General features: G+C 69.4%; 54 protein-coding genes and 2 tRNA genes (2 of these 56 only partly in view). 28 read left to right on the forward strand and 28 right to left on the reverse strand.

Annotated features, from left to right (window positions below; genetic code table 11):
* From ACLQ2O_RS36475 to ACLQ2O_RS36490, 4 genes are all read left to right on the forward strand, one after another.
* Positions 1-525 carry the 3' portion of a class I SAM-dependent methyltransferase gene (locus ACLQ2O_RS36475; protein WP_425841442.1) on the forward strand. Its footprint begins 465 nt before the window's first position, so only the last 525 of its 990 coding nucleotides appear in the window; its start codon lies beyond the left edge, outside the window; it ends in the stop codon at positions 523-525.
* A gap of 103 nt (positions 526-628) precedes the next feature.
* Positions 629-1,237, forward strand: a complete 609-nt coding sequence (gene orn, locus ACLQ2O_RS36480) for an oligoribonuclease (protein WP_425841445.1) — start codon at positions 629-631, stop codon at positions 1,235-1,237.
* A gap of 46 nt (positions 1,238-1,283) precedes the next feature.
* Positions 1,284-1,356 (forward strand) — tRNA-His (locus ACLQ2O_RS36485).
* A 252-nt stretch (positions 1,357-1,608) separates the two neighbouring features.
* A complete protein-coding gene (locus ACLQ2O_RS36490; protein ID WP_425841448.1) occupies positions 1,609-2,118 on the forward strand; it encodes a hypothetical protein in 510 nt (169 codons plus the stop codon).
* A 499-nt stretch (positions 2,119-2,617) separates the two neighbouring features.
* On the opposite strand, the gene ACLQ2O_RS36495 is transcribed toward ACLQ2O_RS36490, so the two are convergent.
* From ACLQ2O_RS36495 to ACLQ2O_RS36515, 5 genes are read right to left on the reverse strand one after another with little or no spacing between them, the layout of a single operon-like run.
* Positions 2,618-3,961 carry a Gfo/Idh/MocA family protein gene (locus tag ACLQ2O_RS36495; protein ID WP_425841451.1) on the reverse strand — a complete coding sequence of 448 codons (1,344 nt, stop codon included), beginning with the start codon at positions 3,959-3,961 and terminating at the stop codon, positions 2,618-2,620.
* A gap of 22 nt (positions 3,962-3,983) precedes the next feature.
* A complete protein-coding gene (locus ACLQ2O_RS36500; RefSeq protein ID WP_425841454.1) occupies positions 3,984-6,005 on the reverse strand; it encodes a hypothetical protein in 2,022 nt (673 codons plus the stop codon).
* Positions 6,002-7,303, reverse strand: a complete 1,302-nt coding sequence (locus ACLQ2O_RS36505) for an ABC transporter substrate-binding protein (RefSeq protein WP_425841456.1) — start codon at positions 7,301-7,303, stop codon at positions 6,002-6,004. Before ACLQ2O_RS36505 ends, ACLQ2O_RS36500 begins: the two co-directional genes overlap by 4 nt.
* A gap of 22 nt (positions 7,304-7,325) precedes the next feature.
* Positions 7,326-8,204, reverse strand: coding sequence for a carbohydrate ABC transporter permease (locus ACLQ2O_RS36510; RefSeq protein ID WP_425841459.1), 879 nt, complete (start codon positions 8,202-8,204; stop codon positions 7,326-7,328).
* Positions 8,194-9,096, reverse strand: a complete 903-nt coding sequence (locus ACLQ2O_RS36515) for a carbohydrate ABC transporter permease (RefSeq protein WP_425841462.1) — start codon at positions 9,094-9,096, stop codon at positions 8,194-8,196. The genes ACLQ2O_RS36510 and ACLQ2O_RS36515 overlap by 11 nt, the downstream gene beginning before the upstream one ends.
* Before the next feature lie 202 nt (positions 9,097-9,298).
* On the opposite strand from ACLQ2O_RS36515, the gene ACLQ2O_RS36520 reads away from it, so the two are divergent.
* The 3 genes from ACLQ2O_RS36520 to ACLQ2O_RS36530 all read left to right on the forward strand — a co-directional run bounded on the left by ACLQ2O_RS36520 (position 9,299) and on the right by ACLQ2O_RS36530 (position 10,978).
* A complete protein-coding gene (locus ACLQ2O_RS36520; RefSeq protein WP_425841464.1) occupies positions 9,299-10,303 on the forward strand; it encodes a LacI family DNA-binding transcriptional regulator in 1,005 nt (334 codons plus the stop codon).
* Positions 10,304-10,373: 70 nt separating this feature from the next.
* Entirely contained in the window at positions 10,374-10,673 is a 300-nt protein-coding gene (locus tag ACLQ2O_RS36525; RefSeq protein ID WP_425841831.1) for a hypothetical protein, read from the forward strand.
* Entirely contained in the window at positions 10,670-10,978 is a 309-nt protein-coding gene (locus tag ACLQ2O_RS36530; RefSeq protein WP_425841466.1) for a hypothetical protein, read from the forward strand. The genes ACLQ2O_RS36525 and ACLQ2O_RS36530 overlap by 4 nt, the downstream gene beginning before the upstream one ends.
* Positions 10,979-10,986: 8 nt before the next feature.
* On the opposite strand, the gene ACLQ2O_RS36535 is transcribed toward ACLQ2O_RS36530, so the two are convergent.
* Complete coding sequence (locus ACLQ2O_RS36535; RefSeq protein WP_425841468.1) at positions 10,987-12,753, reverse strand: aminotransferase class V-fold PLP-dependent enzyme; 1,767 nt, start codon at positions 12,751-12,753, stop codon at positions 10,987-10,989.
* A gap of 93 nt (positions 12,754-12,846) precedes the next feature.
* Here ACLQ2O_RS36535 and tenA point away from each other — a divergent pair, with 93 nt between their 5' ends.
* The 3 genes from tenA (at position 12,847) to ACLQ2O_RS36550 (ending at position 15,217) form a co-directional block, all read left to right on the forward strand.
* On the forward strand, positions 12,847-13,515 hold the full coding sequence (gene tenA, locus ACLQ2O_RS36540) for a thiaminase II (protein ID WP_425841471.1): 669 nt from the start codon (positions 12,847-12,849) through the stop codon (positions 13,513-13,515).
* The gene (locus ACLQ2O_RS36545) at positions 13,512-15,065 is read left to right on the forward strand and encodes a phytoene desaturase family protein (protein ID WP_425841474.1); all 1,554 of its coding nucleotides are present in this window, start codon (positions 13,512-13,514) and stop codon (positions 15,063-15,065) included. Before tenA ends, ACLQ2O_RS36545 begins: the two co-directional genes overlap by 4 nt.
* A 76-nt stretch (positions 15,066-15,141) precedes the next feature.
* Positions 15,142-15,217 (forward strand) — tRNA-Lys (locus ACLQ2O_RS36550).
* Between the two features lie 293 nt (positions 15,218-15,510).
* Here ACLQ2O_RS36550 and ACLQ2O_RS36555 read toward each other — a convergent pair.
* Positions 15,511-15,942, reverse strand: coding sequence for a MarR family winged helix-turn-helix transcriptional regulator (locus ACLQ2O_RS36555; RefSeq protein WP_425841476.1), 432 nt, complete (start codon positions 15,940-15,942; stop codon positions 15,511-15,513).
* Between the two features lie 201 nt (positions 15,943-16,143).
* On the opposite strand from ACLQ2O_RS36555, the gene ACLQ2O_RS36560 reads away from it, so the two are divergent.
* Both ACLQ2O_RS36560 and ACLQ2O_RS36565 read left to right on the forward strand, forming a co-directional pair.
* Positions 16,144-17,211 carry an alkene reductase gene (locus ACLQ2O_RS36560; protein ID WP_425841478.1) on the forward strand — a complete coding sequence of 356 codons (1,068 nt, stop codon included), beginning with the start codon at positions 16,144-16,146 and terminating at the stop codon, positions 17,209-17,211.
* Complete coding sequence (locus ACLQ2O_RS36565; protein WP_425841481.1) at positions 17,208-18,572, forward strand: MFS transporter; 1,365 nt, start codon at positions 17,208-17,210, stop codon at positions 18,570-18,572. Before ACLQ2O_RS36560 ends, ACLQ2O_RS36565 begins: the two co-directional genes overlap by 4 nt.
* Positions 18,573-18,729: 157 nt before the next feature.
* Here ACLQ2O_RS36565 and ACLQ2O_RS36570 read toward each other — a convergent pair whose 3' ends face one another.
* From ACLQ2O_RS36570 to ACLQ2O_RS36580, 3 genes are all read right to left on the reverse strand, one after another.
* A complete protein-coding gene (locus tag ACLQ2O_RS36570) occupies positions 18,730-18,930 on the reverse strand; it encodes a DUF5808 domain-containing protein (protein WP_425841483.1) in 201 nt (66 codons plus the stop codon).
* An 89-nt stretch (positions 18,931-19,019) separates the two neighbouring features.
* Positions 19,020-19,451 (reverse strand): GNAT family N-acetyltransferase, encoded by a 432-nt coding sequence (locus ACLQ2O_RS36575; protein ID WP_425841486.1) that lies wholly within the window; start codon positions 19,449-19,451, stop codon positions 19,020-19,022.
* Between the two features lie 26 nt (positions 19,452-19,477).
* The gene (locus tag ACLQ2O_RS36580) at positions 19,478-20,092 is read right to left on the reverse strand and encodes a CGNR zinc finger domain-containing protein (RefSeq protein WP_425841489.1); all 615 of its coding nucleotides are present in this window, start codon (positions 20,090-20,092) and stop codon (positions 19,478-19,480) included.
* Positions 20,093-20,194: 102 nt separating this feature from the next.
* On the opposite strand from ACLQ2O_RS36580, the gene ACLQ2O_RS36585 reads away from it, so the two are divergent.
* Positions 20,195-20,935, forward strand: a complete 741-nt coding sequence (locus ACLQ2O_RS36585) for a metallophosphoesterase (RefSeq protein WP_425841492.1) — start codon at positions 20,195-20,197, stop codon at positions 20,933-20,935.
* A gap of 39 nt (positions 20,936-20,974) precedes the next feature.
* Positions 20,975-21,559, forward strand: a complete 585-nt coding sequence (locus ACLQ2O_RS36590; RefSeq protein ID WP_425841494.1) for a LysE family translocator — start codon at positions 20,975-20,977, stop codon at positions 21,557-21,559.
* Between the two features lie 55 nt (positions 21,560-21,614).
* Here ACLQ2O_RS36590 and ACLQ2O_RS36595 read toward each other — a convergent pair whose 3' ends face one another.
* Positions 21,615-22,634: a hypothetical protein gene (locus ACLQ2O_RS36595; protein ID WP_425841496.1), complete on the reverse strand. Its 1,020-nt coding sequence runs from the start codon at positions 22,632-22,634 to the stop codon at positions 21,615-21,617.
* Complete coding sequence (locus tag ACLQ2O_RS36600; protein ID WP_425841499.1) at positions 22,624-23,118, reverse strand: SigE family RNA polymerase sigma factor; 495 nt, start codon at positions 23,116-23,118, stop codon at positions 22,624-22,626. Before ACLQ2O_RS36600 ends, ACLQ2O_RS36595 begins: the two co-directional genes overlap by 11 nt.
* 180 nt (positions 23,119-23,298) lie before the next feature.
* On the opposite strand from ACLQ2O_RS36600, the gene ACLQ2O_RS36605 reads away from it, so the two are divergent.
* Complete coding sequence (locus tag ACLQ2O_RS36605; RefSeq protein WP_425841501.1) at positions 23,299-26,556, forward strand: S8 family serine peptidase; 3,258 nt, start codon at positions 23,299-23,301, stop codon at positions 26,554-26,556.
* A 95-nt stretch (positions 26,557-26,651) separates the two neighbouring features.
* On the forward strand, positions 26,652-27,182 hold the full coding sequence (locus tag ACLQ2O_RS36610; protein WP_425841504.1) for a MarR family winged helix-turn-helix transcriptional regulator: 531 nt from the start codon (positions 26,652-26,654) through the stop codon (positions 27,180-27,182).
* On the opposite strand, the gene ACLQ2O_RS36615 is transcribed toward ACLQ2O_RS36610, so the two are convergent.
* The gene (locus tag ACLQ2O_RS36615; RefSeq protein WP_425841507.1) at positions 27,183-28,031 is read right to left on the reverse strand and encodes an SDR family NAD(P)-dependent oxidoreductase; all 849 of its coding nucleotides are present in this window, start codon (positions 28,029-28,031) and stop codon (positions 27,183-27,185) included.
* 138 nt (positions 28,032-28,169) lie between these two features.
* Between ACLQ2O_RS36615 and ACLQ2O_RS36620 the strand changes: the two genes are divergently transcribed.
* The gene (locus ACLQ2O_RS36620; protein ID WP_425841510.1) at positions 28,170-28,454 is read left to right on the forward strand and encodes a helix-hairpin-helix domain-containing protein; all 285 of its coding nucleotides are present in this window, start codon (positions 28,170-28,172) and stop codon (positions 28,452-28,454) included.
* Positions 28,455-28,505: 51 nt separating this feature from the next.
* Here ACLQ2O_RS36620 and ACLQ2O_RS36625 read toward each other — a convergent pair whose 3' ends face one another.
* The 4 genes from ACLQ2O_RS36625 to ACLQ2O_RS36640 form a co-directional block, all read right to left on the reverse strand.
* Positions 28,506-29,243, reverse strand: coding sequence for an anti-sigma factor (locus tag ACLQ2O_RS36625; protein WP_425841513.1), 738 nt, complete (start codon positions 29,241-29,243; stop codon positions 28,506-28,508).
* 8 nt (positions 29,244-29,251) lie between these two features.
* On the reverse strand, positions 29,252-29,854 hold the full coding sequence (gene sigK / locus ACLQ2O_RS36630; RefSeq protein WP_425841515.1) for an ECF RNA polymerase sigma factor SigK: 603 nt from the start codon (positions 29,852-29,854) through the stop codon (positions 29,252-29,254).
* Positions 29,855-29,942: 88 nt separating this feature from the next.
* The gene (locus ACLQ2O_RS36635; RefSeq protein WP_425841517.1) at positions 29,943-30,677 is read right to left on the reverse strand and encodes an anti-sigma factor; all 735 of its coding nucleotides are present in this window, start codon (positions 30,675-30,677) and stop codon (positions 29,943-29,945) included.
* Positions 30,678-30,802: 125 nt separating this feature from the next.
* Positions 30,803-31,477, reverse strand: a complete 675-nt coding sequence (locus tag ACLQ2O_RS36640) for a fasciclin domain-containing protein (protein ID WP_425841520.1) — start codon at positions 31,475-31,477, stop codon at positions 30,803-30,805.
* Positions 31,478-31,709: 232 nt separating this feature from the next.
* On the opposite strand from ACLQ2O_RS36640, the gene ACLQ2O_RS36645 reads away from it, so the two are divergent.
* On the forward strand, positions 31,710-33,464 hold the full coding sequence (locus tag ACLQ2O_RS36645) for a cytochrome c biogenesis protein CcdA (protein WP_425841523.1): 1,755 nt from the start codon (positions 31,710-31,712) through the stop codon (positions 33,462-33,464).
* Positions 33,465-33,478: 14 nt separating this feature from the next.
* Here ACLQ2O_RS36645 and ACLQ2O_RS36650 read toward each other — a convergent pair whose 3' ends face one another.
* The 6 genes from ACLQ2O_RS36650 to ACLQ2O_RS36675 all read right to left on the reverse strand — a co-directional run bounded on the left by ACLQ2O_RS36650 (position 33,479) and on the right by ACLQ2O_RS36675 (position 39,171).
* Positions 33,479-34,207 carry a GAF and ANTAR domain-containing protein gene (locus ACLQ2O_RS36650; RefSeq protein WP_425841526.1) on the reverse strand — a complete coding sequence of 243 codons (729 nt, stop codon included), beginning with the start codon at positions 34,205-34,207 and terminating at the stop codon, positions 33,479-33,481.
* A gap of 48 nt (positions 34,208-34,255) precedes the next feature.
* Positions 34,256-34,972, reverse strand: a complete 717-nt coding sequence (locus ACLQ2O_RS36655; RefSeq protein ID WP_425841529.1) for an ANTAR domain-containing protein — start codon at positions 34,970-34,972, stop codon at positions 34,256-34,258.
* A 126-nt stretch (positions 34,973-35,098) separates the two neighbouring features.
* The gene (locus tag ACLQ2O_RS36660) at positions 35,099-35,521 is read right to left on the reverse strand and encodes a hypothetical protein (RefSeq protein ID WP_425841532.1); all 423 of its coding nucleotides are present in this window, start codon (positions 35,519-35,521) and stop codon (positions 35,099-35,101) included.
* Between the two features lie 169 nt (positions 35,522-35,690).
* Positions 35,691-36,677, reverse strand: coding sequence for a ferritin-like domain-containing protein (locus ACLQ2O_RS36665; protein WP_425841535.1), 987 nt, complete (start codon positions 36,675-36,677; stop codon positions 35,691-35,693).
* A gap of 320 nt (positions 36,678-36,997) precedes the next feature.
* On the reverse strand, positions 36,998-38,233 hold the full coding sequence (locus ACLQ2O_RS36670; RefSeq protein ID WP_425841538.1) for an Nramp family divalent metal transporter: 1,236 nt from the start codon (positions 38,231-38,233) through the stop codon (positions 36,998-37,000).
* 53 nt (positions 38,234-38,286) lie between these two features.
* Complete coding sequence (locus ACLQ2O_RS36675) at positions 38,287-39,171, reverse strand: NAD(P)-dependent oxidoreductase (RefSeq protein ID WP_425841540.1); 885 nt, start codon at positions 39,169-39,171, stop codon at positions 38,287-38,289.
* Between the two features lie 103 nt (positions 39,172-39,274).
* Here ACLQ2O_RS36675 and ACLQ2O_RS36680 point away from each other — a divergent pair, with 103 nt between their 5' ends.
* Entirely contained in the window at positions 39,275-39,667 is a 393-nt protein-coding gene (locus ACLQ2O_RS36680) for a winged helix-turn-helix transcriptional regulator (protein WP_425841542.1), read from the forward strand.
* Between the two features lie 128 nt (positions 39,668-39,795).
* On the opposite strand, the gene ACLQ2O_RS36685 is transcribed toward ACLQ2O_RS36680, so the two are convergent.
* From ACLQ2O_RS36685 to ACLQ2O_RS36700, 4 genes are all read right to left on the reverse strand, one after another.
* Positions 39,796-40,470, reverse strand: coding sequence for a hypothetical protein (locus tag ACLQ2O_RS36685; RefSeq protein ID WP_425841545.1), 675 nt, complete (start codon positions 40,468-40,470; stop codon positions 39,796-39,798).
* On the reverse strand, positions 40,470-41,294 hold the full coding sequence (locus ACLQ2O_RS36690; RefSeq protein ID WP_425841547.1) for an ATP-binding cassette domain-containing protein: 825 nt from the start codon (positions 41,292-41,294) through the stop codon (positions 40,470-40,472). The genes ACLQ2O_RS36685 and ACLQ2O_RS36690 overlap by 1 nt, the downstream gene beginning before the upstream one ends.
* Positions 41,291-41,632 (reverse strand): PadR family transcriptional regulator, encoded by a 342-nt coding sequence (locus tag ACLQ2O_RS36695; RefSeq protein ID WP_425841550.1) that lies wholly within the window; start codon positions 41,630-41,632, stop codon positions 41,291-41,293. Before ACLQ2O_RS36695 ends, ACLQ2O_RS36690 begins: the two co-directional genes overlap by 4 nt.
* A 64-nt stretch (positions 41,633-41,696) precedes the next feature.
* Positions 41,697-42,320: a TetR/AcrR family transcriptional regulator gene (locus ACLQ2O_RS36700; protein ID WP_425841834.1), complete on the reverse strand. Its 624-nt coding sequence runs from the start codon at positions 42,318-42,320 to the stop codon at positions 41,697-41,699.
* A 102-nt stretch (positions 42,321-42,422) separates the two neighbouring features.
* Between ACLQ2O_RS36700 and ACLQ2O_RS36705 the strand changes: the two genes are divergently transcribed.
* From ACLQ2O_RS36705 to ACLQ2O_RS36715, 3 genes are all read left to right on the forward strand, one after another.
* Complete coding sequence (locus ACLQ2O_RS36705) at positions 42,423-43,751, forward strand: MFS transporter (protein WP_425841553.1); 1,329 nt, start codon at positions 42,423-42,425, stop codon at positions 43,749-43,751.
* Positions 43,744-44,997, forward strand: coding sequence for a hypothetical protein (locus ACLQ2O_RS36710; protein WP_425841556.1), 1,254 nt, complete (start codon positions 43,744-43,746; stop codon positions 44,995-44,997). The genes ACLQ2O_RS36705 and ACLQ2O_RS36710 overlap by 8 nt, the downstream gene beginning before the upstream one ends.
* 92 nt (positions 44,998-45,089) lie before the next feature.
* Positions 45,090-47,297, forward strand: a complete 2,208-nt coding sequence (locus ACLQ2O_RS36715; RefSeq protein WP_425841558.1) for a discoidin domain-containing protein — start codon at positions 45,090-45,092, stop codon at positions 47,295-47,297.
* Here ACLQ2O_RS36715 and ACLQ2O_RS36720 read toward each other — a convergent pair.
* Positions 47,275-48,186 (reverse strand): helix-turn-helix domain-containing protein, encoded by a 912-nt coding sequence (locus ACLQ2O_RS36720; protein WP_425841561.1) that lies wholly within the window; start codon positions 48,184-48,186, stop codon positions 47,275-47,277. The genes ACLQ2O_RS36715 and ACLQ2O_RS36720 overlap by 23 nt on opposite strands.
* 78 nt (positions 48,187-48,264) lie before the next feature.
* On the opposite strand from ACLQ2O_RS36720, the gene ACLQ2O_RS36725 reads away from it, so the two are divergent.
* The 6 genes from ACLQ2O_RS36725 to ACLQ2O_RS36750 form a co-directional block, all read left to right on the forward strand.
* Positions 48,265-49,587, forward strand: coding sequence for a glycoside hydrolase family 36 protein (locus ACLQ2O_RS36725; RefSeq protein WP_425841564.1), 1,323 nt, complete (start codon positions 48,265-48,267; stop codon positions 49,585-49,587).
* Positions 49,580-50,491, forward strand: a complete 912-nt coding sequence (locus ACLQ2O_RS36730) for a carbohydrate ABC transporter permease (protein ID WP_425841567.1) — start codon at positions 49,580-49,582, stop codon at positions 50,489-50,491. Before ACLQ2O_RS36725 ends, ACLQ2O_RS36730 begins: the two co-directional genes overlap by 8 nt.
* A gap of 10 nt (positions 50,492-50,501) precedes the next feature.
* Positions 50,502-51,326, forward strand: a complete 825-nt coding sequence (locus tag ACLQ2O_RS36735) for a carbohydrate ABC transporter permease (protein ID WP_425841570.1) — start codon at positions 50,502-50,504, stop codon at positions 51,324-51,326.
* Positions 51,327-51,405: 79 nt separating this feature from the next.
* On the forward strand, positions 51,406-52,695 hold the full coding sequence (locus ACLQ2O_RS36740; protein ID WP_425841573.1) for an ABC transporter substrate-binding protein: 1,290 nt from the start codon (positions 51,406-51,408) through the stop codon (positions 52,693-52,695).
* A complete protein-coding gene (locus ACLQ2O_RS36745) occupies positions 52,692-53,597 on the forward strand; it encodes a phytanoyl-CoA dioxygenase family protein (RefSeq protein ID WP_425841576.1) in 906 nt (301 codons plus the stop codon). Before ACLQ2O_RS36740 ends, ACLQ2O_RS36745 begins: the two co-directional genes overlap by 4 nt.
* An 87-nt stretch (positions 53,598-53,684) precedes the next feature.
* On the forward strand, positions 53,685-54,831 hold the 5' portion of the coding sequence (locus ACLQ2O_RS36750) for a DUF418 domain-containing protein (protein ID WP_425841579.1). It continues 71 nt past the right edge of the window; 1,147 of the gene's 1,218 nt are visible here — the first part of the coding sequence; the start codon lies at positions 53,685-53,687; its stop codon lies off the right edge, out of view.

A 54,831-nucleotide genomic window follows, 5' to 3' on the forward strand; every position in this document is an offset into this window, starting at 1 on the left:
GGCGAGCCCGGCCTCGAACTCCGCCTCGACGTGACTCAGGACCGCTGGTTCGCCGCCATGCGCGAAAGCATCCCCGGATCCGTCTCAATGCCGTACGGCTGGACCGACGCGCTCCAGCGAGCCGGCCTGACCGGCGTCACAACTCGGACCATCCTCACCGAGAAGCCTGTCCCGCTGTCCGACGCCGATCGCGACCAGGTCATCGACCAACTCCGCCACCGCGTCGCCCGCCTCGACCCGACCGCCGAGGCCGCGGGCCACGGGCACGGCCATGGACACGGCCACGGCCACGGGCACGGCCACGGCGGGGGCGGCGGGCCCGAGCACGGACGCGGCGAGGAGCGCGGGCCCGGTCAAGAGCACGGGCACGGTTCGCCCACCCCGGAGATGCCCGTGCTCGACGCCGACGACCTCGCCGTCTGGCACCAACTCCTCGACCCCGACAGCCCGCACTACCTCGGCCGCCGTACCGACCTGGCCGCCCTCTCGGCCCGCAGCATCCACCTCGGCCACGCACCCAGCTGACCCGCGTACGACGTACCAGAACACCCCCGGCGCACCCCGCCACGCCCGGCAATACGGCTGCCGGGCGCGACCTTGCGGGGGACGCGCCGTAAGGTGAGTGCCCATGAATGACCGGCTGGTGTGGATCGACTGCGAGATGACCGGCCTCGACCTGGCGAACGACGCCTTGATCGAGGTCGCCGTGCTCGTCACCGACTACGAACTCAACGTCCTCGGCGACGGCATCGACCTCGTGATCGCCCCACCCCCGCAGGCGCTGGAGCAGATGGGTGACTTCGTCCGCGACATGCACACCGCCTCCGGCCTGCTCGAGGAACTGCCCGCCGGCATCCCCCTCGCCGACGCCGAGCAGCAAGTGCTCGACTTCATCAGCGGCTACGTCAAGGAACCCCGCAAGGCCGCCCTCGCGGGCAACTCCGTCGGCACCGACCGGACCTTCCTCGTCCGCGACATGCCGAAGGTCGAAGCCCACCTCCACTACCGCAACGTCGACGTCAGCTCCATCAAGGAGCTCGTCCGCCGCTGGTACCCGCGCGTCTACTACGCGACGCCCGCCAAGACCGGAAACCACCGCGCACTGGCCGACATCACCGAGTCGATCTCCGAGCTCCGCTACTACCGGCAGACCGTGTTCGTAACCCAGCCAGGGCCCGACTCCGACACCGCCCGGGCCGCCGCCAGCCTCGTCGCCACCCCGATTTCCGACAACTGACCAACCTCGCTATGATTACCCAGCCGTCGCAGTCAGGGCGGCAATGGTGGGTATAGCTCAGCTGGTAGAGCACCTGGTTGTGGTCCAGGGGGCCGCGGGTTCAAGTCCCGTTACTCACCCTCAGGCGAGGGCGACCCATGTCCGCGGAAAGCGCGGACGGGTCGCCTTCGGCATTTTGTGCGGCTGCGCTTCGCTTGCCGGGCGGGGGCTTCGCCACCCGCACCCCCTGGGGCCTTCGCTTCGCTCGGCTCCGTGGCCGGCCGCCGCTGCCGGGCTGCGCCTTCGCTTCGCTCGGCTGCTGTGGTTGCTCGCCGCTGTTGTGCGCGTTTCTCTCCCGACGTTGAGCTTGTGCGCCTGAGAAGATCTTCTGGATGAAGTCGTCAGGCAGCGTGTGGTTCGTCTACGGGGTCGCCGTCGTGGTGACCTTCTTGATCGGCCTGCTTGCCTTCAGCGTGTTCGTCCTCTCCAAAGTCTTCGGCTCCTCCGAGCCCGACCCCGCACCGGCCCCACCCGCGGTCACCCAGGCGGTCCCCACGCCCAGCGCTTCTCCCGCGCCGAAGACCACCGTCGCCAAGGTCTTCGAGATCCGCCCCGTAGTAGCCGACGACCGCCAGTTCGTCCTCGTCGTCGCCACCCCCGCCGGCTGCACCCGCTCCCTCCGAGCCACCACGTACGCCGAGGGCCCCGGCGCAGTAGCCGTCCGAGTAACCCAGCAGGCCTACCGCACCGGTTGCACCTGGCAACGCAAGCCAGTCCTGGCCACCGCCACCCGCGCCCTAGGCACCCGCACCCTCATCATCAACGGCACCCTCTGGACCCCCACCCCCACCGGCGGCTACCAACAGGCCCTAGCCAACTCCGCCCGCACCGACGGCACCTGACCACCGGCCACCGCGCGAACCCTCCGCTGTGTGCCCGCCGCACACACGACGCCGAACCCCACGGCCCCGCGGCACCCAGCCCCGCCACCCGAGCGCCACCACCTCCCGAGCGTCTTCGGCCCGGCGCCGCCCGCATCAGCCGCCCCGGGCGAGTGCTGCACCGCATCAGCAACTCCATCCGCCCACGCAGATCGCCAGGCCGCCAAGCCGCACTCCCCCGCTTACTCGGCGTACCCGCGCGCACCCGACGGCGGCGGCAACGGCAACGGCAACGACGACGACAAAGCCCGTCCGGCGACCAGCGCTTCGAGCGGCGCACCGTCGACCTCCGCCACTGAACAACGGGCGTTGGGACTGGTTCGCGCAGGTACCTGAGCGTGTGGACCAGCTACAAGTACTGGTTGATCAGTGGTGGGTGTCGGCCCTCTCCTGGCTGGACGTTGGCTGGGCACCGCACCCTCACCCGGTACTGGGAGGGTGCGGTGCGCACACACCGACGTCAGCGGTCCAAAGGCAGACCGAACTCCGTGATACTGACCGGCCGGCCGGTCTCCAGCGAGCGGTTGGCGGCGATGCCTACGGCCACGCTGCGAAGGCCGTCCTGGTAGCCGGCTCGGTGGTGGAGGGGATCGGGGGTGGAGGTCGGACGGAAGATGTCGTCCAGCAGGTGGTTGTCGCCGCCACCGTGGCCGCCCTCGCCGGCAGGGACGGGGACCTCCTGCGCGGGCTCCCAGTGACGCTGCAGCAGGATGCGCTCGCCCGCGGGGCGAGGGTTGGTCGCGGTGGCTGTGGGGTCATCGGGGTTGACGCTTGGATCCACTGCTCGGTCCACAGGGTCGACGAAGCTGCGTTCCACGACCTCCAGTTCGAGTCGGCCCTCGGTGCCGTTGATGGAGACCCGGTAACCCTCCCAGGGCGCGTGGGCGTTGAGCGAGTACGTCAGGATCGTGCCCGAGCGGTACGTGACGAGCAGCCCCATGTTGTCCTCGATGGTGATGCCGGGGCTGAACACGTCCTGGTCGCGGAGGTAGCCGTCGTCGGCTTCGGCGTCCAGGTAGAGCGCGCGGAGCTTCTCGTCGGCTGCCATGTCCAAGGCGAACGGATCCGAGGACAGGGCCGGGGACCCGGCCGAGCGGGCAGGGCGATCCGTGAGCCCGCGTTCGGCGGCGTTCTTGTCGCCGTAGAAGCGCAGACCGCCGGCCGCGACGACCAGTTCGGGCACGTCCGCGAGCCACCAGTTGACCAGGTCGAAGTGGTGGCTCGACTTGTGTACGAGCAGCCCGCCGGAGATCTCCTTGCGGCGGTGCCAGCGGCGGAAGTAGTCGGCGCCGTGCACGGTGTCCAGCGCCCACTCGAAGTGGATCGAGGTGACCTTGCCGATCGCCCCGGACGCGATCAGCCGCCGGACCTCGCTGTTGCGTGGCGAGTACCGGTAGTTGAAGGTCACCACCAGGTCCCCCGACGATCCCTCGACCGCCTTGACGATCTGCTGGGCCGGCTCGAGCGACGTCGTCAGCGGCTTCTCCACCACCACGTCGCAGCCCGCATCCAAAGCAGCTGTCGCATACCGGTGGTGCGTCGCGTCCGGCGACGTGACGATCACGACGTCCGGCCGCTGCTCCTCGAGCAGCCGCGCGAAGTCGTCCGGCCCGTAGTGCGGCGGCGCGGTCCCGCCGGCCGCCGTCACCACCTGGTCGTAGTACGCCATCCGCGTCGGGTTGGTGTCGCACCAGGCCACGAGCGTGCCGACATCGGCGTACGTCGTGGTCAGCGCGTCGACGTACATGCCGGCCCGCGAGCCGGTGCCGACCAGGGCGTAGCGGCGATTCTTGGGGAGCGTCACGAGTCTCCTTGGGGTGGTGGGTTCATGGTGAGCGGTGCAGTCCTTCGTGGCGGACAGTCCAGTCGCGAGGGAACGCGGGGGCGACACCGTCGGCGCCCGCCGCCATCAACGCGACCGCGGCGAGCACGCCGCCGTTGCCCGGCAGGTAGACCGGCAGCGACGGTGTCTGCCGGTTGTGCCCGTTCGGCAGGAAGCCGTTCTTGGTGGCCTTGAGCAACAATGCGTCCACCGCGAGCTCCGGCTCCCCGAGCCGCGCGGCCGTCATCGCGATCGCCGGGTAGTCCCACCCCCACGTACTCTCCCAGTCCCAGTCACCCAGTACGCCGGCCAACGTCCGTCGCATCACGGCGTGGTCGACGTACGAGGTGTCCGGCACCACCCCGAGCGCGTAGAGCATCGACGGATGATCCCCACGCACGGTCCACGGCTCCCCCTCGATCGCCGCGTAACACCCGTCGCGGATCGGCGCAGGCACCAGTCCGTCGGCCACCTCGGCCCACCGCGGCTCCGGCGCGAGCCCGAGGTGCGATCGCCACTCCTGCGCGACCAGCAACGCCCACCGCCAGTACGCCAGCTCGAACGTCGGGTTCACCAGCTCGCCCCGGATCGCCGAGTACGACTCCTGCGCCGGGATCAGCGGCGGCCCCAGCTGGTACCCGCGCGAGGTCTTCACCGCGTACGACGCCATGAACTCCGCGCTCTCCAGCACGACCCGCCCGTACCGCTCGACCGCGTCCGCCGGCCCCGTACGCCGAATCAGCTCCGCCAGGTAGATCGGATGCGGCTGCTGCCACACCAGGAACGGACCGATGCTGCTCGGACTCTCCCGCCCGTCCGGCGCGACCTGCTTCGGCCACCGCACGCCGTCGTACTCCTGAAGTCGCGCGGTCTCCCGCGCCGCCGGCAGGATCCGCTCGTACCACCCCAGGCTCCGCTCGAGCAGCTCCGGCCTTCCCCACAAGGCGAAGTGCGCGCCGTGCCACCAGTGCATCTCGAGGTGGAACCGTCCGCGCCAGCTGTTGCACACGAGCCCGGTCTCCTGCGGTGGCACCGATCCCGCGCAGTTGATCGCCGTCAGGTACTGCGACAGCACCACCCGTCGCTCGATCTCGACGGCCCGCGCATCTCCCTCCAACGCGACGGCCGCCCCGGACTCCCAGAACCTCTCCCACGACGACCGGCAGGCCGTCTCCAGCTCCCCGAACCCGGCCGGTACGTCGCGCTGCTCCCCCGAGAACCCGATCCGCAGCTCCAGCACCTCAGCCGTTGCCCTGAGCAAGAACTCGTGCGTCCCGATCTGCTCCAGCCGCGCGTCCTCGGCACCGACCGTCATCCAGTACCGCGTGCCGTCCAGCCGCCGCTCGAGCTGCCAGCCACCGGCCACCTCGTGCACAGTCGTCGTGTGCTCCCCGGGCCGGTCCCAGTCCGCACCGTTGCTCCAGGCCCCCGACCCGTACGGGAAGGCGAACCGTACGCCGAGTCGCGCCATCGACTCGACCCGGACGGCGATCACGTCCTCGTCCGGCGCGCACAGCGTCCGCACCCGCACGTCGTGCCCGTCGACGATGAACGAGCTGTCGATCACCCCGCCCCACAGGTCCAGCCGCTGTCGAGCGTCTTCCGGCGACCCTGGCAGCACGAACCCGATCTGCCCCAGCTCGAGCCGGTGCGGGTTCGCCCGCAGCCACTCCTCGGCCGGCGTCTGCCGCGGCTCGGAGGTCGTCCCGAGATCCATCTCGCCACCAAGATCGACGTACGGCACCGGACCCCGAGGCGTCGGGTAGGCCCGCTGCGTCTCGCTCAACGCGTAGGACCCCGGAAAGCTGTGCCACCCCCACTGCGACAACGTCCCCAGCAGCGAGCCGGCCGGATCGTCGCCGGTCCGGGGCGCCACCGGGTACCGCTTCGGCCAGGTCTGCAGCCCCGTCACGTCCACGGTGAAGCAGAACTCCCCGTTCCCCACCGACAACGGCGACTCCGGCACAACGCCCACCAGGTGGACGTCGTGCCGTTCTACCAGCGCTTGCCGGTCGATCGAGGTCACTGAATCGCCGCCCCCAGTTCCTCGAGGAACCGCTTCGCGCCCTGCCCCGGCTGCTGCCGGTTGAACAGCACCTCCGCGTTCGTGCGTTCCAGGATCTTCACGCTCTCGGTCGACCCCGTCGGCCCGATGATCAGCGCCGGCCCGACCTTCGGCGCGATCGCCGCGATGAAGTCGGCCGACACCGCCTCGTCCTTCGGCAGCGACGGCTTCACCGCGGCGAGCACGTCGGAGTTGGCCGGGATACCGCGGTTCGCCAGCGTGATCTTGCCCGCGGCCGGGTCGTTCACCAGGAAGTTCACCAGCTTCGCGGCCGCCTCCTGATGCTTGGTCCGCGCGCTGATCGTGTAGATCTGCGAGGCCTGCAACCACATGCCCGGCTTGGTCGCCGCGCCTTCACCAGGAGCCCGCAGCAACTGCAGCTCCGAGCCCGACGCCTTGCGCAACGCGCCGAGCTGGTTCGTCCAGTCCAGCTGCATCCCGGCCAGCCCGCGACCCATCAGGCTCTGCTCCGGCGCCGGCTGCCCGACCAGCTCCGACGTCACCGCGGCCGGCGGCGTCGCGCCCGCGTCGCGCAGCCCGGTGGTCATCGTGAACCACTCGGTCAGCGTCCCCTCGCTCAGCCCGACCTTGCCGTCCTGGGTGTAGAGCGACTCACCCCGCTGCCGCGCGTACAGATCCAGTACGTCGGCGCTCGTCGGGTCCTCCGCGCCGTACGTACCCTTCGGCGACGCCTTCGCGACCTGCTCCGCGATCCGGCGGAAGTCGTCCCACGTCCAGGTGCTGTCGTCCGGCAGCGGCACGCCGGCCGCCTTGAACACCTTCGGGTTCACCACCACGCCGAACGCGTTCACGCCCGTCGGTACGCCGTACTGCTTGTCGTCGAAGTTCCCGTTGGACAGCGACGCCGCGTCGATCTTGTCGGTCTTCAGCGTGTCCTTGACCTCGGCCAGGTCGAGCAGCGCGCCGCGGTCGCCGTACTCCCGCGGGTACGCGCCGCCGAGCGTGATCACGTCCGGTGCGTCGTTGGCCGCGACGCTGGTCGCCAGCTTGTCGAAGTACCCGTTGAAGTCGCCGTACTCGGGCTTGACCGTGATGCCCGGGTTGGCCGTCTGGAACGCGTCGATCGCCTTCTGGGTCAGCGCGGCGCGGTCCGCGTTGCCCCACCAGGAGAACCGCAGCGTGACCGGGGCGTTCGGGTCGTCCGAGGCACTCCCGGAGTCCCCGCCGCAGCCTGGCAGCGCGAGCAGCAGACCGGCCAGTCCCAGCGCGGCGATCCGCCGGTACGACGAGTGCTTCATGATCGGGTCCTTTGTCCGGTGGTCATTTGAGCCCCGTGGTGGCGATGCCACGGGTGAGGTAGCGCTGGCCGGCCAGGAAGAAGCCGAAGATCGGCACCAGCGCGACCACCGACATCGCGAACAGCGGTCCCCACGACGTCCCGCTCTGGGCGTCCATGAAGGAGCGCAGCGCGACCGGCACGGTGTACTTGTCCGGGTCGGTGAGGAAGATCAGCTGGCTGAAGAAGTCGTTCCAGGTCCAGATGAACGTGAACACCGCCGACGTCGCCAGCGCCGGCAGGCACAGCGGCATCACGATCCGCGCGTAGATCCGGAAGTGCCCGCAGCCGTCGAGGCGGGCGGCCTCGTCCAGCTCGCGCGGCAGCCCGCGGATGAACTGCACCATCAGGAACACGAAGAACGCGTCGTGGGCCAGGAACTTCGGCACCACCAGCGGCAGGATCGTGTTGATCCAGTCCAGCTTCGAGAACAGCACGTACTGCGGGACGATCAGCACGTGGATCGGCAGCATGATCGTGCCGAGCATCAGCGCGAACCACAGCTTCTTCAGCGGGAACTCGACCCGGGCGAACGCGTACGCCGCCAGCGAACAGGTCAGCAGGTTGCCGACGATCGCCAGGACGGCGATCAGCGCCGAGTTCAGCAGGTAGTGCTGGAACGGGTGCGCGAGTGCCGTCCAGCCGTCGGTGTAGTTGTCGAACTGCACCTTGCTCGGCAGCAGCGACGGCTCGCGGAAGATCACCTCGGTCGGCTTGAACGAGCTCGACAGCAGCCAGAGCAGCGGGTAGAGCATCACGAAGCCGAACACGATGATCATCGCGTGCTTGAGCAGGCCTTTGCCGCGCGGTTCGGTCCCGGGCGGGCGGCCGGCACGGACCCGGGTCAGCGTCTCACTCGTCACCGTAGAACACCCATCGCTTGGCGAACAGGAAGTTGATCGCGGTCAGCACGGCGATGATCACCAGCAGGACCCAGGCCATCGCCGACGCGTAGCCCATGTGGAAGGAGCCGAAGCCCTCGTCGTACAGGTAGAGCGTGTAGAGCAGCGTCGAGTCGGCGGGCCCACCGGTGCCGCCGCTCACGACGAAGGCCTGCGTGAAGCTCTGGAACGCGCCGATCACCTGCAGCACCAGGTTGAAGAAGATGATCGGGGTGAGCAGCGGCAGCGTGATGTGCGCGAACGTCGTCCACCGGCCGGCGCCGTCGACGGCGGCCGCTTCGTAGTACGACGTCGGAATCTGCCGCAGACCGGCCAGGAAGATCACCATCGGGGCACCGAAGGTCCAGCCGTTCAGCAGGATCAGCGTGCCCAGCGCGAAGTCGGGGTGCGCCACCCAGCTCTGGCCCTCGATGCCGACCTTGGCCAGCAGGTCGTTGACCAGGCCTTCCTGGCCGAAGATCTGCCGCCACAGGATCGCGATCGAGACGCTGCCGGCCAGTAGGGACGGCAGGTAGAAGACCGAGCGGTAGAAGCCGAGGCCGCGGATGCCCTTGTTCAGCACGATCGCCAGGCCGAGCGCCATCAGCAGCTGCAGGGGGACCGAGATGAACACGTACTGGAAGGTGACCAGCAGCGACTTGTGCAGCCGCCGGTCGGTCAGCATCTCCTGGAAGTTCGCCAGGCCGATCCACTCCGGCGGCTTGAGCAGCGAGTAGTCGGTGAAGGACAGGTACAGCGACGCGAGGATCGGGCCGAGCGTGATCGCCACCAGGCCGATCAGCCACGGCGTCAGAAAGATGTAGCCGGTAACCGCGTCACGGCGGCGCTGGCTGTACCGCGTGTAGGCACTCAACGCCTCACCTCCAGTTCGAGTAACCGGTTTCTAGCAGGCCAGCTTGAAACGTGTCAATGCCTCATCAACGACAGCGAAAATGTTTCGTTACAAGGAGATCTTTGTCCACAGATTGCCGAGAGACCGGTTTCCCAAACCGCGTTCTGGCAGCTACCGTTGCCCTGCCGGAGGCACTGACCGCCGGCCCGAGGGGAGGAGCGCGGTGGATCAGAACGCCAGGGTGTCGGCCAACATCAAGCTGGTTGCCGAGGCCGCGGGCGTCTCCCGGGCGACGGTCTCCCGGGTGATGAACGGCCGCGCCACGGTCGCCCCCGAGCTTGCCGAGCGAGTGCTCACAGCGGCCCGCGCGCTGGACTACGCGCCGAGCCAGGTCGCCCGCAGCCTGGCCCTCGGCCGAACGGCGACGATCGCGCTGATCGTGCCCGACCTGTCGAACCCGATGTTCCAGGACGTGCTGCGCGGCCTGAGCCTGGCCGCCGGCGCCGACGGGCACCGGCTGCTGATCGCGGAGTCGAACGAGCAGGTCGAGGACGAGGAGGTGCTCGCGCTCGAGGCCCGCCGGCGCTGCGACGGCGTCGTACTGGCTTCTCCCCGGCTGCCGACCGCCGATCTCGAACGGCTGGTCCCGCAGCTCGCACCACTGGTGCTGATCAACCGCAAGCTCCCCGGCGTACCGTCCCTGTCCGTCGACTACGCCGCCGGCATCCAGGACCTGGTCGCCCACCTGCTCTCACTCGGCCACCGCCGCATCGTCTACCTGGCCGGCCCACCACCCAGTACGTCGAACCGCGAGCGCCTCGACGCCCTGACCCGCCTGTCCGAGGAGGGCCGCGCCTTCGAGCTCGCGCAGATCCCCTGCGGCGCGACCTTCGAGAACGGCCACGCCGTCGCCGGTGAGATCGCGAGCAGCGGCGCCACCGCCGCCGTCGCCTACAACGACATGGTCGCCTTCGGCGCCCTGAGCGGCCTGCACGAACTCGGCGTCTCCGTCCCCGGCCAGATCTCCATCACCGGCTTCGACGACATCCCGTTCGCCCGTTTCACCACACCACCTCTGACGTCGGCCGCCGTACCGAGAAACACTCTCGGCAAGCAGGCCTGGGACCAGCTCCACACCCAACTCACCGGCACCGGCACCGCCGAGGCCACCGCCTTCCGCCCCCGGCTCCTGGTCCGAGGAAGCACCGGCCGGCCCACCCACGCCTGACCGGCGGATGGCCGCAACCTGCCGTCCGCCAGCCGGTGCACCCACTGCCCTCCACACTTGCCAGGTGAGGATGAAGCTGGCGGCCGTCGTACTGGTTCCTTTGCTGGTCGCAGGCTGCACGCCTGACCAGCTGGGCGATCGCGGCGGCGACTCGGGCAACCGGCCGGACCACATCGGCGACGTGGACTACGTCGAGGTCTACCGGAACGCTGACCAGTTCCCGAACATCTCACGCATCTGCGTGCAGGGCCTCGCCTTCGCCAGTACGTCGAGCGGCGCACGCGGCGGCGAGGGCGCCGACGCCGACCCCGGCCTGCTGAGGGTGCCCGAGTGGGACACGTTCTGCGCCGCCCATCGGAGGGACAGATGAGAGCCCGCACGCTCGCGTTGGCCGCCGTACTGATGCTGCTGGTCACCGGCTGCTCCGAGCAGCTCGGTGATCGCGGTGGGGACGAGGGCGCACCGCCCGACCGGATCGCCGACGTCGACCACGTCGAGGTGTTCCGCAACGCGGACAAGTTCCCCAACGTCGCCCGGATCTGCGTCGAAGGCCTCGCCTTCGCCAGTACGTCGAGCTCGGACCCCGGTCTGATCCGGGTCCCGGAGTGGGACCAGGAATGCGCCAAGCACCGCACTACCCCAACTCCAACTCCGACGCCGACGCCGACCAGGTAGGCAGCGCCCTACCGAACAACCGGTGACAGGCAGCTGCTCGGGAGGTCGAACCAGCGGAGCTGGTCGAAGTCGGTGTTGACCGTGCCCTCGGCCTCGGTGTCGGCGTGCTGGCAGGCGTCCAGGAGCTCGCGGGCCTCGGCGAGGTAGCCGGCCAGGGCCGACTCCGGGGCAGTGGTGTCGTGGCGCGGGTAGCGCAGGGCGCCGTCGCGGTCGTAGCCGACCTGCGACAGCCGCATCGGCGGCTCGACCGAACCGCGGTGGTGGCGCCACAGGCCGTTCGACGGGTCGAAGCGGTAGTCGCCGAGCAGGCGCCAGCCCTCCTGCGCGACCAGGCGGACCGCCTCCACGACGTACGAGAAGACGGCCTCGGAGATGAAGTAGTTGAAGTTGACCCGCACCCAGCCGGGCTTGATCCCCTCGCAGCCGTGCTCGATCTCCTCGGCGAACTCGGCCGACCGTGCCAGGTCGATGTTGAGCAGCGTGTGCCCGTACGGGCCGGCGCACGAGCAGCCGCCGCGCGACTGGATCCCGAACAGGTCGTTGAGCAGCGCGACCACGTAGTTGTGGTGCAGGTACCGCCCCGACGGCGCCTTCACCACGAACGACACGATCGACAGCCGCTCGGCGTCGAGGTTGCCGAGGATCTCCAGGTGCGGCTCGGCACGCCACGCCTCGACCGCACGCCGCAGGTAGGCGTCCTCGTGCGCCCGGATCACGTCGATGCCGACCGCCTGCTTGAGCTGGAAGACCAGCCCGGCCCGGATCGACTCGATGATCGCCGGCGTCCCGCCCTCCTCGCGGTGCACCGGGTCGTCGAGGTAGCGGTGCTCGGTCGGGTTCACGTACGCGACCGTCCCACCACCCGGTACGTCGGGCACGCGGTTGCGCAGCAGCTCCCGGCGCGCGACCAGCACGCCGGGCGTGCCGGGTCCGCCGATGAATTTATGCGGGCTCAGAAAAATTGCGTCCTTGTACGCGAGCGGGTCGTCGGCCTGGCCGCCGTACATGTCGATCTCGATGTACGGCGCGGCCGCGGCGAAGTCCCAGAACGACAGGGCGCCGTACCGGTGCAGGAGCGCGGAGACCCGATGGGTGTTGCTGACGATGCCCGTCACGTTGCTGGCGGCCGAGAACGAGCCGATCTTCAGCGGGCGGCCGGCGTACTCGACGAGCTCGGCCTCCAGCCGCGGGATGTCGATGTGCCCGTCGGCGTCCTGCCCGATCACGACCACGTCGGCGATCGACTCGCGCCAGGGCAGCTCGTTGCTGTGGTGCTCGTACGGGCCGATGAACACGACCGGCCGCTGGTCGCGCGGGATCTCGTCGCTCAGGTGGTACTCGTCGTCGAGCTGCGCGGGGATCCGCAGACCCAGTACGCCGATCAGCTTGTCGATCGCGCCGGTCGCGCCCGAGCCGCAGAAGATCACCGCGGTCTCGTCGTCGCCGCCGACGCTGTCGTGGATGATCCGCCGGGCGTCCTCGCGCAGCCGCGTGGTCTGCAGCCCGGTGCCGCTGGACTCGGTGTGGGTGTTCGCGTACCGCGGCAGCACCTCGTCGCGGATGAAGTCCTCGAGGAACGTCAGCGCACGCCCGGAGGCGGTGTAGTCGGCGTAGGTGACCCGGCGCGGGCCGTACGGACCGGGCATCACCTGGTCGTCCCCGATCACCGACCCACGGATCCGGCGCAGCAGTGGGGTGTCGGGCGGCATGCTCGTGCCAGGACCGTACGGCGGCCGGGCAGCCGGCCCATCGACGTCCGATCGCTGCTCCACCATGGCGCCAGGGTAAGGCCGCCGAGTGACTTTCGTCTCGTTCCTGGTGGCGCGCTGGTGGCTAGGGTCGTGGCAGTCGAGCGCGAGGAGTCGAGGATGACGTTTTCCACCGAGCTGTGGGACGCCGGAGCCACCAAGGTGTACGCCGAGATTCTCCGGCACCCGTTCATCACCGGGCTGACCGACGGGACGCTGCCGCACGAGAAGTTCCGCTACTTCATCGTCCAGGACAGCCACTACCTGCGTGCCTACTCGCGCGCGCTCGCGCTGACCGCCGCCCGGGCGACCGACGAGGACGCCGTCAACATGTTCGCGCGGCACGCGGCCGAGGCGATCGACGTCGAGCGCGAACTGCACTCCTCCCTGCTCGGGTCGCTGGGGCTGACCTCGGCCGACGTCGACGCGACCGGGTCCGGGCCGACGACCACGGCGTACATGTCCTACCTCACTGCGGTCTGCGCGACCGGCACGTACGCGGAGGCCGTGGCCGCCGTACTGCCGTGCTACTGGATCTACCGCGACGTCGGCCGCGAGCTGCTGAAGCAGTCGTCGCCGGACCCGGTCTACGCGGAGTGGATCGCGTCGTACGGTTCCCCCGAGTTCGACGCGGTCGTAGAGTCGGTGCTGGCGGTGACGGACGCACTCGGCGCCGAGGTCGGCGCGGCCGAGCGGGATCGTTGCCATCGGCACTTTTCCACCACGACCCGGTACGAGTGGATGTTCTGGGACGCCGCGTACCACGAACTGGAGTGGCCGGTCCGATGAGAGACTTCTACGACGTCGTGATCGTCGGCGGCGGGCACAACGGCCTGGTCGCCGCCGGGTACCTGGCCGGCGCCGGCTTGAGCACGCTCGTCGTGGAGCAGCAGTCACACACCGGCGGCGCCGCGGTCAGCGAGCAGGTGTTCCCCGGTGTGGACGCGCGGCTGTCGCGCTACTCGTACCTGGTCAGCCTGCTGCCCGACAAGATCGTCGCCGACCTGGGGCTGTCCCTGCAGCTGCGGTCGCGCTCCGTCGCGTCGTACACGCCGGTACGCCGGGGCGGCCGTGACCTCGGCCTGATGGTCGACCGGCCCGAGGGCTCGGCGACGCGCGAATCCTTTGGCGTGTTGACCGGCAGCGATGCCGAGTACGACGCGTGGCAGCAGTTCTACGGGTCGGTCTCGGAGCTGGCTGCCGTGCTCGCGCCGACCTTGCTGGAGCCGCTGCAGTCGGCCGCGTCCCTGCGGCAGCGGGTCGATCCCGCGCTGTGGGACGAGCTCGTCGAGCGGCCGCTCGGGGAGACGATCGAGCGGCGGTTCGTCGACGACACCGTCCGCGGCGTGGTCGCGACCGACGGCGTGATCGGGACGTTCGCCCGGCTGCGCGACGAGTCGCTGCTGCAGAACCGGTGCTTCCTGTACCACCTGATCGGCAACGGCACGGGCGAGTGGCGGGTCCCCGTCGGCGGCATGGGCGCGGTGACCGACGCGCTGCTGGAGGCCGCCCGGCGTGCGGGTGCGACGGTGGTGACGGACGGAGCCGTCTCCGCGATCGAGGCCGACGGCACCCGCGCCGCGGTGACCTGGCTCGGGGGTGACGGCGAGCGAACCGTGGACTGCTCGTACGTGCTCGCGAACGTGGCGCCCGTCGTACTGGATCGGTTGCGTGGCCGGGCTGCTTCTTCGTCTCCGGAGGGTTCCCAACTCAAGATCAATCTCCTGCTGTCCCGGCTCCCCCAGCTGAAGTCCGGCGACGACCCGCGCCGGGCGTTCGCCGGGACCTTCCACATCGACGAGGACTACAGCCAGCTCGAGACCGCGTACGCCGAGGCCGCGGGTGGCGAGCTGCCCGTCGTACCGCCGTCGGAGGTGTACTGCCACTCCCTCACCGACCCGTCGATCCTGAGCCCCTCACTCGTGGCCTCCGGCCACCACACGCTCACCGTCTTCGGCGTCCACTTCCCCACCCGCTTGTTTGCCCAGGACAACGAAGCCGCGCGCGCCGAGTCGGTCCGCCGCGTCCTGGCCGGCCTCGACAACTACCTCGCCGAACCCCTCGACTCCTGCATCGCACTCGACGCCGACGGCAACCCCTGCATCGAAGCCAAGACCCCCGTCGACATCGAGTCCTCGGTCGGCATGCCCGGCGGCCACATCTTCCACGGCGACCTCCAGTGGCCCTGGTCCGACGACACCGCGGAGGCCGGCCGCTGGGGCGTCGAAACCGACGTCGCCAACCTCCTCATCTGCGGCTCCGGAGCCCGCCGAGGCGGCGCCGTCAGCGGCATCGGAGGCCACAACGCAGCCCAGGCGATCCTCTCCCTGCACCCCTGACCCAGCCACCCCAGAACCGATTTTTCTTCTCCCCCGATCCCCTGCTAGTGTTCTCTTCGTTCGAAGGAAACAACACGCGCCGCTAGCTCAATTGGCAGAGCAGCTGACTCTTAATCAGCGGGTTCGGGGTTCGAGTCCCTGGCGGCGCACCAGCATCGAGGCCCAGGCAGACATCGCATCTGATCCTGGGCCTTTGTGCGTTCTCACGCACGCTTTTACGCCGTGGCATTCACGAGACCGATCCAGCTCACTGCTGTCGATTGGTTCCGGCCACCTCCTCTCACTTCGGCCCTCTGCCTGACCTCCCCTGCGGCCATCACTGTGTGTCACATCTCAACTATTTGCCCTTCCACCATCTCCGACACCCTCAACACCCGCGCGCTCTGGCGCCGCGGCGCCCGGCTCGCCACCGCCGGACACCACGGCGAACCCATCGCGCCGCTCGCTACTTCGTGGCGGCGCGGGCGAGGTTCGTTTCCACGTGCCGAAGGACGGAGAGGGCGCCGGCCAGCTCGGTGGAGGTCAGGTCGCCGGCGGCGCTCTCTTCGAGGTGGGCCCAGATGCGTTCGACCTCGCGGCGCACGGACTGGCTGGCGGGAGTGGCTTCGACGATGGTGGCCCGCTTGTCCGTCGGACTGGCGGTGACACGAACGAACCCGGCGTGCTCGAGTCGCCGTACGGTGCGGGTCATCGTGGCGGAGTCGGAGTCCAGCGCCCGGACCAGCTCCGTCTGGCTTTGCGGGCCACGCTCCCACAGTTGCATCATCACGAGCTCCTGCCCCAGGCGCAGACCCAGAGGCCGCAGGAGATGCCCGGTGATCGCCCGCTGCAGGCGCGCGACCCGGACCAGCGCGTTCGTCAGCGGCTGGTCCGGCATGGAGTGAGATTTCGATGCGGGAGTCATGGCCTCAACGTTCCAGTTGACTGTTCGAACAGTTTCCACTGTATCTCGCGGCCACTGGCAACAGATCCGTTGAACACCTGGCTATCGGTGACCTGAGTCACACCTATCGGCGGAATCTCGTGAGTGCATTACCTGTTCGAACAGGTAATGCACTCACGAGAACAGGACCCGACGATGCACACAGCGTTCGACTCCTTCCAGCTGGGCGGGAAGCGCCTGGCCAACCGCGTGGTGATGGCCCCGATGACCCGCAGCCGCGCGTACGGGCCCGGGGCGACCCCGACCGCGCTCACCGCGCAGTACTACACCCAGCGCGCCGGCGCGGGCCTGATCATCACCGAGGGCACCCAGCCTTCGCCGGTCGGCCAGGGCTACCCCGACACCCCCGGACTGCACTCCGCTCAACAGGTCGCCGCCTGGCGGGTCGTGACCGACGCCGTCCATCAGGCCGGCGGCGTGATCTACGCGCAACTGCTGCACACCGGCCGAATCGGCCACCCCGCCCTCCTGCCCGACAGACTCCACCCGGTCGCCCCCTCCGCCGTGGCCGCCGACGGCCAGGTCTTCACCCACGAAGGCCCCAAGGCCTTCGTCACGCCGAAGGAACTGACCGAGCCCGAGATCACCCGGACCATCGACGACTTCGTCGCCGCGGCTCGCAACGCGGTGGCGGCCGGATTCGACGGCGTGGAGCTGCACGGCGCCAACGGCTATCTGATCCACCAGTTCCTCGCCGCCGGCACGAACCGCCGTACTGATGACTGGGGCGGCTCGGTCGAGGGCCGGACTCGCTTCGCCGTCGCGGTGACGACGGCGGTGGCCGACGCCATCGGCGCCGGCAACGTCGGGCTCCGCATCTCGCCGGGCAACCCGTACAACGACATCACCGAGGACGACGTACAGGAGACGTACGGCGCTCTGATCGCGCGGCTGGCGCCACTGGGACTGAGCTACCTCCACCTCGTCGAAGGACCCGACCGCGAGCTCACCCATCGGCTGCGCAAAGAGTGGCCCGGCACGTTCATCCTCAATCCACGCACCCCCTCCGGCCCCACCGGCCCGGAGGCGCTGCGACTGATCGAGGACGGAACGGCCGACCTGATCGCCTTCGCCACGCTGTTCCTGGCGAACCCCGACCTGCCCGTGCGCCTCGCCGCGGGCGGGCCGTACAACACGCCGGACCGCCACACGTTCTTCGGCGGAGACGAGCGCGGCTACACCGACTACCCCACACTCGCATGAGACCCACCCGGAGGATCCTGGTCCTGGCCTGCATCAGCCAGTTCATGGTGATCCTGGACGCGTCCATCGTGAACGTCGCCCTGCCGTCGATCGAACAGGACCTCGGCTTCACCTCCACCGGTCTCGCCTGGGTCGCGAACGGCTACCTGCTGACCTTCGCCGGATTCATGCTGCTGGGCGGCCGCGCCGCCGACCTGTTCGGCCATCGCCGGATGCTCGTCGCCGGGCTGTTCCTGTTCTCCGCCGCCAGCCTCATCGGCGGCCTCGCCACCGGCCCAGAGATCTTGGTGACGGCCCGCGCCGTCCAGGGCATCGGCGCCGCCCTGCTGGCTCCAGCGACGCTGGCCGTCATCAACACGAACTTCATCGACGAGACCGCACGCGCCAAAGCAGTCGGCGCCTGGTCCGCCTCCGGCGGCATCGGCGGGATGGCCGGCGCGATCGCGGGCGGCGCCCTCACCACCGGACTGTCCTGGCGCTGGGTCCTCCTGATCAACGTCCCGATCGGCGCAGCCGTGATCGTCCTGGCCATGCTGTCGCTGACCTCCGCCCGCGTCCGCCGGCAGGAGTCCCCGGACCTCCTGGGCGCGGTCACCGGTACGGCGGGACTCGCCGCGCTCATCTACGGCGTCATGCAGAGCGCCGACCACGGATGGACATCCGCACCGACCATCGGACCGGTCGGAGCGGGCCTTCTCCTGCTCGTCACCTTCACCGCGATCGAAGCCCGTTCCGCCGGCCACCCGATGCTTCCGCTCCGCCTGTTCAGGCTCCGAAAAGTTGCTGTAGGCAACATCATGCTGCTGCTCTTCGGCGCGATCGGGATCGCCATGTGGTACTTCACCTCGCTGTTCCTGCAGAACGTGCTCGGCTACAGCGCACTGCGAACCGGGCTCGGCCAAACACCCGCAGCAGTAACCTTCGTGGTCACCGCACGACTCGCCGCAGCCCTTCTCCGGCCCACCGGCGTACGACGACTACTCCTCACCGGCAGCACATGCTTCGTCGCCGGCTTCGCCTGGCTCGCCCAGGCCGACGCCGCCAGCGGCTACTTCACCAGCGTGCTCGGGCCTACCCTGCTGATCGCGATCGGCATCGGCCTGACCTTCCCCACCCTGATGGCCACCGTCACCGCGGACGCCCCACCAGACGACGCCGGAGTCGTCGGCGGCATCGCCAACACAGCCGGCCAGGTAGGCGGCTCACTGGGCGTCGCAGCCCTCACGACAGCCGCCAGCACCCAAGCATCAACCACCACCGGCTACGCCCTCGTCTTCACCATCGCAGCCACCCTCGGCCTGGCCCTCGCCCTGTTCGGCGCCCTGCTCCCCCACCACCAACCCCCGCTGACAACACGCTGAACGAATACCTGCGGACAGCCCCACGAGCTCCACCACCTGACCGCCGCCGATCTGCCCAGGGAAGGAATCGCCTCGGGCAGATCGGCGTACGGCGTGTCCAAGTGGGCTTGCCGAGGAACGGCGTCCGGCACGAACTGCCCGCGTCGAAGCGACGTCTTCACTTCCCGTGACCGCCCGGAGGCCCATCTTTACCGCCCCTACCGAACAGCCGGGCGAAGTTCAGGTCCCACCCCCAGCCGTAGGACCTGGGCGTGAAGATCCGCGGCTCGTCAGGGTTCCACATTCTTGCCTTGGCGCGTTCCCACGTGGGCCGCCGCCAGTCGTACGGAACGCCCAGAAACTTCCCCGTCTTGGCCATGTTCCGAACGTACCGCGACTCCGGCGCCGCTCGGCTTCTCTGTGCGCTCAGGGAGTGAGAACGTTGCCGAGGGCTTCCTGCCGTGCCTGTCAGAGGGTTGGTTCGCCGGCCGGTTCGAGACGCCAGACCCCGATCTCGGCGACCTCGCGTGCGCCGGGCCTGCGGTAGAAGCGATGGGCTGCTTCGTTCGTCCTGAGCACCCACCGTTCGAGCCGGCCGCCGTCACGACGAGCCTGGTCCGCCAGCTCTTTGAGTACCTGCTCGCCCCACCCTCGCCCGCGGTGGGTCTCCGCGATGAACAGGCCCTCGAGGTGAACGCCAGGGCGACCGGTGATCGTGCTGTACGTCGGGTAGGTGAGAGCACCCCGGGTCCGGCCCGGGACCTGGCCGATTTCGAGCGGTTCGTCGTCGAGGATCTCCGGAGCCTCGACAACATCGCCTCCTCCATCCGGACGCAGTTCGCGTACGGCGCCGTGAAAGACGCGGCCGCGATCACGCCTCCGGTCCGCTCGAGCCAGCATCGGCGACAGCGATGACTGGCCTGCCGTCAGGACAGGGCAGAACCGTCAGCTGCCGTGCGGTGACGGCTGTAGTGGCGGGCTGCTCGGGCGCGGTTTCCGCAGGACGGTTTGCACCATTCCTGGCGGCCGTGGCTCTTGACGAAGTAGCGCACGCAGCGGGGTGCGGTGCAGGAGCGCAGGTCGAGGCGCTGTGGGCCGGTGAGGAAGTCGATGGCGGCGCGGGCCAGGGTCGCGACGAGGCGGACGGACGGGTCGTTCTCCGCTGACAGCAGCTGGGTGGTGGGGGCTCCTTCGGCGGGCCAGTCCAGCTGCGGGGTGACCGGTTCCCGCGCGGCGGCCACGTTGAGACGGGCCGTTGCCTGGTCGGCGTTCATCAGGCGATGGGCGTCCGCGGGGCTGGGAGGAGCGGGACTGACTGCCCGGGCGAACAGGGCACGGACCGCCTGCCGTAGCTCGATGATTTCGAGCCTGAGGGGTTCGTCCGCTGTGAGCCCTCCCGCCGGAACGTGGCCCGCCAGCAGATCCCTGTGCTCCTGAATCCAGCGCGTTGTCTCCTGGACCGTGGTCAGGTCGTCGGCGACCCCGCCGTCCCCGTCGTGGCGGATCGTGCTCGCCAGTTCCAGCGCCAGCCATCGCTCCACGGGTCGTCTCCTGCCCTCTCGTTAATCGCTTGATCGCATCGCTGCGCCCACTCTAGGGTCTCTAACGGAAAACAGAAAACTTCCATTAGAGACTGGAGCGGAATGACGCTGCTTGCGCACATCAGCGACCTGCACCTGGACGGCACCGAGCGGGCGACCCGGCGCGCCACCCGGGTCATGGATTACCTGCGAGCCCTGCCCCAGCCGGTGGATGCGCTCCTGGTCACCGGGGACATCGCCGATCACGGCGAGGAGTCCGAGTACGAGGAAGCGGCCCGGATCCTGACCGCTGCCTTCCCGGTGCTCACCTGCCCCGGGAACCATGACGTGCGACCGGCGTACCGCAAGGCGCTGCTCGGAGAGGCGCCCGGCGACGGCCCCGTCAACCAGGTCCACCAGGTCGCCGGCACCGCCGTCCTGATGTGCGACTCCACCATCCCGGGCCGCGACGAGGGACGCCTCGACGCCGAAACCCTTGCCTGGATGGACGCCACCCTCACTGCCTTGCCGCGGGACACCCCGGCACTGCTCGCCTTCCACCAACCGCCGGTCGACATCCATCACCCGCTGCCCGACTCCATGAAGCTCGAAGCGCCCGGACAGCTGGCCGACCTGCTCGACGCGCACCCGCAGGTCGCCGCCGTCCTCACCGGCCACGCCCACCTCGCGGCCTCCTCGACCTTCGCCGCGCGTCCGCTGATCGTCGGACCGGCGATCACCTGGACCCTGCGCCTGCCCTGGGAGAGCGATCAGGTCGTGGACCGGGACCAGCCGCCCGGCCTCGCGTTCCACGTTCTCGACGACGACCGGCGCCTGACCACCCACTACCGCGTCGTGCTCTGAGGCATCGTGGTCCATCCGTACGCCGTCGCAGGGTTCCTGGTGGCTGTCCTTCCCTTGATCGCCACCCCTGGAGCCAGTCTGACGCTGCTGATCCAGCACGTCACCGAAGGCGGCCGCCGCCAAGCCCTTCCCGTCGTTCTCGGCACAGTCACCGGTCTGTACGTCCACGCCGGTCTCGCCGTAGCCGGCCTGTCAGCACTGGTCATGCACTCCAGTCAGGCCTTCACTGCAGTCAAGCTCGTCGGTGCCGCCTACCTGATCGGCCTGGGCATCTGGACCTGGCGTTCCGCCGCACCGAAGGCGGCACCCAGTCATCGCCCATCGCTGAGGCGCGCCAACTCCGTCTACGTCCAAGCGTTGCTCGCCAACGTCCTCAACCCGAAGGCGGCGGCGATCTACCTGACCCTGGTCCCCCAGTTCATCGCACCCCGTCAGTCCTTCGGCGGCCAGATCCTCACCCTGGCCACGGCCCACGCGCTGCTGATCGCAGCCTGGCTCGCCGTCTGGACCGTCCTCATCCGGCGCGCCTCGCGTACCTTACGCACACCCCGCTTCAAACAAATCTCCGCCAGAGTCACCTCAGCGGTCCTCATCGCCCTCGGCGTTCGCAGCGCTGTGACGTAGCCCGAAACCTGCACACCACAGGGCGCCCGGCAGTCCGGACGCCCCTGCCAAAGCCTTACGGGATGGCGGTTCCCGCGTCGAACCAGGTGCCGGGATCGCTCGGCACGGGTGCGCGGTCGAGGTTCGCGGCGATCTTGTCCAGCTCGGCGCGGCCGTTGGCCAGCGTGGCCGGGACGCTGATGACGAGCTTGAATCCCTTGCCCAGGACAACCAGCTGGGGCCGGCCGTCGGTCACCTCGTACGTCGTGCTCGACGCCGAGGCGAGCGAGGTCACGCTGTACTCGATCCGGATGCCCGGGTCCTTGGCCGCGGTGACGACTCCCTGGACCGGCGCGCCCTTCGACGCGTACACACCGAACCTCTGCGGTACGACGTCCAGGCGCGGCTGCTGCCGGATCGTCGAGACGCCGGTCGGGCGGAACCCGGCCGGGAGGTACTTGACCCGCACCGGGGAAGGCAGTTCGGACCGGCCGAGCGTGGAGCGCCGCGCGATCTCGAGCGACTGGCCGGCGTCGTACTCGAAGGTGGGCTTGGTACACCCGCTGCTGGCCCAGGCGTTCTCGGCGTACGGCCAGACGACCGCGCCCTGCCGTTCGGTGCCGTCGGGGTTCCTGGTCGATCCGTACTGGAAGCCGCGGCTCGTCCCGACGGTGACCGACGTGGCTCCCTTCGGGATCTGCTGTACGTCGAAGCCGCCGGGGCGGTACCGCCTCACGACGCAGCGCGGTTCCGCCCGGCCGGTGTCGATCAGGACGGTGTGGTCCCCGTCGCGGGTGATGCCTTGCGAGCTGTACCGCATCCCCGGCGGCAGGTCGACCGTGATGCCGGTGTACCAGGAGCTCGCCGCCGGCGGCGGTGCCGCTGCCACCGGCGGCGTGGACTGCCGGGCTTGTCCTACCAAGGGGATGGCGACCGCGGCCGCGGCGGTGGCCAGGACGACCCCGGCGACCATCGGCGTTCGGCCGCGTCGTACCGGGCGGCTGGAGGTCGGCAGGTTCGCCAGTACGTCGTCGGGCTGCGGCGCGGAACTCGCGAGCTGGTCGAAGGCATCGCGCAGGTCGTTTTCAGTAGGCATGGTGGGCTCCGGTGAGAGTGGGAGTGAGTTCGACGCGCAAGGTGGCCAGGGCCCGTGACGCGTAGCCACGCACGGTGCCCGCGGAGCAACCGAGCGTCTCGGCGATCTCCTGGTCGGACTGACCGCCGTAGTACCGCAGGACCAGCACCGCCCGCTGCCGAGGAGGCAGCTTGGCCAGTTGCGCGATCAGCTCGTCACGGTCGGCGTGCTGGTGCGCGTGGTCCGGCGCCGTCTCGTCCGGCCGGACCTCCGGCGACGGAACGAACCGCGACCACTTCCGCCGCCAGGACAAGAACTCGTTCACCACCATCCGCCGGACGTACGCGTCGATGCTGTCCGCCTGGCCGACCCGCTCCCACTTCCGATGGGCCTTCAGGAGCGCGTCCTGCACGACGTCCTCCGCGAGGTACGCGCTGCCGCACAGCACCGTCGCGAACCGTAACAACGCCGGCAGACCCCGCTGGGTCCATTCGTCGAAGGTCAAAGGAGCACTCCCTGGTCCGAGGCCGGCGGAACGCGGCCTGTCTTCCTAGAGACGGCACGAACCCCCGATCTGTTGTGCGGCGCCCGGCCCAGCACAACAGATCACGGGGTTGGTGCAGTCATCCCTCGGAGGCTCCGGTGGCGGAGCTTCTCCAGAGGAGGCATTGTGAGGTTGAGATCGTTGACTGGACTCCGGTGGGGTATGGCCGGGGTGCTGGTCCTGGGGCTGGGTGTCGTCGGTCCTGGGGCTGCTGCCGCTCAGGAAGAAGCGGGGCGCGACAAGGGCAGGGCCGTTTCCGTGACCCTGATCACCGGAGATCGGGTCACCGTACGCGGGGGTGACGAGGAGCTGGTGTCCGTCGAGCCGGGGCCGGGTCGGCGGCAGGTGAAATTTCGGACCGCCAGGTCCGACGAAGGGCTCAGCGTGGTGCCGGCCGACCAGGAGCAGGCACTCGGCAGTGGGCTGCTCGATCCGAGGTTGTTCAGCGTCACCACGCTGGCCGCCGGCGGGCTGGACGACGTGACGAGCGACGAGATCCCGTTGCTGGTCACGTACCAGGCCAGCGCTCCCCGTGCCGCGCTCGCAGGTGCGAAGGTGGTCCGGGAGCTTCCCGTGATCAACGGTTCCGCCGTACGGGTGGCGAAGTCGAAGGCCGCGGCCTTCACCGCTCAACGCAACCGCGGGGTCGCCAAGATCTGGCTGGACGGCCGGCGCAAGATCTCGCTCGACCGCAGCGTCGCGCAGATCGGTGCTCCCGCGGCCTGGCAGGCCGGCTACACGGGGAAGAACGTCCGGGTGGCCGTCCTGGACACCGGGGTCGACGCGACGCATCCTGACCTGGCCGGCCAGGTGGCAGCAGCCCGGAACTTCACCTCGGAGGCGGCCGACGACCTCGTCGGTCACGGCACGCACGTCGCCTCCACCATCGCCGGGACGGGCGCCGGGTACCGCGGCGTCGCGCCGGACGCGAAGGTCCTCGACGCCAAGGTCTGCGGAGTGGAGTTCTGCAGCGAGTCGGCGATCATCGCCGGGATGGAGTGGGCCGCCAGGGAACAGCGGGCCCAGGTGATCAACGTCAGCCTCGGCGGCCCCGACGACCCGGGGATCGATCCGGTCGAAGCCACCGTCGGCACGCTCACCGCCGAGACCGGTGCACTGTTTGTCGTTGCCGCAGGCAACGCTGGACCGGAGGCCCGGACCGTTGACTCACCCGGGAGCGCGGACGCGGCGCTGACCGTCGGCGCGACGGATCGCTCCGACCGGACCGCGATCTTCTCCAGCCGCGGCCCGCGGGTCGGCGACGGCGGGATCAAGCCCGACCTCAGCGCTCCGGGGGTCGGCATCGTCGCGGCGCGAGCCGCCAAGGCGATCATCGGTACGCCGGTCGGCGACCGCTACCTCCAGCTGTCCGGTACGTCGATGGCAGCACCCCACGTGGCAGGAGCTGCCGCCTTGCTGGCCGAGCAGCACACCGCGTGGCGCGCCGCCGAGCTCAAAGGGGCCCTGACCGCGTCCGCCGAGCCGAGCGGCAGCGTCTTCGAGCAGGGGTCGGGCCGGGTGGACGTCGCCCGGGCGATCACGAGCGATCTCAGCTCCGTCCCCACCTCCCTGTCCTTCGGTGCGACGCCGCCACCACCGGCCGCCGAGCCGCTGGTCCGCGAGCTCACCTACCGGAATCCGGGCAGTACCGCGATCACCCTCGACCTGACGGGATCCCTCGCGGGCCCGGACGGCGGCGCGCCACGAGCCGTACGGTTCGGCTCCCCGCGGGTCACCGTTCCCGCGGGTGGTTCGGCGACGGTCGAGGTGATCGTCGACACCGACTTCGACGGCCCGGCCGGCCACTACACCGGGCGCGTCACGGCGACCTCGGGGACGACCAGGGTGATCACGCCGATCGCGATGACGAAGACCGGAAGGATGCATGTGCTGACCGTGAAGCACCTCGGTCCGGACGGGGCGCCGATCGCCGGGCAGACGGGCGTCCACGGGCCGACCGGCATGGATCACACCTGGATCCGCGGTTCCGAGACCAGCGTGCGACTGGCGGAGGGTGAGTACGTTCTCGACGGCCTCATCTCGATCCACCGCACGGGCCTGTCCTACGACCGGTACGAGCTGGTCGACCCGAGTTTCGTCCTCGACCGCGACACCACGGTGGTCGTCGACGCGCGGCAGGCCAAGCCGGTCGGTACGAAGCTGCCGAGGGCAGAGGTCGCACCGATCTCGGCGCACGTCGGCTGGGTGTACGCCTTCGCGGAGGGCGGCGGCTTCAGCGGAGGCGTCGCGAACTTCGAGGCCACGGACGGGTTCGACGGGATCCACGTCGGCCGCCTGGGTGACGCCGAGGAGGACCCCCTGTTCTCGGCGACCGTGTCCTCGCAGTGGGCGGTACCTGGCACCGACGGCAGCTTCAACAACTCCCCTGTCTTCTACGGTCTGGTGCAGCGACGGACGGGCAGCTTCTGGGACGGGTACCAGCGGACGGTCAAGGACAGCGAGCTGGCGAAGGTCATCACCCAGCAGAACGGCCGGGCCGGTCAGCAGGTGTTCCGGATGATGTTCGGGCTGCTGCCGGGGATGAGCAGTGGAGTCGGCGCCGAAGCGCCGTTCGACCTTCCGAGCACGAGCACGGCGTACGTCGAGGCGGAGGCCCGATGGCCGGTCATCGTCGAGCAGGTGGTGCCGGACCCGGACCCGGAAGCCCCGTGGCCGTCCGTCGTGAGCAGATGGTACGGCGACGACCAGATCACCTACCGCAGCGGCAAGACCTACCGGGAACGGTGGAACGCGGCCGCTTTCGGGCCGTTGTTCACCCGGGCCTCACCGGCGACGCGGACCGGGAACCGGCTGGAGATCTTCGGGTTCGCCTTCGCGGACCAGGACGGCCACGGCATCGACTCGATGACCGACACCGCGCAGACCGAGCTCTACCGCGACGGTGAGCTGATCAGCCGGTCCGACGACGTGCTCGCGGTCGCCGCCACGGCACCGTCGCAGCCTGCCTGGTTCGAGCTGAGGTCGAAGGGCACCAGACCGCCGTCGACCGGAGATCTCACCCCGGAGTTCGACGCACGCTGGACCTTCCGGTCCCAGGACACCGGCGACCAGACCGTCCAACTGCCGTTGCCGACCGTGCGCTACCGCCCCGCGGTCGACGCCACCAACCAGGTACGCCGTACGCCGGTCAGCAAGCTGCCCTTGGAGTTCGTGACCTCCCAAGGGCCGGTCGACCCCAAGAAGGTCGAGCTCCAGGTGTCCGGCGACGACGGCAGGTCCTGGCAGCCCGCCAAGGTGGTCAGGTCCGGCCGATCGTTCGTGGCCGTCTTCCGCACACCGCCCGGCGCGACCTCCGTCTCCTTGAAGGTCAAGGCGACAGCGGCGGACCAGAGCACGGCCGAGCTCAGCACCATCCGCGCCTACGGCCTGAAGAACTGACCTGAGGAGTGGGCGCACCCGAGTGCTCGTTTGGTGTCTGGAGGGACAGCAAGCGTGCACTCGGGCGGCCGGAGGGACTTCGCTAGGCTGCGGGCATGGTCGGATCTGTGGAGCCTGCCGAGCGCAGGGTGCGGGAGGCTCGGGACTTTCCCTATCGGTCCGAGTTGCTGGCCAGTCTCAGCGCGCTGATTCTGCTGTGGGAGTCGCCGGGGTTGCAGAGTGAGATCCTGACTTCGAGCGGGGAGCCGATCGATCAGCCCGCGCACTCGGCGTTGCGGCACCTGGCCGCGGGGCAGCCGATGCGGCCGAGTGACCTTGCCGAGGTGATGGGCACCGGCGCGTCCAACATCAGCAAGATCCTCAAGCGGCTGGAGGCCGAGAACCTCGTCGTTCGGGACACCGATCCGGGCGACACCCGGTCCACGGTGATCACGTTGACCGACGAAGGAGTTGCCGCCGCGCGGCACATCTACGAGCTCGGCGACGACATGATCGCGCAGGTGCTGAGCGGCTGGACGGCGCGGGACATCGCCCGGTACACCGACCTCACGAAACGCTTCGTCGCCGACGCGATCAGCGCCGCCGGCGACATGCGTCGCGAGGGCCTCAGACGCCGTACGGACTAGTCACTGCGTGCTCGGTACGGCGAAGTCGGCGCTGCGGGACAGGGATTCGTTGGCGCGGATGTCTTCGAGGGTTGCCTGCAGCGTGTCGACGACCGCGTCGAAACCGCCGCCGCCGAGGACCAATCGGTGCGGTGGCGGGTCCTGCTCCATCGCTCGCAGGACGGCCTGGACACCCTTGGCCGGGTCGCCCGGCTGGTTGCCGTCCTGGTCGATCATCGTCTTCCGGACCGCCTCGAGCTGCGGCAGGTAGGCGTCGACGGTCTCCTGCACCGGTTCGTCCGCGAAGCCCGCGTACGCGTGGGTGCGGAAGGCGCCCGGTTCGACGGCGAGCACCTTGACGCCGAACTCGGCGACCTCTTCGCGCAGCACCTCGGTCAGGCCTTCGAGCGCGAACTTCGCCGCCGAGTAGAACCCGAAGCCGCCGGTACCCCGCAGGCCGGCCACCGACGACATGTTGACGACCCAGCCGTTGCCGCGGGCACGCATCCCCGGCAGGACCGCACGGGTCACCGCGAGGACGGCGAAGAAGTTCAGCTCCAGCACCCGCCGTACGTCGTCCAGCGGCATCCCCTCGACCGATCCGTACCAGCCCCGGCCGGCGTTGTTGACCAGGACGTCGATCCCGCCGAACCGCTCCTCGGCCGCCGCGACCGCGGCCAGGACGCCGTCCGCATCCGTGACGTCGAGCGCCACAACCAGCACGTTGTCGCCGTACCCGGCGGCCCAGTCCGACAACTCCGCAGGTCGCCGCGAGGTGATCGCCACCCGGTCGCCCCGCGCCAGCACCGCCTCCGCGAACACCAGCCCGAAACCACCCGGAGTTCCACCGGTGATGAACCAGGTCCTCATGTCACTCTCCACAGCTCGGAAATACTGTCCGTACGGACACCATAACGTGTCCTCAGCGACACGATATTCCATCGCTGAGCGACAAGATGTCCGAAACTTGGTAGACCCCGGTCGCCGACCCGCGCTGAGATGGCGGACATGGACACATCGCACCCCGAGGCCCGCGACCTCCAGACCCTGGCGAACGTCGGGCCGGCTGTCCGGCGCCGCTTCGAACGGCTCGGACTCACCCAGGTCGGTCAGCTCGCCGGACGCGACCCGTTCGAGCTCTTCGAGCAGATGTGCGCGACCGAAGGCCGCGCCGAGGACCCGTGCCTGCTCGACACGCTCATGTCGGCCGTCGACCAGGCCAACGGCGCCCCCGCCCAGCCGTGGTGGCACTACACCGAGGAACGCAAACGGCTCCTCGCCGAACCGCGCTAATGCCCCGCGTCGGAAGTTGCGTCAGCGATAGCGGCGCGGGGCACCAGAACCTCAGGCCATCGGGATGATCACGGCAGCGGGCATCGTCGGCTTGGCCGACCCGCCCTCAGGCTCGACGGTCAGCCCGAACGCGGCCTTGCCCGCGACCCCACCCGCGACGAGCTTCGTCTGCGGACGGGCATCGTCTCCAGCCGCCAGACCGATGGAGTGGGCCGTGCTCGAGCTGTCGATGAGCCAGAGCTGATAGGTCTGCCGCGACGGCAGATCAGGCAAACCATCCAGTACGACGGCCGCAGCGTCCCTGCGAGCCGACGCGACAACGGTCGCCCGCCCGCCGCCAGAGACCGCACCGCGCACCGTACGGGCGTCGGGTTCGGCCAGCAGCGCTGCGAGCTGGTCTCCTGCTTCACGCACCGCCGTGTTGTCGCGGTACTGGTCGATGGCGATCCCACCACTGGCAGCCACCGCCAGAGCGGCCGCGGCCAGCGCGAGCGCGGACCGCCGGCTGAAGCGCCGATGAGGACTGAAACGTCGATGAGGGCTGGGGGCAACTACCGTGGACTCCTGCGGCACCTGGCCGATCGCCGTCATCACATCGGCCTTGAGCCGCGCCGGCGGCGCCGCGGCGACCTCGACCGACAGTTTGCCGACGGCCTCGCGGAACCCGTCGACCTCCGTGGTGCACTCGGCACAGCCGGCGAGATGCTGCTCGAAGGCGGCGCGCTCCTCCGCGGACAGGGAGTCGAGGACGTACGGCCCCGTCAGGGTGTGGAGCTCAGCTTCGGTCATTGGCTTCCTCACTCGCCTGCGGTGCCGAGACAGTCCCGCAGCCGGACCAGTCCGTCGCGCATTCTCGCCTTGACGGTCGGCAGCTTGGCCTCCAGCAGGACCGCCACCTCGGAGTAAGTGTGCCCGCCGTAGTAGGCCAGCGTGATCGACTCCCGCTGCAGCTCGGTCAGCGAACCGAGGCAACGGCGTACCCGCTCGGCCTCGAGCTGACCGATGACGCTGTCGGTGACCTGGTCGAAGTCGACGTCGATCGCCTGGGTACCGACCACGAGATCGCGGTTCACGGAAGCTTGTTCGGCGCGAACCCGGTCGATCGCTCGCCGGTGCGCCATCGTCATGATCCACGAGATCGCCGAGCCGCGAGTGCTGTCGTAGCGGGAGGCGAGGCGCCAGACCTCGATCATCACCTCCTGGGTGACCTCCTCGGACTGCATCGGGTCGCGGAGCACCCGGCGTACCATCCCGAAGACCCGCGGGCTGACCCGGTCGAACAGTTCCGAGTACGCCGCGGTGTCGCCGCGCGCGACCCGCTCCATCAGGTCACGCTCAGGCTCGACCGTCACCGGAGAGGTCGCGTCCTCGCGCCAGGGCGATGCCACGGGCTCGGTCACAGTCAGTCCTCTACTCGGCACGATGTGCGGTGTCCGAGTTGTATCACGCACCTCGTCCGCCGGTGCGCCGCGCCCGTCCGAAGCTGGGTCAGGGAAGGTCCAGGTGGACGGCGGGTTCGAGGCCGCCCGCCGGCGGCAACGTCGGGTGGTCCGACCCGCCGCGCGGTTCGACCGTGACCGCGAAGTCGGTCTGACCGGACACTCCCCCGGTGACGATCGTGGGCCGGGTGGACCCGCCGCTGGTGAGGCCGATGGAGCGCGCGGTGTTCGCGTCGTCGACGAGCCACAACTGATAGGTCCGGCCGTGGTCCAGAGGCGGCAGATCACGGAGCAGTACGACGGCCGCGTCGCGGCTGCTGGACACCATCAGCGTGGCCTGACCTCCGCCGGTCACGGCACCGCGAACGGTCCGGGTATCGGGCTCCGCGAGGATGGAGGCCGCCTGCGCACTCACCGCGGTGGTCTCCGCGTTCGAACGGTACTGGTCGATCGCCACGCCACCGCTCGCCGCGACGGCCACGAGCGCGGCGGCCAGGGTCAGTGCCCGCCGCAGCGGCCGACGGGCGACGGGCGCCTCCACCCGCGGTACCGGAAAGAGCTGCCGGGTCTGGTTCGCCATCGTCAGCACCCTCGGCTTCAGCTCTGACGGTGGCGCCAGGGCGACGCTCCTGCTGAGCCGTGTCACGGCTTCGCGAAGGTCCATCAGCTCGATGCTGCAGGCGGCACAACGGGCGAGGTGCCGCTCGAAGGCGATGCGTTCGTCGTCGGTCGCCGCGTCCAGGACGTAGGGCCCGGTCAGATCGTGGATGTCTGGAGTGGTCATGGCTGTCGCTTCCTTGGCGCCGTAGCGGTCGGAAACTGGATCGTGCGACCGATGGTGAGGACGTCCGGAGTTGGAGCGGTGGCGCCTCCCCGCGGCAGGGAGACGCCACCGATGAAGCTGGTTGGTCAGGCCGCCGGGGGCATCAGGACGGTGTCGATCAGGTAGACGGTCGCGTTGGCCGTCTTCACACCGCCGCAGATCACGTTGGCGTTGTTGACCTTCAGGTTCTGACCCGAGCCGGTCACGGTCAGCTCCTGCTTCTCGGCGGTCGCGTGCTTGCCGACGACCGCGGTCGCGTCGAGCTGGCCCGGGACCACGTGGTAGGTCAGGATCTTGGTCAGCAGCGCGCTGTCGGTCTTCAGCGTGTTGATCGTCGCGGCCGGGATCTTCGCGAACGCGGAGTCGACCGGCGCGAACACGGTGAACTCGTCGCTGTTCAGCGTCGAGACCAGGTTGACCTTCGGGTTCAGCTGACCCGACACCGAAGCGACCAGCGTCTTCAGCAGCGGGTTACCCGCAGCAGCCGAAGCGACCGGCGCGGCAGCCATACCGTCGATCGAACCAGCGCCGGTGGCGTTGGCCTTCGCGTAATCGGCGCAGCCCGGGCCGACCAGACCGGACATGTTGTCAGCCGACGGCGACATGCTCGGCTCGGTCGAGGTGGAGGTGGAGGTGGAGGCCGACGGCGTGCTACCGCTACCGCTGTCGGCGTTGTCGTCGCCACCGCCACAGGCAGCCGTTGCGAAGAGCAACGAAACGGCGGCGGCCGAGATGGTGACGCGCTTCAGGGTGTTCGACATGGTGGAACTCTCTTTCACTGAAAGGGAAGCCAGAGCCGCCTTCTGCGACCTGCAGCAGACATCGGTACTTCGGCGCCCGCGGCAGGCCGGATGGGTACGGCGGGAAACTTTTCTTCCCCACCGCGGTAAGAGCGCCGTAAGCCGCCGACTCCGGTGGTCGCCCATCCGGGCACGGCCCGTGGATCGAACAGGAGGTGACCCTGCCGAACCCCTTGGAGTTGGAGAAACCCCTATGTTGACGCTTGCCTTGATCGGGCTGCTGGGTGGGCTGATCACCGGAGTCTCTCCGTGCGTCCTGCCGATGCTCCCGATCATCTTCTTCGCGGGAACGAACACCAAGCCCGCCACCGCTCCCGCACGCAAGACCGCCGACGACGGGGATGTTCTGGTCGAGGAGGTCGAGGTCGGGAAACCGCCGCGGGACTACCGGCCGCTCAAGATCATCGCCGGGATCGTCGTCAGCTTCAGTCTCTTCACGCTGGCCGGCTCCGTCATCCTGTCCGCGCTCGGACTGCCCGACGACTTCCTGCGCTGGGGCGGCCTCACCATCCTCACCCTGGTCGGCCTCGGGCTGATCTTCCCCGCGCTCGGCCACTGGATCGAGAAGCCGTTCTACCGGCTGCCCAAGATCAACAAGAACAACAGCGGGCCGTTCGTGCTCGGGCTTGGTCTGGGCACACTGTACGTCCCCTGCGCGGGTCCGGTCCTGGCCGCGATCACCGTGGCCGGTGCCACCGGCAACGTCGGCTGGCGGACCGTCGTACTGACCGTGACGTTCGCCATCGGTGCGGCGCTGCCGCTGCTGATCTTCGCCTCGGCCGGATCGCGGATCTCCCAGCGGGTGAAGGCCTACCGCGACCACGCCCGCGGCTTCCGGATCGCCGGCGGTGCCGTGATGATCGCGCTGGCCGTGGCGCTCGCCTTCAACATCACCGACGTGATCCAGCGGTCGCTGCCCAGCTACACCAGCGGCCTGGAGAAGAAGGTCGCCGAGAACAAGACCGTGCAAGGAGCGCTCGCGCCGGCTCTCGGTGCGGGTGGTGAGGAGCTGGCCAAATGCACGCCTGGGGCGGCCGAGCTCGCTTCCTGCGGTACGGCGCCCGCCTTCACCGGTACGCAGCAGTGGTTCAACAGCCCGCCCGTCACGCTGTCGGGCCTGAAGGGCAAGGTCGTACTGGTCGACTTCTGGGCCTACTCCTGCATCAACTGCCAGCGCGCGACGCCGCACCTGCTGGCCTGGAACAACGCCTACAAGTCGCTCGGGCTCGAGATCGTCGGCGTGCACTCGCCGGAGTTCGCGTTCGAGAAGTCGGCCGGGAACGTGCAGGCCGCGATCCGCAAGGAGAAGATCAGCTACCCCGTCGTCCAGGACAACAACCTGGCCACGTGGACGGCCTACCGGAACCAGTACTGGCCGGCCAAGTACCTGATCGATGCCGAAGGCACCGTTCGGTCGATCAAGTTCGGCGAGGGATCGTACGACCAGACCGAGAACCAGATCCGCGAACTGCTCACCGCGGCCAACCCCGAGGTGAAGCTCCCTGCGCCGGTCGATGGCACAGTGAAGGCCGACACGCCCGGCGGCGACGGTACGACGCCTGAGACGTACCTCGCCTACTCCCGCTCGACCAACTTCCAGGGCACCGGCAAGCTCGTCCCCCGCAAGACGCCGACCGCGTTCGGCCTCAACGCGACGCAGCCCGACGACACCTACAGCCTCGGCGGCAACTGGCTGGTCGGTTCCCAGAACGTCACGTCCGCCAAGGGATCCCAGGCCCGCTTGAACTTCCAGGCCGCGAAGGTCTACCACGTCCTGTCCGGCAACGGCACGGTGACGGTCTCGATTCCGGGCGAGCCGGACACGACGATCAAGGTCAGCGGTACGCCGAACGCCTACCAACTCGTCGACCAGCCGGCCGCCGAGCGCAAGACCATGACCCTGACCTACGGCCCGGGCGTCTCCGCCTTCACCTTCAGCTTCGGCTGAGCCGCCGCCGGGGGCTAGTGACTGGTGGTTCGCAGTTCGGCGGCGTCGATCGTTCCCGCGATCACGGCTTCGGCGACGCCGCCGAGCGGTTGCCGGGTACGGCGGGCGTAGGCGCGCATCGAGCCGAACGCCTCGTCGACGCCGACGCCGGCCCGCTCGGACAGGACGCCTTTGGCCTGCTCCAGCAGGATTCGGCTGTTGAGAGCGCCTTGCAGCTGCTCGGCCAGCACCTCGCCGTGGCGGACGGCGCGTTCCTGGAGCAGTCCCACTGTGGCGACGTCGCACAGCGCCTGGCCAACGGCGACGTCACGGCTGCTGAGCACGGCGCGCTCGACGCAGAACAGGTTCAGTACGCCGATGACCTCCCCGCGCAGCCGCATCGGCAAGGCGTGGGTGGAGCGGTAGCCCAGTGCGACAGTCGCCGCGTGGAACCTGGGCCAGCGCTCCTGCGCCTCGTCGAGGTCGATGTTCACCATCTGCTGCCCGGTGGAGAAGCAGTCCAGACAAGGGCCCTCGTCGTTCTGCAGGCCGAACAGTTCCAGCACCCGGGCTTCTTCGGTGGTGGAGGCCATCACCTGCAACGCGCTGCGCTGGTCGGCCAGGATGAGGCCCGCGGCGTCGGCCTGCAGCAGCTCGACGCTGCGCTCGCACAACGTGTGGAGAAGGTCGAGGACGTCGAAGTCGTCGACGAGCGTGTCCGCGAGCTCCACGAACACCTCGGCGAGACGCTGTTCTCTGCTCATACCGTGCTGCCTTTCCGGACCTGACGACGCCCTGCGGAAGAGGTGGATTCATTCATGGTGACCGTCCTCGGGGTAGAAGGTCACCCGCCGAGCGACCACGTCCTGTGCGAGTTCGAGCAGTTGTCGCTGCTCGGCGTAAGCGCGGGCGCGCAGCAGCAGCAGCGCGTCGTTGAGACCGGCCGAGGCCTGGACACTGATGATTCCGGTGGCCTGGTGGATCTCCCTGCGGCCGTCAGCAGCGTCGGCGAGCTCCTGATGCAACTCACCGGGCGCCGCCGAGTACTGAAGGTCGAGCAGGATGGTCGTGGCAGCGCTCGCGTGGTCGAGCGCCTCGGCGAGCTGAAGCGTGTCCAGCGCGCCGGGTGTGTCGCGGTACAGGTCGAGGACTCCGAGGCGGATCGCGCCGACCTGCAGCGGAAAGGCGAAGATCGCCGCGATCCCGGCGGCTGTGGCGGCGGAGGTGAAACCTGGCCATCTCGCCATCGCCTGAGCAAGATCGGGCTGCAGCACCGGACGCCGGTCGTCGAACGCGTTCAGGCAAGGACCTTCGCCCGTCGTCTGCTGCAGGTCCTCCATGACCGCCGCGGGCCCGTCGGTGACCGCGAGCGTCCCGCCATGACCCTTCACGGTCATCAGGGCGACTCCGGCACCGGTGACCGGCACCGCCGCGGTTGCGGACGCACACAACCTGTCCCACACCGTCCAGCCCGGCTCGAGAGGGTCCGGATGGTCGAAGGCGAGCACGTCCGTCAAGATCTGCCGCACGCGGAGCGACCCCACTGCCTCACACCCGATCTCATCAGGCCGAGCAGTTCGGACATCGTCTCCACCCTCTCCGACCGGCACGCTCCGCTGGAGCGCCACCGGCTCCAGAGTAGCGTCGGGTCGCGTTCAGGCGAGGTTTCGCAGGCCGGCACGCAGCAGAGCCGCCGCTGCCTGCTGCGACACCCCGAGCAGCTCCGCGAGATCACCGAGTGAGTGGTCGCCGTGGTGCGCCAGGCAGACCGCTGCCCGTTGCTGACGATCGGCCTCGGGCGGCGAGACGGTCGAGGAGCCTTGTGGCGGGCGCTGGGAGTACAGGTACACCGAGCGTGCGAGTTCGCGCCTTGACCTGTGCGCTCCGCGCAGCTCGCCTGCCTCGACGAGGACCCTGACCACCGCCTCCTCCGCGCGGACCGGATCGTCCGTCATCGCGAGGGCGACGGTGAAGAGCGCGGCTCCGTGGCGATCGCACAGTGCGCCGAGCAGCTCAGGGTCCTTGACGGCCGTCGCGCGCCTGGCTGATCGACGGCGTGAGATGAGTGTTCCGGACATGACGTCAACCCCTCTTGCGCAGCACTCCGTGCAGCGCCGCCGGGGGCTGGGGCAGCAACTGGTCCTGTCCACGACCTTACCCGTTCCGTGCTGTGCCGTCCGGCGGTGACGTCCTCAGTGACGTCACCGCCGTCCCGCGACTACCGGCAGGCTGCCGGATCAGCGATGCTCAGCCGTTGGCGCGGCTGGTGTTGATCTCGCCGTTGACCCCGGCCGGGAAGAAGCCACCCTTGGTGGCCTTCTTCGGGGTCAGGTACACGACGTTCAGGACCTGGTCGGCGCCCCGGCTGAACGCGATGCCGTTCGCGTCGGTCGGGACGATGTTCGTCTTGCCCTTGTAGTTCACGCCCTGGTCCAGGTCGGACTTGCCATCGAGGCTGTCCCGGGCCGCGGAGATCGCGACCGACGGAACTTCGAGGCCCGCGGCAACGAGGCTCGTGCGGATGTTGGCCGCGTGGTACGCCTCGACCGCGAGGATCCCCGCGGCGGCCTCGAGGTAGGTCTTGTTGGTGATCAGCGGTGCGGCGCCCTTGTACGCCGTGACGCCGACGTCCTCGAAGACGTACGCCGCGAGCAGGAAGTTGTTCTCGTTGGCGTAGGCGTCGAACTTCTGACCGGGCTTGATCAGGCCGGCCGCGGTCGCCGCGGCGGTGAAGGCCGCGTCGATGTCGATCGCCGGCCGCGCGACGGCCGCCGCACCGAGTGCCTTGCGCAGGAAGCGGACGTGAGCGAGCTCGTCGGCCGCGATCTCCTCGGCGTACGCCTTGACCGCCTTGGTCTTGAACGAGACCTTCCGGCCGCCGCGGACGGCGCCCGGCTTGCCCTTGCCGAGCACCTCGGTGGCCGCCAGGCCGTACCCGCGCACGGCGCGCAGGTAGAACTCGGCCTCCAGGTACTCCAGGTTCAGCGCGAAGTTGAGCACCGCCCCGTCGCTCGGCTGACCGCTCGGGTGGTGCTTGTCGCCGAGGCCCAGGTCGAGACCGAGCGGTCCCGAGTCGGCAGCAGCCGGGTTGAGAACGCCGCTGGCCAGCAGCCCGCCGCCGGCCAGGCCGGCGCCGACGGTGGTGACGCCCGCGGCCCGCAGGAACTTGCGGCGGTCGACGCCGTTCTCGGCACTGCGGTCGATGGCGTTACGAATGAAAAGCTTGTCGAACATACGCGGAGACTCTCCGATGTTCCGGTGCGCCCGGCCAAACCGCCGGGCAGTGGATTGACGATCCGTCAAGACCAACGAGCCAGTTGCCCCGGAGTGACAGATTTCCGGCAGAAGGTGCCCTCCGCGCAGAGGGCACCTCCTGCCGGCCGGACCAGGGCGGCGTCACCGCGGGAGACGTCGCTTCCCCGGCCCGGCTGATGCCCTCCACGGGGATCGTCAGTACCGCGGCGGCATCAGCTCGGCGCCGGCCCGGAACCGGACCGACGCCAGTGCTTCGAACGACAGCCCGTCGCGGATGGGTCAGGACCGGGACTTTCTCGTCAGCCCCGTAGCGTCAGCACGATCAGTACGACGTTCAGCACGGTGATCGCGCTCGCGACCAGCACCGCCAGCACGGTGGTCCCGAGCTTGTTGACGAGTTCACCCATCAGCTTCCGCGACGCGGTGAGCTTCACCAGCGGCCACAGCGCGCACGGGATCCCGAAGCTCAGCACGACCTGCGAAACGACCAGCGCGCGGCTCGGATCGATCCCGATCGCGAGAACGATCAGGGCGGGCAGCAGCGTGATCAGCCGCCGTACGGCGAGCGGGACGTGCTTTTGCCAGAACCCTTCCAGGATGACCGATCCGGCGTAGGTCCCGACCGAGGACGACGCGAACCCGCTGGCCAGCAGCGCGAGCGCGAACAGCAACGCCGGCAACTGTCCGAGCCGGTCCCCGAGCGCGGCGTGCGCGGCGTCGAGGGTTTCGGCCCCCGCACCGCCCAACGCAGCCGCTGCCACGACGACCATCGCCAGGTTCACCGCGCCGGCCAGCGCCATCGCGACCGCCACGTCGACGCGGGTGGCCCGCAGTACGCGGTTCTTCCCCGAAGCCGAGCGGATCGACTTCCAGTGGCGATCGGTGACCAGTGCCCCGTGCAACCAGATCGCATGCGGCATGACCGTTGCCCCGAGCATCCCCGCCGCAAGGACCAGCGACTGCGTCCCGTCCAGCCGGGGAATCAGACCGTTCACCACACCGGACCCTGACGGCTCAGCCCGGATGGTGGACACGATGAAGCCGATCAGCACTACCGCCAGCAGCCCGATGATCACTGCCTCGAAGCGCCGCTGCCCCCGCTTCGACTGATAGATCAGCAACGCGAACGAGACCGCGCCGGTGATCACGCCACCCAGCAGCAGCGGTACGCCGAACAGCAGGTTCAGCGCGATCGCCCCACCGACCACCTCGGCCAGGTCGGTCGCCACGGCCACCAGCTCGGCCTGGGCCCACAACCCGCGTGACGTGGCGGGCCGGAAATGCTCCCGGCACAGCTGCGGCAACGTCTTCCCGGTCGCGATGCTCGCCTTCGCCGCGAGGTACTGCACCAGCACGGCCATCAGGTTCGCCCCGACGACCACCCAGCACAGCAGGTACCCGTACGTCGCTCCCGCGGCGATGTTCGTCGCGAAATTCCCCGGGTCCACGTACGCGACGGCCGCCACGAACGCAGGACCGAGCAGCAACAGACCCGATCGGTTCAACTGCCGACGAAGCGGCGCCGGTGCGTACATGAAGGAATGTTCGGAGCCCACCCGTCACCAGATGGGTGGGCGGTGGGTGAGGATCAGCGGGGGTTCCGGATGCCGTCGATGATCCGGGTCCAGTTGTCGCTGCCGTGGCCGTCCTCGATCGCGCGGCGGTAGTGGGCCTGGACCGCCCGCGGGAGCACCAGGTCGATGCCGGCCGCCTCGCTCGCGCCGACGATGTGGTCGGCGGTCGCGCCCATCATCGTGATCGTGCTCAGGTCGCCGGGGTGCTTGCCCGCGTCGATGTCCGTCCCGGGGGTCTCGCTGCCGACTTCCATGATCGCCGGCGTCCCGCGGACGGTCTCGAGCAGCTCCGGCAGCACCTCGGCCGCGGACAGGCCCGCCGTACCGAGCAGTGCGGTCGCGTGCATCAGCGACGACAGCGTGGTCAGGAAGACGTCGAGCTGAGCCTGGTACATCAGCTGCGCCAGCTGCGGGTCCTCGCCCAGGAATCGCGGAGCGCCGATCACGGTCAGCGCGGTCCGGTGCTGCTCGAAGACCTCGGTGGGGCCGCTGTAGTAGACGTACGCCTCCGCCGTACCGACCATCGGCGCCGGGTTCATCACCCCGCCGGTCAGGAAGGTCGCGCCGTGCCCGGCGGCCCAGTCGGCCGCCTTCTGGGTGCGTTCCGGGGTGTCGGAGCTGAGGTTGACGACGGTACGGCCGGCGAGCGAAGCGGTCGCCGGCTCGAGTACGTCGTACATGGCCTGGTAGTCGGTGAGGCTCAGGATCACCAGCTCGCTCGCCTCGACGGCTTCGGCCGGGGTCGCGGCCAGGACGGCGCCGTCGGCCACGACGCCGGCGGCGCGGGCGGGGGTCCGGTTCCAGACGGTCACCGGGCGTCCGGCCGCGAGCAGCGTACGGACCATCGCCTGTCCCATCGGGCCGAGACCGATGAGCGTGACGGGAGTGCGGTCGGGCATGAGGCTCCTCTTTCGGTGGAACGTGGTTGTCGCCTCCATGCTGGGTCGTGGCCTAGAGTTCGGGAAGTACCCACTATTTACTGCGATACTTACCTTTTGGTTAGTGAGGACGGCGATGGCGAAGTCGGCGCGGCTGGGCCCGTACATCTGCGGTATCGACGCGGCGCTCGACGTCGTCAGCGGCAAGTGGAAAGGCCTGATCCTCTGGGAGCTCGACGAGCACGGCATCCGCCGGTTCGCCGAGCTGCGGCGTGGACTGCCCGGCGTCAGCGAGAAGATGCTGACCCAGCACCTGCGCGAGATGGAGGTGGACGGCCTCGTCGTCCGGACCGTGTACGCCGAGGTGCCGCCGCGCGTGGAGTACTCGCTGACCGACGACGGCCGCGCCCTCAACGCGGCCCTCGCCCCGCTCGGCAAGTGGGGCTCGAGCCGCATCCGCAGCCGGCAGATCCCGATGGTCGACCACCAGGACGCCGCGGCGATGCCCCGCCCCTGAGGGCTACCGAATCGAACGCACCACCCGGGCCGGCGATCCGACGGCCGGCGTGCCGGCCGGAACGTCGCGAGTGAGGACCGCGCCGGCTCCGACCACCGAGTCCTCCCCGACCGGGTGACCGGTGGTTGTCAGGCCGGCGTGGGCAGGCGGAGGGGACGGAGCCGGAAGCGGCCGACGATCCAGGTGACGGCGACAGCCAGGATGGTGACGGCGGCGAAGTGCAGGAGGCCGTCGCTCAGACTCGCGCCGGCGGCGGGCTCTACGGCGTACGTGGCGAACTCGCGGGAAGACCACAGGGGCAGGAGCTTGGCGGCCGTGCCGGCCGGGTCGGCGAGCATCTGCAGGGCCATGATCGACAACAGGGCAAGGGCTCCCTCGAGCTCCCGCGGGACCAGCAGGCTGACGGCCGCGCCGAGTGGCGCCGAGATCAGCACGCTGGTGGCGAGGAGCAGACCGACGCTCCACAGCCGCGCGACGTCCTGCGTCAATGCCACCCCGATGAAGTACACGACGGCCAGGGCGAGGCCCATCACCGTCAGTGCGAGCTGGCGGCCGGCGATCAGCGCGGTGGGCGAAGCGCCGACGACCGCCAGGCGCTGGTCGAGGTGACGCGAGCTGACGTGGGTGAACAGCGACAAGGTCGCGACGGCCCAGCCCACACCGATGGCGAGGAACCTGATCGCCTGGCCCGCGGTGTCGATGCGGACGAGGTAGAACGCCAACGGCAGCAGGGCGACCAGGGCGAGAGCGCCCCGGCGGCGGGTGAGTTCGCGAAGGGTGATCGCGGTGACCGCGGCAATCATCAGGAGTCCTCCGGCCGGTGCAGTTCGAGCAGGTGGTCGACGCGATCCAGGTCCTGCAGCAGGTGCGTCACCACGAGCACCCCCGCGCCGGCGTCGCGCCACTTGAAGACCTGCTCCCAGAAGTCCAGGTACGTCGCCTGGTCGAACCCCTGGTACGGCTCGTCCAGCAGGATGAGGTCGGGCCGGTTCAGTTCACTCAGTACGACGTTCAGCTTCTGCTGCGTACCACCGGACAGCTGCGCCGCGGCCTGCCCTCTCTTCGGCCGCCAGCCCAACTGCTTGCACAAGTGCGTGCCGGTCGAGACCGCCGTACGGCGGCTCATCCGATGGACCGCGCCGAAGAGGCGGAAGTGCTCGTCCGGCGTGAGCAGGTCCGAGACCCCGCCGTGCTGCGGCGCGTAGCCGATCCGCGGCGTTCGCTCCACCAGACCACCCGACGCCGCGGTCATCCCGCAGCAGATCTTCAGCAGGGTGGACTTTCCGCAGCCGTTCGCGCCGACGACGGCCGCCACCTCACCGGCCCGCAGCGTGAGATCGACCCCGTCGAAGACGAGCTGCCGCCCGTACCGCTTCGACACCTGGGACAACCGCAGGACCACCTCTCCAGCGGGTCCGGCCGCGAGCTCGGGCTGCGCGGTTCGTACGGCCTGCGCCAGGCTCGCCGCGTAGACCGATGCCGGCCCGTACAGCTCCATCGGCGCGCGACCCGAGTTCCAGGCTTCGTCGTGACTGTCCTGCGCGAGCCGTTCGGCCTCGGCCGGCTCGACCCCGAGCTCGACCAGTTGCCGACCGAGTCGCAGCGACCACTCCTCGGCCGGCGTCATGGCGCGATCACCGCTCGCTCGGTCACCGAGTCGATCGACCCACGGAACTCCCGCCAGGAAGCGATCCGCTCGGCCACGGCCACGCGACCGGCCGGCGTGAGCTCGTAGTACTTGCGCCGCGGACCTGTCGTCGACTTCACCCAGTCGGTCTGCACGAGCCCCTGCTTCTCCAACCGGAGCAGCGAGGGATAGAGCGTGCCGCCAGGGATCTCGTCGAACCCCGCGTCCACCAGCCGCTGGGTGAGCCCCAGCCCGTAGTCCCGGTCCTCCGCCAGCAGACAGAGCAGACACACATCGAGAAACCCGTGCAGCCACTGCTGCCGTAGCGTTGCCGTCATGACTAGGTAGGCTAGCTGAATACCGGTATGAAGTCTAACTACCCACCCGGCCAGGAGCAGCCGGTCAGGGAGCGCGGAGCGCCTCGACGAGCTTGCGGAGATCCTCGAGGTCGGCCTCGAACTCGGCGTCCCAGTCGATCGGCTGGTCGAGGTGGCCGGCCAGGCGGTAGTGGGCCGGGAGGTCGGCGGGGTCGAGCTGCGCCCGCCGGGCTCGCGGCTGGAGCGTTCCGCGACTGAAGCGCCCGTTCACCTCCGAGGCGGCGAAGCCGAGCACGAAGGTGGCGATCAGGCGTTCCACCCGAGCGACGTCGGCGTCCGGCACCCCGGCGTCGAGCACGGCCTGGTACGCGAAGTCGGTCGCGCGCAGCGCGTCCGGAGTGACGGACGGCCGCGAGAGTAGGAGCGAGAACGCGCTCGGATGCCTCGCGGCGAGCTTCCGCACAGCCTGTACGCCGGCCAGCAGCCTGACCCACCAGTCGGCCGTGGGCGGCGGCTGCTCGATCAGTCCCGGCAGCTCCGCGAGCAGCACGTCGACGACCCCGTCGAGCAAGGCTTCCTTGCTGGACACGTGCGGGTAGAGCGCCATCGCACTCACCCCGACCCGCAGCGCCACGGACCGCATCGAGATGGCCTCGAGCCCACGCTCGTCGGCGATCGCCAGGGCCGCCTGAAGGATCTCGTCCCGCATCTCCACCACGGCCGACACTGTAGTCGATACGCTGTATTTACACTGTATAGTCCGTTCCGAGCCGCCCACCTGGGGCGCACCGGAACGGGATGGGGACAACGCATGACATCACCAGCGACGACGGTGCCGGAGCGCATCGCCCGCCGCGGCCAGTGGGGCTGGTACGGCTACGACTGGGCCAACTCCGTGTTCACCACGAGCGTGACCTCGGTCTTCTTCGGGCCGTACCTCACCGACGCCGCCGAACGTGCCGCCGGCGCGGACGGCTTCCTGCACCCGCTCGGGATCCCGATCGCGGCGCAGTCGTTCTTCCCGTACGTCGCGGGGTTGTCGGTGTTCCTGCAGATCTTCGTCCTGCCCACCGCGGCCGCGCTGACCACGCGCTACCACCGGGGGCTGCTGCTGGCGGTCTTCTCGATCTCAGGAGCGACCGCGGCGACCGCGATGGTCGCTGTCGGAGAGACCGACTACGCCCTCGGCGGCGTGCTCTTCGTCCTGGCGACGATCGCCTTGGGCGGTTCCATCACGGTCTGCAACACCTACCTGCCACTGATCGCGCCGCCCGAGCGGCAGGACCGGGTCTCCGCCGAAGCCTCCGCGGCGGGCTTTCTCAGTGCGGGCATCATGCTGGTCGCCAACCTGATCGTCTACAGCAACCACGAGGCGCTGGGCCTGACCGAGAGCCAGGCGGTCCGCATCGTCCTGCTCACCGTGGGGCTGTGGTGGCTGGTCTTCAGCGCCGTGTCGATCTGGATGTTGCGCGGTCACGGCTCTCCCGCGGTGGGCGCGAGCTCCCAGGTGGGCAGGGTCCGCAGCTACCGGATGCTGTTCGCGGCGCTCCGGGACCTGCGACAGCATCCGGCCGCGGTCTGGTTCCTGGTCGCCTTTCTCCTGTTCTTCAACGGAGTCCAGGCGGTCACGGCCTTGGTGGGCACGTACGCGGTGGAAGCACTCGAGCTCGATCTCGACCAGGTGATCATCGCGGTCCTGGTCGTCCAGTTCGCCGCCGTGATCGGCACCGCCGGACTCGGACGACTGGCCGAGCGGTACGGCGGCCACCCGGTGCTGCTCGCCTCGGTGCTGTTCTGGTGCGTCGTGATCGTGGTCGGAGCCTTGCTCCCGGCCGGGTCCTTCAGCGGCTTCATGATGCTGTGCGTCAGCGCCGGACTCGTTGTCGGCGGCACCTATGCGCTGTCCCGCTCGGTGTTCATCAGGCTGGTCCCCCGCGACCGGGTGCCGGAGTACATCGGCATCTTCGAGACCGTCAACCGGTGCCTCGGTTTCATCGGCCCCGCCGCGTTCGGCGTCGTACTGCAGCAGACCGGAAGCTACCGCGCCGCCTGGCTGTCCATCCTCGTCTTCCTGCTGACCGGAGCGGTGGCCCTGATCGTCGGCCGGCCGCGGAGTGAAAGGACTGCCCGCCATGTCTGAGACCGATCGCCGGTACCGGATCCTGCTCACCGACGCTTCCAGCGCCTCGGCGCGGGAGGTGCTCACCATCCTCGGCCGGCAAGGGCACGAGGTCGGGGTGATGGACAGCGGTGGCATCTCGTTCACCGGTCTGTCCCGCTGGGTCGGGCACCGGCACCGGAGCCCGTCGTTCGCCGCCGATCCAATGGGCTACCTCGCCACCCTGCGCGCCGTCCTGAAGACCACCCGGTACGACGTACTCCTGCCGACGCACGAAGCCCTGGTCGCGCTGTCCCGCTACCGCGACGAGTTCGGCGAGCTGGTCCGCGGCCTGGCCGTGCCGCCTTTCGCCGCGGTCCGCAGTGCCCAGGACAAAGCGGCCGCGGTTCGGCTCCTCGACGAGCTCGGGTTGCCGCAACCGGAGACAGAACTGGTGAGCGGCCCGAGTGAGCTGCTCGCCCGGAGAGCCCTGCTGCCGGCGTACATCAAGTTGCCGGTGGCAACCTCCAGTCGCGGGGTCTGGCGCGCGGAGACCGCGGCCGACCTCGCGCGGATCGCGGCGCTGCCCGCCGTACGGGCTGTCTTCGCCGACGGCGGCGTCGTCCTGGTGCAGCGGCCGCTGGCCGGGCCGCTGCTGATGGTGCAGGCGATCTTCGACCAGGGCGTCCTGGTCGCCGCCCACACCGCCGTACGGCGACGGGAAGGGGTACAGGGCAGCGCGTCCGCCAAGGAGTCCGTCGTCCGGCCGGAGGTCCTGCAGCACCTGACCACACTGGGCAAGGCGCTGGCCTGGCACGGTCCGCTCTCGATCGACGCGATCGTCGAGGAGGGCACCGACCAGGTCCGCTACATCGACGTCAATCCCCGGCTGGTCGAGCCGCTGAACGGTGAGCTCGCGGGCGCCGACCTGGTCCGGCGGTGGATCGCGGTATCGACCGGAGAAAGGACTGGTCCGCTGCCGGAACCTCGCGAGGGGGTGCGCACGCACATGGTGCTGATGGCCGTCATTCGCCATGCCGAGCTGGACCGCGGGCGCCGGGCGGTGCTGAAGGAACTGGTGGCCGCGACCATCCGGCGCGGCTGGTACGCCGGGAGCCGCGAGGAACTGCTCCCGGTCCGCTCCGATCCCGGCGTGGCCCTCCCGCTGTTCGCGATCAGCGCCTGCCTGCTGGTCGCCCCGCGCAGCTGGCGGAAGCTCGCCGGCAGCGGAGCCCCCGCCCACACCCTCACCCCCGAGGCCTGGCAGCTGTTCACGCAGGACGAGTAGCCGGATCGTGCAGGGAGTCAGCAACTCCGGAGATGGCTGACGTTCATCGGTGCTGGCTACGTTGCTCTTCGGTCCGATGACAGGAGCAGCCGATGCTGACGAAGTTCAAGGTTCGATCCGCTCTCGCCGTCGTCGCGGCGCTGGTGGCCGGCGCGGTCGCCGCGCCGACGCCGGCGCCCGCGGCCGCGGCGGTTCCGGTGCAGTTGCTGAGCATCACCGATCTGCACGGGTACCTCGCCGAGAGTGAGAACCTGACCATCGGTGGCCTGCAGGTCGGTGGCGCCGGGTACCTGAAGGCCCACCTCGACCGGCTGCGCGCCGGGCAGCCGAACTCGTTCCTGATCGGGTCCGGCGACCAGTTCAGCGGGTGGCCCGACTACACGCAGGCCTTCGCGAACGAGCCGACGATCGAGGTGCTGAACGCGTTCGGGATGGACTTCGACGTCGCCGGGAACCACGAGTTCGACCGGGAGTTCCCGTTCCTGCAGCGGATGGTGTCCGGCCGGTGCTACGGCACGCCGGGCTTCGACAGCTGCTTCAAGGACTCGACCGGTCGCGCGTTCCACGGCACCGACTACGCCTACCACGCGGCGAACGTGGTCGACCGGCGGACGAAGCGGTCTGCGCTTCCGCCGTACTGGATCACGTCGGTGCCGAAGCCCGGCGGTGGCAAGCTGAAGCTCGGCGTGATCGGCCTGGCCTTCCCCGGTACGCCGACCGAGACGCTGTCGATCGACGGTTCCGGCTTCGACTTCCAGGCCTTGGTCGGTACGGCGAACAAGGCCGCGGCCGAACTCAAGGCCAAAGGCGTCGAGGCGATCGCGGTGAGCATGCACGAAGGCGGCCAGCAGGGCGGCGGGTTCAACGACTGCCTGAACCCGACCGGCCCGATCTTCGACGCGGCCCGCGCGATGTCGCCCGACATCGACGTGATCCTCGGCGGCCACTGGCACACCGCCTTCAACTGCATGATCCCCGACCCGGCCGGTGTCCCGCGCCCGGTCCTGGAGGCGTCCAACCACGGGCGCCTGCTGGGCGAGGTCAACCTCTCGCTCGACCCCAAGACCGGTGACGTGATCCGCGCCGCGACCACCGCCACGAACCACGCGGTCACCAAGGACGTCACCCCGGACGCGGGCGTGCAGAAGATCGTCAAGTACTGGACCGACCGCTGGGCCGCCCGCCAGAACGAGCCACTCGCCCGCATCGACCGCGACCTCGACTTCTCCACCACCGCCGAGAGCCGGACCGGCAACCTGGTGGCCGACCTCTACCACGACGAGGCAGCCCCGCACCGCGACGGCGACGCCGATCTCGCCCTCGTCCCGGCCGACCTCGGCGTCGACGTGATCGCGGCCGGCCTGAAGTACGCCCCCGGCAACCAACCCACCGACCGCCCCGGCAGAATCCTGTACGGCGAAGCATGGCCGGTCGCCGGCATCTCCCCGATCACCACCCAGTCCCTGACCGGTAAGGACATCGACGCGGTCCTCGAGCAGCAGTGGATCCCCCCGGCGTACGGCTGCCAGCGGCTCTCGTCCCTCGCGGTCTCCAAGAACGTGCGCTACACCTACGACCTCGGTGCCCCGCCCGGCGATCGCGTCGACCCGCGGGACGTGTTCATCGACGGCCGCCGCCTCGACCTGCGCCGTACGTACCGCGTCGCGACGACCGCGGTGCTGGCGCTGCACGGCGCCCAGTACGGCTACCCGTCGTTCGAGCAGCCGAAGGACCTGGTCCGCGCACCGAAGATGGGCCAGGAGGTCTTCCTCGACTACCTGCGCACCCACCCGTCGATCAAGGCGCCGGCGCTCGGCCGCGTCACCGCGATCCCCGGGACGCCGGCCCCCGTCGACGGTCCGTTCGGCCCGCTGAAACTCCTTCCCCAGCAGGAGATGAAGGCCACCGCGACCAGTCAGGGCTCCACGGCGTACGCCGCGCCGTTCGCGATCGACGGCAAGTGCTCGACGATGTGGCACTCCAACTACAGCCCGCCCGCGCCGCTCCCGCAGTCGATCACGCTCGACCTCGGCAGCAGCCGGTCGATCGAGGCGCTCGTCTACACGCCGCGCCAGGACGCCGACGTGCCGAACGGCCGGATCTCCTCGTACGACGTCCAGGTGAGCCCCGACGGCACCACCTTCCAGTCGGTGGCCAAGGGCAACTGGGACGGCACGGTCGACGCCAAGATCGCCCGCTTCCCGGCCGGTACGACGGCCCGCTACGTCAAGCTCGTCGGCCTGGAGGGCGGCGCGAACTATGCCGCGGCGACCGAGCTCAACATCGCTCTGGGTTCCTGACGGTCCGCCGGTAGTCGCTCGGTGACGCCCCGAACCGGCGGCCGAACTGGCGACTGAAGTAGTGCGGCGACTCGAAGCCGACGGCGCGAGCGACCTGTCCGACGGACATGTCGGTCGCGCCGAGCAGCTCCGACGCGCGCTGCAGCCGCAGCCCGACGACGACGTTCATGATCGAGTCGCCCACCTGCTCCTTGAAGAGGTGGGCGAGCCGGGACACCGACACCTGCGCCAGCCGGGCCAGTGAGTTCAGCGTGTGCGACCGGGCCGGGTCCGACGTCACCGCGTCGAGCACCAGCTGCACCCGGGGATCGAGCGAACGGGTCTCGCGGCGCAGGCTGCTCGCGGCCACGAGCAGGACCTCCTCGATCCCGTTCATCGTGAGCTGGACCGCGAGGTTCTGCTCGAGCAGGTGAAGCTCGGTGTCACCGGTCGGTGACAGCCCCGCCCGCTGCGCGTCCCGGTGCAGGCGGGCGAAGGCGGACACCAGCCGGTCGGTCTCCGACGGTCTGGTCAAACGCACGTACGACAGCCCGGGCATTGCCTGCGGCAACGACCACCACGTGTGCCAGTCGCGTCGCGGCTGGAAGTGGGCCCACCAGGTCTCCCAGTGGGTGCCGACCGTTCCGTAGTCGTGCTCGGTCCCCGGGCTGACCAGCACGAGGTCGCCGACGCGGAGCGTGATCGAGTCCTCGCCGATCTGGAACTGCCCGGTGCCGGCGGCCGTGTAGAGCAGGTACCAGCTGCCGACCCCGTCGGGCCGGACCACCCGGTAGTCACCGCCGCTGTGGAAGTGCCCGGTGACCAGTTTGCTCGGCGGCGGGATCTCGCTGTAGAGCTCGATCAGCACTTGCGTAGCAAGATCGTGCTCGTAGTCAGCAGACTTTGTCATAGTGGACCCTCCCTGCGAGTCCCTAGATTACCCAACCAGCAGCAAGATTCTGCAACCCCCGACGAAGTGAGGATTCCCGTGGGCTTCAGTACCGTCACCGAGCTCGTGCACGACAGCAGCACCCGGATCTTCGAGCACGGGTGGCAGTCGTGGAGCCCGAGCGGCTGGTACGACCCGACGGCCCGGCCCCCCAGGCCGACGGCGCCCAACCACCACGTGATGGCCTACCGGCCGGACGTCGAAGCCGGCCGTTTCCAGGGCGAGGGCCTGCTGGCGGTGGCCAACGGCGACGAGGTCACGGTGATCGCGGCCCTGGGTCCCGACGTCGTCCCGTCGATCCGCTGCGAGGTTGCCGACGGCAACCTCAGGATCTCCGCCGACGGCGACGTCGAGGTGGTCACCAGCACCCACAGCAACCCGAACCAGGCGCTCGCCGACTGGGCCGACGCGTTCGCCGGCCGTCATCAGTACGCCGACATCCGCGTGTTCGGCCCGTCGTGGTGCAGCTGGTACGCGTACTGGGGCAAGGTCACCGAGCGGGACGTGATGAACGAGGTCCGCCAGTTCGACGAGCACGGCCTCAGCGTCGACCTGGTCCTCCTGGACGAGGGGTACCAGGCCGAGATCGGCGACTGGCTGACCCCGCGCGACGACTTCGGGTCGACCGTCCGGCTCGCCTCCGACATCCGCGCCAGCGGCCGCCGGGCCGGGATCTGGGTGGCACCGTTCCTGGTCGGCAGCCGGAGCGAGACGGCCAGGAAGCATCCCGAGTGGCTGGTCCCCGGGATCACCGCGGGGACGAACTGGGGCCAGGAGCAACTGGTCCTCGACGTCACCCACCCGGGCGCGGCCCAACACCTGCAGGACGTGTTCACCGAGCTGTGCCGCCAGGGCTACGACCACTTCAAGCTCGACTTCTGCTACGCCGGCGCGATCGAGGGCCGGCGGCACGACCAGGTCGACGGCGTCACGGCGTACCGGCACGGGCTGCGGCTGATCCGTGAGGTGGTCGGACCGAACCGCATCCTGCACGGCTGCGGCGCCCCGATCCTGCCGAGCCTCGGACTGGTCGACTGCATGCGGGTCTCGCCCGACACCGACCCGCTGGTCGATCCGCCGTCCGGCGACATCAGCCAACCGGGGCAGCGCGGCGCCCGCTCGACCTCGGTGGCCCGCGAGTTCCTGCACGGCCGCTGGTGGGCGAACGACCCGGACTGCCTGATCGTCCAGCCCGACATCCAGGACCGCGAGGCCTGGGCGAACCACGTCGAGCACTCCCCCGGTCTGCGGATGTCCAGCGACCCGATCGGCGCCCTGGACCGGTGGGCCCTCGACCGGACCCGCGAGCTGCTCACCCCGACCTCGCCGCGGCCGCATCCGCTCAGGAACTTCGATGCTTAAGCCCGCCCAACGCCCGGTACGCCGTACGCAACAGCGCCGGCAGGCTCTGGCCGGCTACGCCCTGCTCGCTCCGAGCCTGGTCGGCGTCCTGGGCTTCCTGCTCGCGCCGGTCGTGATCGTGATCGTGCTCAGCCTGTTCGACTGGAAGCTGCTCGCGACCCCGGAGTTCATCGGGCTGGAGAACTACCGCGAGCTGCTCGGCGACGGCGAGGTCTGGCACTCGTTCCTGGTCACCGGCTACTACGTCGTGATCTGCGTTCCCGGTACGACGATCCTGTCGCTGCTGCTCGCGCTGCTGGTCGACCGCAAGCTGCGCGGGATGAAGTACTTCCGGGCACTGCTGGTGATCCCGTGGATGGCGACGCCGGTCGCGATGGGCCTGGTCTGGGCGTGGATCTTCGACCCCGGCCAAGGCGCGCTGAACCAGTTCCTCGGGCTCTTCGGCGTCGACGGCCCGGCCTGGCTGTCGTCGGAGCTGCTGGCGATGCCGAGCGTGGCCGCGGTGCACATCTGGCAGTTCGCCGGCTACAACATGTTGTTCTTCCTGGCCGGGCTGCAGAACATCCCGGCGTCGTTGCGCGAGGCGTCCTCGCTCGACGGCGCCTCGCCGGTCGCGCACTTCTTCAGTGTCACGTTGCCGCTGCTGCGCCCGACGATGCTGTTCGTGCTGATCACCAACGTGATCGGTTCGTTCCAGGCCTTCGACACGATCTTCGTGATGACCGAGGGCGGCCCGGGCGACAGCACCGAGGTCGCCACCTACCTGATCTACGACGAGGCGTTCCGCAAGTTCGACTTCGGCTACGCGGCCACGATCTCGGTCCTGCTCTTCCTGGTCATCCTCGCGGTGACCGTTGCCCAGTTCGCCTACTTCGAGCGTCGTACGACGTACGACCAGTCCTGAGGAGGTGACCATGTCCAGATCTCGTCTGTCCGTCAGCGTGCTCTGCTACGGCGTCCTGGCGGCCGGCTGCCTGCTCGCGGTCTTCCCGTACCTGCTGACCGTCCTGACCGCGTTCAAGGGCCCGGGGCAACTGTTCGAGACAGCGCCGTGGGAGCCGGGGCTGCCGCCCAGCACGGCCGCGTTCGACCGGCTGTTCGCGTCCGGTTTCGGCGGCTACCTGCTCAGCTCGACCCTCGTCACGGCCGGCATCACCGCCGGCCAGATCGTCTTCGCCGTGCTCGCGGCGTACGCCTTCGCGCGGTTGTCGTTCCCCGGCCGGGACGCCCTGTTCTGGGTGTACCTGTCGACACTGATGGTGCCGCCGGTGGTCACGATGATCCCGCTCTACCTGATGATGCAGAAGCTGGGTCTGGTCGACACCTGGGCCGGGCTGATGCTGCCGACGATGCTCGGTACGCCGTACGCGATCTTCCTGCTGCGGCAGTTCTTCCGCAGCATCCCCGCCGACCTGGAGGACGCCGCCCGGATCGACGGCGCCGGCCGGGTCCGGACCCTGCTGTCGATCGTGCTGCCGTTGTCCCGGCCGATCCTGGTCACCGTCACCACGCTCGCCGTGGTGGCGAACTGGAACAGCTTCCTGTGGCCGCTCATCATCACCAGCAGCGAGGACAAACGCCTGCTGCCGCTCGGGATCGCGTTGTTCAAGGGCGAGGTCGGGGTGGACTACAACGCTGTGATGGCCGGCAGTCTGATCGCCCTCGTTCCCCTGCTGGTGCTGTTCGTGTTCTTCCAGCGCTTCATCGTTCGCTCGGTCGCCGTCACCGGGCTCAAGTAGTTCAACGGAGGTCGTCATGTCACATCCCCTGCCTCAATCAGCACTGTCCCGACGGACGCTGCTTCGCGGTGGTGCCGGAATGATCGGCGCTGCCGGAGTACTCGGCGTGGCCGGCTGCGGCTCGTCGGACGACGACGCCGCCGGCGGTCCGGTCGAGCTCGTGTACCGGCTGTGGGACGAGCAGCAGGAGGTCGGCTACAAGTCGGTCTTCGCCGCGTTCACCGCGGAGAACCCGGGCATCACGGTCCGGATGGAGGTCCTGCCCTGGGACCAGTACTGGACGAAGCTGACCACGGAGCTGGCCAGCGGCAAGGCACCGGACGTGTTCTGGCTGACCGTGGAGAACTTCCCGGACCTGGCCGGCAAGGGGGTGCTGGCGCCGCTCGACGACCTGCTCGCGGGAGCCAAGCTCGATCTCAAGTCCTACCACCCGAACGTCGTCGAGTCGTACAAGTACGAGGACAAGCAGCTCGGCGTACCGAAGGACCTCGGCGTCGTCGGGCTGCTCTACAACAAGAACCTGGTCGCCAAGGCCGGGCTGACGATGCCGGAGAAGCTGACCTGGGCGCCGGACGGCAGCGGGACGTTCATGGACGTGGCGCGGAAGCTGACCGTGGACAAGGCCGGACTCACCGCCGGGCAGAGCGGGTTCGACGCCGCGAAGATCAAGCAGTGGGGGTTCTGCTCCTGGAACCACAGCCAGACCCAGTGGCTGAACTGGATCGCGTCCAACGGCGGCAAGGCGATGGACGCGCCGTACGGGACGTTCGAGTTCGGTGGGGCCAAGTCGGTCGAGGCGCTGCAGTGGGCCCGGGACCTGGTCTTCAAGTGGCACGTGTCACCGGACGGTACGCGGACCAACCCGCCGACCGGGCAGGCGACCGAGATGTTCTACCGCGGCGAGGTCGCGATGTTCCCGGCGAACAACGCGCTGCTGCCGTTCGCGCTGCCGGAGGTCAAGTTCCCGATCGGCGTCGCCGCGATGCCGGCCGGGCCGAGTGGGCGGACCGTGGTGATCAACGGGCTGGCCGAGGTGATGTTCGCCAAGACCAAGCACCCCGAGCAGGCCGGCAAGCTGATCACGTTCCTCGGGTCGGAGAAGGCGCAGAAGCTGATGGGTGACGCGGGCTACGTGATCCCGGCGCTGAACGACACGGCGGCCGGCTACACGGAGTACTGGAAGAAGAAAGGGATCGACGTGCAGCCCTTCCTCGACTCCGCCGCCGGCAGCACGGTGAACATGCCGATCGCGACCGGCTGGACCGCGAAGGTTGCCGACATCAACAAGGTCGTCAACGACCTGTACCTGGAGAAGGGCGACGCCGCGAAGGTCGCCACCGCGATGGACGAGAAGGGGAACAGCCGATGAAGGAACTCACCGACTCCGCACCGGCACTCGACGACACCGAGACGCTGCGCGCCCGCCTGACCGACGAGGGCTACCTGTTCTTCCGGGGGCTGCTGCCGGCCGACGTGGTGGACGACGTGCGGACGCGGATCGCCCGGATCCTGTTCGACAGCCACTGGCTCGCGCCGGGCACCGCCGCCGAGGACCTGCTGGCCTCCGAGCGGGCGGTCGAGGAGGGATCGGCCGGGTTCTTCGGGGCGTACACCGCGATCCAGAGCACCGAGGCCTTCCACCAGTTGGCGGTCCGGCCCGAGCTGCTCGACCTGTCGGCGCGGTTGCTGGGTGAGCCCTCGTTCGCGCACCCCGCACACATCTGCCGGATCGCGCCGCCCTCACCGGGCGCCAACCCGACGCCGATCCACCAGGACTACCGCTTCATCCAGGGCTGCATCGACACGCTGACGACCTGGTTGCCGCTCAGTGCCGCTCCGCCCGAGATCGGCGGGCTGCGGGTGCTGTCCGGATCGCCGCGGCTGGGCGTCCTTCCGGTGAAGCCGTCCGACGGGCCCGGGATGATGCGCGCCGAGGCGGACGAGGAGCACCCGGAGTGGCGTACGGCGACGTACGCGCCGGGTGACGTGCTGCTGTTCACCAGCCTCACGGTGCACGGCGCGATGCCGAACCGGACCCGGCAGCTCCGGGTGTCGGCCGACTTCCGGTACCAGGCGCTGAGCGCGCCGATGGCCAGGGACGCGCTGGGGACGGGCAAGCCGCACTACCACCCGGACGTGCCCGACTTCCCGACCCTGACCCGGGGCTGGTCGTCGACGGACAGCATCGAGGTGCCGCCCGGCGTGCGGTTCGTCGACCGGTTCGACCCGCGGCTCGACGAGGTGCCGACCCCGGTCTCGCGGTTCGCCTGACCAAGGGTTCTCCCGGATACCGGGCGACCCTCGATCCAGTTAGTGTGCGGCATATAGTTTCTTTCGCATACTTTCTGGAGGCGGGTTATGTCCACAGCTACCGAACGAACCGGGCGTGATGCCGGACCGGTGCCGGTCGGAGAGCGGATCCTGGCGCCGGACCTGGCGCGCGGGTTCGCTCTCCTGCTGGTCGCGCTCGCGCACTCGACCGGGATCCTGAACCGGACGGTGCCGGGCGTCGACTTCTCGCCGCACGGTGGTGAGCAGGTCTTCTACCTGGTGATGTTCCTGCTCGTGCACGCCTGCGCGCTGCCCTTGTTCGCGATGATGTTCGGCTACGGACTGATCCAGTTCGTCCGGCGGCAGGACAGCCTCGGTGTCCCGCACGAGCAGACCCGGGCGGCCTTGCTGCGCAGGCACCTCGGGCTGTTCGTGATCGGAGCGGTGCACGGGATCTTCCTGTTCGTGGGCGACGTGCTCGGCGCGTTCGCGGTGGTCGGCACGGTGCTCACCGTCCTGCTGCTACGGCGCGGGAACTGGGCGTTCCGCGGATCGCTGGTCTACCTGCTGTTCGGCGGGCTCTACCTCGGCGTCCTCGCCGTGCAGGTCTACCCGACGCTGTCCGGCAGCAGCACGACCGACGTACCGGCACCGGCGGACACCACCGCCGCGATCGCGACGTACCCGGAGTCGATCGTGGATCGGCTGACGGACTGGCCGGGCAGCACGCTGGTCCTGCTGACGACGATCCTGTTCGCCTGGATCGGTGCCTGGGCGGCCAAGCAGCGGATCCTCGACGAGCCGGAGAAGCACCGCACGCTGCTGCAATGGGGCGCGATCGGTGGTTTCACGGTCGCGATCGCCGGTGCGTTGCCGATGGCGTTGACCGCGGGCGGGTTCGCCGGACCGGACCAGGACAGGGCCGGTGCTGCCAAGCAGCTGTACGAGGGAGCCGGGCTGTTCGGCGCGGTCGGGTACGCCTGCGTCTTCGGGCTGATCGGGATGCGGCTGTCCCGGTCGAAGCGGGACCCGCACTCGATCGCTCCGGTGGCGGCGTTGGTTGCCCTCGGCCAGCGCTCGCTGACCTTCTACCTGTTCCAGTCGGTGTGCTGGGTGATCCTGCTGACGCACTACGGACTGGCGCTCGGTGAGCGGACCAGCAGTCCGGCGTACACGGCACTGATCTGTGCCGTCTCGGTCTGGCTGTTCAGCCTGCTGGCTGCTTCGGTCATGC

It is taken from the genome of Kribbella sp. DT2 (assembly GCF_049844575.1).
Lineage (GTDB): Bacteria > Actinomycetota > Actinomycetes > Propionibacteriales > Kribbellaceae > Kribbella.

Excerpts from the sequence above, each read along its gene's own strand:
- ACLQ2O_RS36575 (WP_425841486.1), bottom strand. The coding sequence starts at position 19,451 with ATGCTGGCTCGAGCGGACCGGAGGCGTGATCGCGGCCGCGTCTTTCAC.
- ACLQ2O_RS36505 (WP_425841456.1), bottom strand. The coding sequence starts at position 7,303 with ATGAAGCACTCGTCGTACCGGCGGATCGCCGCGCTGGGACTGGCCGGT.
- ACLQ2O_RS36615 (WP_425841507.1), bottom strand. The coding sequence starts at position 28,031 with ATGAGGACCTGGTTCATCACCGGTGGAACTCCGGGTGGTTTCGGGCTG.
- ACLQ2O_RS36700 (WP_425841834.1), bottom strand. The coding sequence starts at position 42,320 with ATGCGGGACGAGATCCTTCAGGCGGCCCTGGCGATCGCCGACGAGCGT.
- ACLQ2O_RS36545 (WP_425841474.1), top strand. The coding sequence starts at position 13,512 with ATGAGAGACTTCTACGACGTCGTGATCGTCGGCGGCGGGCACAACGGC.
- ACLQ2O_RS36570 (WP_425841483.1), bottom strand. The coding sequence starts at position 18,930 with ATGGCCAAGACGGGGAAGTTTCTGGGCGTTCCGTACGACTGGCGGCGG.
- ACLQ2O_RS36560 (WP_425841478.1), top strand. The coding sequence starts at position 16,144 with ATGCACACAGCGTTCGACTCCTTCCAGCTGGGCGGGAAGCGCCTGGCC.
- ACLQ2O_RS36665 (WP_425841535.1), bottom strand. The coding sequence starts at position 36,677 with ATGTTCGACAAGCTTTTCATTCGTAACGCCATCGACCGCAGTGCCGAG.
- ACLQ2O_RS36660 (WP_425841532.1), bottom strand. The coding sequence starts at position 35,521 with ATGTCCGGAACACTCATCTCACGCCGTCGATCAGCCAGGCGCGCGACG.
- ACLQ2O_RS36675 (WP_425841540.1), bottom strand. The coding sequence starts at position 39,171 with ATGCCCGACCGCACTCCCGTCACGCTCATCGGTCTCGGCCCGATGGGA.
- ACLQ2O_RS36670 (WP_425841538.1), bottom strand. The coding sequence starts at position 38,233 with ATGTACGCACCGGCGCCGCTTCGTCGGCAGTTGAACCGATCGGGTCTG.
- tenA (WP_425841471.1), top strand. The coding sequence starts at position 12,847 with ATGACGTTTTCCACCGAGCTGTGGGACGCCGGAGCCACCAAGGTGTAC.
- ACLQ2O_RS36710 (WP_425841556.1), top strand. The coding sequence starts at position 43,744 with ATGTCTGAGACCGATCGCCGGTACCGGATCCTGCTCACCGACGCTTCC.
- ACLQ2O_RS36635 (WP_425841517.1), bottom strand. The coding sequence starts at position 30,677 with ATGACCACTCCAGACATCCACGATCTGACCGGGCCCTACGTCCTGGAC.
- ACLQ2O_RS36745 (WP_425841576.1), top strand. The coding sequence starts at position 52,692 with ATGAAGGAACTCACCGACTCCGCACCGGCACTCGACGACACCGAGACG.
- ACLQ2O_RS36625 (WP_425841513.1), bottom strand. The coding sequence starts at position 29,243 with ATGACCGAAGCTGAGCTCCACACCCTGACGGGGCCGTACGTCCTCGAC.
- ACLQ2O_RS36620 (WP_425841510.1), top strand. The coding sequence starts at position 28,170 with ATGGACACATCGCACCCCGAGGCCCGCGACCTCCAGACCCTGGCGAAC.
- ACLQ2O_RS36730 (WP_425841567.1), top strand. The coding sequence starts at position 49,580 with ATGCTTAAGCCCGCCCAACGCCCGGTACGCCGTACGCAACAGCGCCGG.
- ACLQ2O_RS36690 (WP_425841547.1), bottom strand. The coding sequence starts at position 41,294 with ATGACGCCGGCCGAGGAGTGGTCGCTGCGACTCGGTCGGCAACTGGTC.
- ACLQ2O_RS36595 (WP_425841496.1), bottom strand. The coding sequence starts at position 22,634 with ATGCCTACTGAAAACGACCTGCGCGATGCCTTCGACCAGCTCGCGAGT.
- ACLQ2O_RS36715 (WP_425841558.1), top strand. The coding sequence starts at position 45,090 with ATGCTGACGAAGTTCAAGGTTCGATCCGCTCTCGCCGTCGTCGCGGCG.
- ACLQ2O_RS36530 (WP_425841466.1), top strand. The coding sequence starts at position 10,670 with ATGAGAGCCCGCACGCTCGCGTTGGCCGCCGTACTGATGCTGCTGGTC.
- ACLQ2O_RS36685 (WP_425841545.1), bottom strand. The coding sequence starts at position 40,470 with ATGATTGCCGCGGTCACCGCGATCACCCTTCGCGAACTCACCCGCCGC.
- orn (WP_425841445.1), top strand. The coding sequence starts at position 629 with ATGAATGACCGGCTGGTGTGGATCGACTGCGAGATGACCGGCCTCGAC.
- ACLQ2O_RS36610 (WP_425841504.1), top strand. The coding sequence starts at position 26,652 with ATGGTCGGATCTGTGGAGCCTGCCGAGCGCAGGGTGCGGGAGGCTCGG.
- ACLQ2O_RS36695 (WP_425841550.1), bottom strand. The coding sequence starts at position 41,632 with ATGACGGCAACGCTACGGCAGCAGTGGCTGCACGGGTTTCTCGATGTG.
- ACLQ2O_RS36735 (WP_425841570.1), top strand. The coding sequence starts at position 50,502 with ATGTCCAGATCTCGTCTGTCCGTCAGCGTGCTCTGCTACGGCGTCCTG.
- ACLQ2O_RS36740 (WP_425841573.1), top strand. The coding sequence starts at position 51,406 with ATGATCGGCGCTGCCGGAGTACTCGGCGTGGCCGGCTGCGGCTCGTCG.
- ACLQ2O_RS36640 (WP_425841520.1), bottom strand. The coding sequence starts at position 31,477 with ATGTCGAACACCCTGAAGCGCGTCACCATCTCGGCCGCCGCCGTTTCG.
- ACLQ2O_RS36585 (WP_425841492.1), top strand. The coding sequence starts at position 20,195 with ATGACGCTGCTTGCGCACATCAGCGACCTGCACCTGGACGGCACCGAG.
- ACLQ2O_RS36645 (WP_425841523.1), top strand. The coding sequence starts at position 31,710 with ATGTTGACGCTTGCCTTGATCGGGCTGCTGGGTGGGCTGATCACCGGA.
- ACLQ2O_RS36705 (WP_425841553.1), top strand. The coding sequence starts at position 42,423 with ATGACATCACCAGCGACGACGGTGCCGGAGCGCATCGCCCGCCGCGGC.
- ACLQ2O_RS36490 (WP_425841448.1), top strand. The coding sequence starts at position 1,609 with ATGAAGTCGTCAGGCAGCGTGTGGTTCGTCTACGGGGTCGCCGTCGTG.
- ACLQ2O_RS36720 (WP_425841561.1), bottom strand. The coding sequence starts at position 48,186 with ATGACAAAGTCTGCTGACTACGAGCACGATCTTGCTACGCAAGTGCTG.
- ACLQ2O_RS36650 (WP_425841526.1), bottom strand. The coding sequence starts at position 34,207 with ATGAGCAGAGAACAGCGTCTCGCCGAGGTGTTCGTGGAGCTCGCGGAC.
- ACLQ2O_RS36535 (WP_425841468.1), bottom strand. The coding sequence starts at position 12,753 with ATGGTGGAGCAGCGATCGGACGTCGATGGGCCGGCTGCCCGGCCGCCG.
- ACLQ2O_RS36555 (WP_425841476.1), bottom strand. The coding sequence starts at position 15,942 with ATGCCGGACCAGCCGCTGACGAACGCGCTGGTCCGGGTCGCGCGCCTG.
- ACLQ2O_RS36525 (WP_425841831.1), top strand. The coding sequence starts at position 10,374 with ATGAAGCTGGCGGCCGTCGTACTGGTTCCTTTGCTGGTCGCAGGCTGC.
- ACLQ2O_RS36565 (WP_425841481.1), top strand. The coding sequence starts at position 17,208 with ATGAGACCCACCCGGAGGATCCTGGTCCTGGCCTGCATCAGCCAGTTC.